At 66.5% G+C, this 55,779-nt stretch carries 58 protein-coding genes, 2 tRNA genes, 1 other RNA gene and 1 pseudogene (2 of these 62 cut by a window edge); 26 read left to right on the forward strand and 36 right to left on the reverse strand.

Annotated features, from left to right (window positions below; translation table 11 throughout):
* Both FBY28_RS11465 and FBY28_RS11470 read left to right on the forward strand, forming a co-directional pair.
* Positions 1-976 carry the 3' portion of a Mur ligase family protein gene (locus FBY28_RS11465; RefSeq protein ID WP_141866823.1) on the forward strand. Its footprint begins 281 nt before the window's first position, so the window shows 976 of its 1,257 coding nt (coding positions 282-1,257); its start codon lies off the left edge, out of view; its stop codon occupies positions 974-976.
* Positions 973-1,677 carry a type 1 glutamine amidotransferase gene (locus tag FBY28_RS11470; protein WP_141866825.1) on the forward strand — a complete coding sequence of 235 codons (705 nt, stop codon included), beginning with the start codon at positions 973-975 and terminating at the stop codon, positions 1,675-1,677. The genes FBY28_RS11465 and FBY28_RS11470 overlap by 4 nt, the downstream gene beginning before the upstream one ends.
* A gap of 3 nt (positions 1,678-1,680) precedes the next feature.
* On the opposite strand, the gene recR is transcribed toward FBY28_RS11470, so the two are convergent.
* Positions 1,681-2,292, reverse strand: a complete 612-nt coding sequence (recR, locus tag FBY28_RS11475) for a recombination mediator RecR (protein ID WP_083062294.1) — start codon at positions 2,290-2,292, stop codon at positions 1,681-1,683.
* A gap of 11 nt (positions 2,293-2,303) precedes the next feature.
* On the reverse strand, positions 2,304-2,639 hold the full coding sequence (locus FBY28_RS11480; RefSeq protein WP_019513638.1) for a YbaB/EbfC family nucleoid-associated protein: 336 nt from the start codon (positions 2,637-2,639) through the stop codon (positions 2,304-2,306).
* Between the two features lie 123 nt (positions 2,640-2,762).
* Between FBY28_RS11480 and FBY28_RS11485 the strand changes: the two genes are divergently transcribed.
* Complete coding sequence (locus FBY28_RS11485) at positions 2,763-3,515, forward strand: Rv3717 family N-acetylmuramoyl-L-alanine amidase (RefSeq protein WP_216847631.1); 753 nt, start codon at positions 2,763-2,765, stop codon at positions 3,513-3,515.
* 12 nt (positions 3,516-3,527) lie between these two features.
* Here FBY28_RS11485 and FBY28_RS11490 read toward each other — a convergent pair whose 3' ends face one another.
* Positions 3,528-3,965, reverse strand: a complete 438-nt coding sequence (locus tag FBY28_RS11490) for an SRPBCC family protein (RefSeq protein WP_019513640.1) — start codon at positions 3,963-3,965, stop codon at positions 3,528-3,530.
* A 70-nt stretch (positions 3,966-4,035) separates the two neighbouring features.
* Here FBY28_RS11490 and FBY28_RS11495 point away from each other — a divergent pair, with 70 nt between their 5' ends.
* A complete protein-coding gene (locus FBY28_RS11495; RefSeq protein ID WP_141866827.1) occupies positions 4,036-5,406 on the forward strand; it encodes an FAD-binding oxidoreductase in 1,371 nt (456 codons plus the stop codon).
* Entirely contained in the window at positions 5,403-6,710 is a 1,308-nt protein-coding gene (locus tag FBY28_RS11500) for a class I SAM-dependent methyltransferase (RefSeq protein ID WP_141866829.1), read from the forward strand. The genes FBY28_RS11495 and FBY28_RS11500 overlap by 4 nt, the downstream gene beginning before the upstream one ends.
* A 12-nt stretch (positions 6,711-6,722) precedes the next feature.
* Here FBY28_RS11500 and FBY28_RS11505 read toward each other — a convergent pair whose 3' ends face one another.
* From FBY28_RS11505 to ffs, 3 genes are all read right to left on the reverse strand, one after another.
* Positions 6,723-8,642, reverse strand: a complete 1,920-nt coding sequence (locus tag FBY28_RS11505; protein ID WP_141866831.1) for a DNA polymerase III subunits gamma/tau — start codon at positions 8,640-8,642, stop codon at positions 6,723-6,725.
* A 28-nt stretch (positions 8,643-8,670) separates the two neighbouring features.
* A complete protein-coding gene (locus tag FBY28_RS11510; protein WP_141866833.1) occupies positions 8,671-9,957 on the reverse strand; it encodes an aspartate aminotransferase type Ic in 1,287 nt (428 codons plus the stop codon).
* 58 nt (positions 9,958-10,015) lie between these two features.
* Positions 10,016-10,110, reverse strand: an RNA gene (gene ffs / locus FBY28_RS11515) — signal recognition particle sRNA small type.
* An 81-nt stretch (positions 10,111-10,191) separates the two neighbouring features.
* Here ffs and FBY28_RS11520 point away from each other — a divergent pair.
* The 4 genes from FBY28_RS11520 to FBY28_RS11535 all read left to right on the forward strand — a co-directional run bounded on the left by FBY28_RS11520 (position 10,192) and on the right by FBY28_RS11535 (position 13,161).
* A tRNA-Ser gene (locus FBY28_RS11520) sits at positions 10,192-10,277 on the forward strand.
* Between the two features lie 84 nt (positions 10,278-10,361).
* Entirely contained in the window at positions 10,362-11,105 is a 744-nt protein-coding gene (gene lucA, locus FBY28_RS11525; RefSeq protein ID WP_141866835.1) for a lipid uptake coordinator LucA, read from the forward strand.
* 128 nt (positions 11,106-11,233) lie between these two features.
* Positions 11,234-12,208, forward strand: coding sequence for a S1C family serine protease (locus tag FBY28_RS11530; RefSeq protein ID WP_216847633.1), 975 nt, complete (start codon positions 11,234-11,236; stop codon positions 12,206-12,208).
* A gap of 689 nt (positions 12,209-12,897) precedes the next feature.
* Positions 12,898-13,161: a hypothetical protein gene (locus tag FBY28_RS11535; RefSeq protein ID WP_141866839.1), complete on the forward strand. Its 264-nt coding sequence runs from the start codon at positions 12,898-12,900 to the stop codon at positions 13,159-13,161.
* On the opposite strand, the gene ligD is transcribed toward FBY28_RS11535, so the two are convergent.
* The 3 genes from ligD to FBY28_RS11550 all read right to left on the reverse strand — a co-directional run bounded on the left by ligD (position 13,158) and on the right by FBY28_RS11550 (position 16,491).
* Positions 13,158-14,213, reverse strand: a complete 1,056-nt coding sequence (ligD, locus tag FBY28_RS11540; protein WP_141866841.1) for a non-homologous end-joining DNA ligase — start codon at positions 14,211-14,213, stop codon at positions 13,158-13,160. The genes FBY28_RS11535 and ligD overlap by 4 nt on opposite strands.
* Positions 14,210-15,262, reverse strand: a complete 1,053-nt coding sequence (locus FBY28_RS11545; RefSeq protein WP_174241823.1) for an ATP-dependent DNA ligase — start codon at positions 15,260-15,262, stop codon at positions 14,210-14,212. Before FBY28_RS11545 ends, ligD begins: the two co-directional genes overlap by 4 nt.
* Positions 15,263-15,336: 74 nt before the next feature.
* Positions 15,337-16,491 (reverse strand): acyl-CoA dehydrogenase family protein, encoded by a 1,155-nt coding sequence (locus FBY28_RS11550; protein WP_141866843.1) that lies wholly within the window; start codon positions 16,489-16,491, stop codon positions 15,337-15,339.
* A gap of 64 nt (positions 16,492-16,555) precedes the next feature.
* On the opposite strand from FBY28_RS11550, the gene FBY28_RS11555 reads away from it, so the two are divergent.
* Entirely contained in the window at positions 16,556-17,614 is a 1,059-nt protein-coding gene (locus FBY28_RS11555; protein WP_286178494.1) for a threonine aldolase family protein, read from the forward strand.
* A gap of 76 nt (positions 17,615-17,690) precedes the next feature.
* Here FBY28_RS11555 and FBY28_RS11560 read toward each other — a convergent pair whose 3' ends face one another.
* On the reverse strand, positions 17,691-19,010 hold the full coding sequence (locus FBY28_RS11560) for an HNH endonuclease signature motif containing protein (protein WP_141866847.1): 1,320 nt from the start codon (positions 19,008-19,010) through the stop codon (positions 17,691-17,693).
* 233 nt (positions 19,011-19,243) lie between these two features.
* Here FBY28_RS11560 and FBY28_RS11565 point away from each other — a divergent pair, with 233 nt between their 5' ends.
* The 6 genes and pseudogenes from FBY28_RS11565 (at position 19,244) to FBY28_RS11585 (ending at position 24,877) form a co-directional block, all read left to right on the forward strand.
* A complete protein-coding gene (locus FBY28_RS11565; protein ID WP_141866849.1) occupies positions 19,244-20,308 on the forward strand; it encodes an ATP-dependent DNA ligase in 1,065 nt (354 codons plus the stop codon).
* Positions 20,309-20,374: 66 nt separating this feature from the next.
* Complete coding sequence (locus FBY28_RS11570; protein ID WP_141866851.1) at positions 20,375-21,016, forward strand: MBL fold metallo-hydrolase; 642 nt, start codon at positions 20,375-20,377, stop codon at positions 21,014-21,016.
* A complete protein-coding gene (gluQRS, locus tag FBY28_RS11575) occupies positions 21,004-21,879 on the forward strand; it encodes a tRNA glutamyl-Q(34) synthetase GluQRS (protein WP_524912044.1) in 876 nt (291 codons plus the stop codon). Before FBY28_RS11570 ends, gluQRS begins: the two co-directional genes overlap by 13 nt.
* 164 nt (positions 21,880-22,043) lie before the next feature.
* A pseudogene (locus tag FBY28_RS26195) lies at positions 22,044-23,387 on the forward strand (transporter substrate-binding domain-containing protein); the annotation flags it as partial.
* A gap of 90 nt (positions 23,388-23,477) precedes the next feature.
* The gene (locus FBY28_RS26200; protein WP_286178495.1) at positions 23,478-24,125 is read left to right on the forward strand and encodes an amino acid ABC transporter permease; all 648 of its coding nucleotides are present in this window, start codon (positions 23,478-23,480) and stop codon (positions 24,123-24,125) included.
* Positions 24,122-24,877 (forward strand): amino acid ABC transporter ATP-binding protein, encoded by a 756-nt coding sequence (locus FBY28_RS11585; protein ID WP_141866857.1) that lies wholly within the window; start codon positions 24,122-24,124, stop codon positions 24,875-24,877. The genes FBY28_RS26200 and FBY28_RS11585 overlap by 4 nt, the downstream gene beginning before the upstream one ends.
* A 35-nt stretch (positions 24,878-24,912) precedes the next feature.
* Here the strand turns inward: FBY28_RS11585 and FBY28_RS11590 are convergent, their stop codons facing one another.
* From FBY28_RS11590 to tgt, 3 genes are all read right to left on the reverse strand, one after another.
* Positions 24,913-26,241 (reverse strand): acetyl-CoA hydrolase/transferase family protein, encoded by a 1,329-nt coding sequence (locus tag FBY28_RS11590; RefSeq protein WP_141866859.1) that lies wholly within the window; start codon positions 26,239-26,241, stop codon positions 24,913-24,915.
* 37 nt (positions 26,242-26,278) lie between these two features.
* A complete protein-coding gene (locus FBY28_RS11595) occupies positions 26,279-27,496 on the reverse strand; it encodes a saccharopine dehydrogenase family protein (RefSeq protein WP_141866861.1) in 1,218 nt (405 codons plus the stop codon).
* Between the two features lie 112 nt (positions 27,497-27,608).
* Positions 27,609-28,838 (reverse strand): tRNA guanosine(34) transglycosylase Tgt, encoded by a 1,230-nt coding sequence (tgt, locus tag FBY28_RS11600; protein WP_141866863.1) that lies wholly within the window; start codon positions 28,836-28,838, stop codon positions 27,609-27,611.
* A 57-nt stretch (positions 28,839-28,895) separates the two neighbouring features.
* Between tgt and FBY28_RS11605 the strand changes: the two genes are divergently transcribed.
* Together FBY28_RS11605 and FBY28_RS11610 are read left to right on the forward strand one after the other, a co-directional pair.
* Entirely contained in the window at positions 28,896-29,342 is a 447-nt protein-coding gene (locus FBY28_RS11605) for a lipoprotein LpqH (protein WP_141866865.1), read from the forward strand.
* A gap of 119 nt (positions 29,343-29,461) precedes the next feature.
* The gene (locus FBY28_RS11610; RefSeq protein ID WP_141866867.1) at positions 29,462-29,974 is read left to right on the forward strand and encodes a lipoprotein LpqH; all 513 of its coding nucleotides are present in this window, start codon (positions 29,462-29,464) and stop codon (positions 29,972-29,974) included.
* 84 nt (positions 29,975-30,058) lie between these two features.
* On the opposite strand, the gene FBY28_RS11615 is transcribed toward FBY28_RS11610, so the two are convergent.
* Positions 30,059-30,400, reverse strand: coding sequence for a DUF732 domain-containing protein (locus tag FBY28_RS11615; RefSeq protein WP_141866869.1), 342 nt, complete (start codon positions 30,398-30,400; stop codon positions 30,059-30,061).
* 112 nt (positions 30,401-30,512) lie between these two features.
* Here FBY28_RS11615 and FBY28_RS11620 point away from each other — a divergent pair, with 112 nt between their 5' ends.
* Positions 30,513-31,835, forward strand: coding sequence for a PE-PPE domain-containing protein (locus FBY28_RS11620; protein ID WP_141866871.1), 1,323 nt, complete (start codon positions 30,513-30,515; stop codon positions 31,833-31,835).
* A gap of 189 nt (positions 31,836-32,024) precedes the next feature.
* On the opposite strand, the gene FBY28_RS11625 is transcribed toward FBY28_RS11620, so the two are convergent.
* On the reverse strand, positions 32,025-33,188 hold the full coding sequence (locus tag FBY28_RS11625; protein WP_141866873.1) for a zinc-binding dehydrogenase: 1,164 nt from the start codon (positions 33,186-33,188) through the stop codon (positions 32,025-32,027).
* A gap of 91 nt (positions 33,189-33,279) precedes the next feature.
* On the opposite strand from FBY28_RS11625, the gene FBY28_RS11630 reads away from it, so the two are divergent.
* On the forward strand, positions 33,280-35,058 hold the full coding sequence (locus FBY28_RS11630; RefSeq protein ID WP_141866875.1) for an alpha/beta hydrolase: 1,779 nt from the start codon (positions 33,280-33,282) through the stop codon (positions 35,056-35,058).
* Between the two features lie 2 nt (positions 35,059-35,060).
* Complete coding sequence (locus FBY28_RS11635) at positions 35,061-35,960, forward strand: aminoglycoside phosphotransferase family protein (RefSeq protein WP_174241611.1); 900 nt, start codon at positions 35,061-35,063, stop codon at positions 35,958-35,960.
* A 42-nt stretch (positions 35,961-36,002) separates the two neighbouring features.
* Here FBY28_RS11635 and FBY28_RS11640 read toward each other — a convergent pair.
* The 3 genes from FBY28_RS11640 to FBY28_RS11650 form a co-directional block, all read right to left on the reverse strand.
* Positions 36,003-36,093: transfer RNA gene (locus tag FBY28_RS11640), tRNA-Ser, on the reverse strand.
* 55 nt (positions 36,094-36,148) lie between these two features.
* Positions 36,149-36,601 (reverse strand): nucleoside deaminase, encoded by a 453-nt coding sequence (locus FBY28_RS11645; RefSeq protein WP_019510879.1) that lies wholly within the window; start codon positions 36,599-36,601, stop codon positions 36,149-36,151.
* On the reverse strand, positions 36,598-37,116 hold the full coding sequence (locus FBY28_RS11650) for a tRNA adenosine deaminase-associated protein (protein WP_141866879.1): 519 nt from the start codon (positions 37,114-37,116) through the stop codon (positions 36,598-36,600). Before FBY28_RS11650 ends, FBY28_RS11645 begins: the two co-directional genes overlap by 4 nt.
* A gap of 81 nt (positions 37,117-37,197) precedes the next feature.
* Between FBY28_RS11650 and FBY28_RS11655 the strand changes: the two genes are divergently transcribed.
* On the forward strand, positions 37,198-38,157 hold the full coding sequence (locus FBY28_RS11655; RefSeq protein WP_216847635.1) for a prephenate dehydrogenase: 960 nt from the start codon (positions 37,198-37,200) through the stop codon (positions 38,155-38,157).
* Here FBY28_RS11655 and FBY28_RS11660 read toward each other — a convergent pair.
* Genes FBY28_RS11660 through FBY28_RS11680 form a run of 5 tightly spaced genes read right to left on the reverse strand, consistent with a single transcriptional unit; the run spans position 38,120 to position 42,171 of the window.
* On the reverse strand, positions 38,120-38,707 hold the full coding sequence (locus FBY28_RS11660) for a putative glycolipid-binding domain-containing protein (protein WP_216847636.1): 588 nt from the start codon (positions 38,705-38,707) through the stop codon (positions 38,120-38,122). The genes FBY28_RS11655 and FBY28_RS11660 overlap by 38 nt on opposite strands.
* On the reverse strand, positions 38,700-39,497 hold the full coding sequence (locus FBY28_RS11665) for an ABC transporter permease (RefSeq protein ID WP_353618516.1): 798 nt from the start codon (positions 39,495-39,497) through the stop codon (positions 38,700-38,702). Before FBY28_RS11665 ends, FBY28_RS11660 begins: the two co-directional genes overlap by 8 nt.
* A complete protein-coding gene (locus FBY28_RS11670; RefSeq protein ID WP_141866884.1) occupies positions 39,467-40,114 on the reverse strand; it encodes an ABC transporter permease in 648 nt (215 codons plus the stop codon). The genes FBY28_RS11665 and FBY28_RS11670 overlap by 31 nt, the downstream gene beginning before the upstream one ends.
* Positions 40,115-41,221, reverse strand: a complete 1,107-nt coding sequence (locus tag FBY28_RS11675; protein WP_141866886.1) for an ABC transporter ATP-binding protein — start codon at positions 41,219-41,221, stop codon at positions 40,115-40,117.
* An 8-nt stretch (positions 41,222-41,229) separates the two neighbouring features.
* Positions 41,230-42,171 carry an ABC transporter substrate-binding protein gene (locus tag FBY28_RS11680; protein ID WP_141866888.1) on the reverse strand — a complete coding sequence of 314 codons (942 nt, stop codon included), beginning with the start codon at positions 42,169-42,171 and terminating at the stop codon, positions 41,230-41,232.
* A 129-nt stretch (positions 42,172-42,300) separates the two neighbouring features.
* On the opposite strand from FBY28_RS11680, the gene FBY28_RS11685 reads away from it, so the two are divergent.
* Complete coding sequence (locus tag FBY28_RS11685; RefSeq protein ID WP_141866890.1) at positions 42,301-42,660, forward strand: LapA family protein; 360 nt, start codon at positions 42,301-42,303, stop codon at positions 42,658-42,660.
* Between the two features lie 6 nt (positions 42,661-42,666).
* Here FBY28_RS11685 and FBY28_RS11690 read toward each other — a convergent pair whose 3' ends face one another.
* From FBY28_RS11690 to FBY28_RS11705, 4 genes are read right to left on the reverse strand one after another with little or no spacing between them, the layout of a single operon-like run.
* Positions 42,667-43,689 (reverse strand): phosphotransferase family protein, encoded by a 1,023-nt coding sequence (locus FBY28_RS11690; protein ID WP_141866891.1) that lies wholly within the window; start codon positions 43,687-43,689, stop codon positions 42,667-42,669.
* Positions 43,690-43,698: 9 nt separating this feature from the next.
* A complete protein-coding gene (locus FBY28_RS11695; RefSeq protein WP_141866893.1) occupies positions 43,699-44,298 on the reverse strand; it encodes a histidine phosphatase family protein in 600 nt (199 codons plus the stop codon).
* Between the two features lie 59 nt (positions 44,299-44,357).
* Positions 44,358-46,235, reverse strand: a complete 1,878-nt coding sequence (locus tag FBY28_RS11700) for an alkyl/aryl-sulfatase (RefSeq protein ID WP_141866895.1) — start codon at positions 46,233-46,235, stop codon at positions 44,358-44,360.
* A 37-nt stretch (positions 46,236-46,272) separates the two neighbouring features.
* Positions 46,273-46,782: a metallophosphoesterase family protein gene (locus FBY28_RS11705; RefSeq protein ID WP_141866897.1), complete on the reverse strand. Its 510-nt coding sequence runs from the start codon at positions 46,780-46,782 to the stop codon at positions 46,273-46,275.
* 97 nt (positions 46,783-46,879) lie between these two features.
* Between FBY28_RS11705 and FBY28_RS11710 the strand changes: the two genes are divergently transcribed.
* Positions 46,880-49,222 (forward strand): putative bifunctional diguanylate cyclase/phosphodiesterase, encoded by a 2,343-nt coding sequence (locus FBY28_RS11710; protein ID WP_141866899.1) that lies wholly within the window; start codon positions 46,880-46,882, stop codon positions 49,220-49,222.
* On the opposite strand, the gene FBY28_RS11715 is transcribed toward FBY28_RS11710, so the two are convergent.
* Entirely contained in the window at positions 49,182-49,571 is a 390-nt protein-coding gene (locus tag FBY28_RS11715; protein ID WP_141866901.1) for a nuclear transport factor 2 family protein, read from the reverse strand. The genes FBY28_RS11710 and FBY28_RS11715 overlap by 41 nt on opposite strands.
* A 384-nt stretch (positions 49,572-49,955) precedes the next feature.
* Between FBY28_RS11715 and FBY28_RS11720 the strand changes: the two genes are divergently transcribed.
* Together FBY28_RS11720 and FBY28_RS25755 are read left to right on the forward strand one after the other, a co-directional pair.
* On the forward strand, positions 49,956-50,684 hold the full coding sequence (locus tag FBY28_RS11720) for a tyrosine-type recombinase/integrase (protein WP_141866903.1): 729 nt from the start codon (positions 49,956-49,958) through the stop codon (positions 50,682-50,684).
* 47 nt (positions 50,685-50,731) lie between these two features.
* Positions 50,732-50,899: a hypothetical protein gene (locus tag FBY28_RS25755; RefSeq protein ID WP_160145473.1), complete on the forward strand. Its 168-nt coding sequence runs from the start codon at positions 50,732-50,734 to the stop codon at positions 50,897-50,899.
* Between the two features lie 27 nt (positions 50,900-50,926).
* On the opposite strand, the gene FBY28_RS11725 is transcribed toward FBY28_RS25755, so the two are convergent.
* The 8 genes from FBY28_RS11725 to FBY28_RS11760 form a co-directional block, all read right to left on the reverse strand.
* Positions 50,927-52,096 (reverse strand): XRE family transcriptional regulator, encoded by a 1,170-nt coding sequence (locus tag FBY28_RS11725; protein WP_160145474.1) that lies wholly within the window; start codon positions 52,094-52,096, stop codon positions 50,927-50,929.
* Positions 52,065-52,697, reverse strand: a complete 633-nt coding sequence (locus tag FBY28_RS11730; protein WP_141866907.1) for a hypothetical protein — start codon at positions 52,695-52,697, stop codon at positions 52,065-52,067. The genes FBY28_RS11725 and FBY28_RS11730 overlap by 32 nt, the downstream gene beginning before the upstream one ends.
* A gap of 271 nt (positions 52,698-52,968) precedes the next feature.
* Positions 52,969-53,439 carry a hypothetical protein gene (locus FBY28_RS11735; protein WP_141866909.1) on the reverse strand — a complete coding sequence of 157 codons (471 nt, stop codon included), beginning with the start codon at positions 53,437-53,439 and terminating at the stop codon, positions 52,969-52,971.
* Positions 53,436-53,858: a hypothetical protein gene (locus FBY28_RS11740; protein WP_141866911.1), complete on the reverse strand. Its 423-nt coding sequence runs from the start codon at positions 53,856-53,858 to the stop codon at positions 53,436-53,438. Before FBY28_RS11740 ends, FBY28_RS11735 begins: the two co-directional genes overlap by 4 nt.
* Entirely contained in the window at positions 53,855-54,253 is a 399-nt protein-coding gene (locus FBY28_RS11745) for a phage holin (RefSeq protein ID WP_160145475.1), read from the reverse strand. The genes FBY28_RS11740 and FBY28_RS11745 overlap by 4 nt, the downstream gene beginning before the upstream one ends.
* Positions 54,254-54,279: 26 nt before the next feature.
* The gene (locus tag FBY28_RS11750) at positions 54,280-55,266 is read right to left on the reverse strand and encodes a hypothetical protein (protein WP_141866915.1); all 987 of its coding nucleotides are present in this window, start codon (positions 55,264-55,266) and stop codon (positions 54,280-54,282) included.
* Positions 55,267-55,458, reverse strand: coding sequence for a hypothetical protein (locus FBY28_RS11755; protein ID WP_141866917.1), 192 nt, complete (start codon positions 55,456-55,458; stop codon positions 55,267-55,269).
* On the reverse strand, positions 55,458-55,779 hold the end of the coding sequence (locus FBY28_RS11760; RefSeq protein ID WP_141866918.1) for an N-acetylmuramoyl-L-alanine amidase. It continues 1,064 nt past the right edge of the window; the window shows 322 of its 1,386 coding nt (coding positions 1,065-1,386); its start codon lies beyond the right edge, outside the window; it ends in the stop codon at positions 55,458-55,460. Before FBY28_RS11760 ends, FBY28_RS11755 begins: the two co-directional genes overlap by 1 nt.

Raw genomic sequence — 55,779 nt, forward strand, 5'->3', positions numbered from 1 at the left:
CGCCGAGGGCGCCAACATGGACGCCGGACTCGTCGCCGCGCTGGCCGGTACCCGCAAGGCGGAACTGGCCGCCCTGGAAGTCGACGAGATGCACGTCCCGCACGTGAGCGATGCGGTGCAGCCCGCGGTGATCGTCCTGCTGAATCTGTCGCGGGACCAGCTGGATCGGGTCGGTGAAATCAATCACATCGAGCGGACACTGAGATCCGGGTTGGCCCGGCATCCCGATGCGGTCGTCATCGCCAATTGCGACGATGTGCTGATGACCTCGGCCGCCTATGACTGTCCGAATGTGGTGTGGGTTGCCGCCGGCGGATCATGGGCCGGCGATTCGGTGAGTTGCCCGCGCAGCGGCGAGACCATCGTCCGCGACGGTAACCACTGGTATTCCACCGGAACGGATTTCAAGCGGCCGACGCCCCAGTGGTACTTCGACGAGACCGATATCCACGGCCCCGGTGGCTTCACGGCGCCGATGGCCCTGGCGCTTCCCGGCGCGGCCAACCGCGGCAACGCCACTCAGGCCGTCGCGGCGGCGGTCGCACTGGGCGCCGACCCGGCCGCCGCCGTCACCGCCGTCGCCGCGGTGGACGAGGTTGCCGGGCGCTACCGCACCGTGCGGATCGGTAACCACACCGCGCGGCTGCTGCTGGCCAAAAACCCCGCCGGCTGGCAGGAGGCACTGTCGATGATCGACAAAGATGCTGCAGGAGTTGTTATTTCGGTCAACGGACAGGTACCCGACGGTGAGGACCTCTCCTGGTTGTGGGATGTGCGATTCGAGCATTTCGAGCAGACGCAGGTGGTGGCGGCCGGTGAACGTGGCACGGATCTGGCGGTGCGGCTCGGGTACGCCGGCGTCGAGCACACGCTGGTGCACGACACACTTGCGGCCATCGAATCCTGTCCCCCCGGACATGTCGAGGTGATCGCGAACTACACCGCCTTCCTGCAGTTGAACCGGCGGGTCTCATGATCCGGATCGGCCTGGTACTCCCGGATGTGATGGGCACCTACGGCGACAGCGGTAATGCCGTGGTCCTACGTCGGCGCCTGGCGATGCGCGGCATCGATGCCGAGATAATCGAGATCACGCTGGCCGACCCGGTGCCCGATTCACTGGACATCTACACCCTCGGCGGCGCCGAGGACTATGCCCAGCGACTGGCCACCAAGCACCTGATCCGCTATCCGGGTCTGCAGCGCGCCGCGGTGCGTGGTGCGCCGGTGCTGGCGATCTGCGCGGCCATCCAGGTGCTCGGGCACTGGTATGAAACCTCGGCGGGTGAACGCGTCGACGGTGTCGGCCTGCTCGACGTGACGACCTCGCCGCAGGACGCCCGCACCATCGGCGAGGTGGCGTCCACACCGCTGATATCGGGACTGACGCAACCGCTGACCGGTTTCGAAAACCACCGCGGTGGAACGGTTCTCGGCACGGATGCCGAACCGCTGGCCGCGGTCACCAAGGGTGCGGGCAACCGCGCCGGCGACGGATACGACGGCGCCGTGCAGGGCAGTGTCGTCGCGACCTACCTGCACGGGCCGTGCCTGGCGCGCAATCCGGAACTGGCCGACCATCTGCTGTCGCAGGTGGTCGGCCAGCTGCCACCGCTGCAACTGCCCGAGGTCGAGCTGCTGCGCAAGGAACGGCTGGCCGCCCCGCGCCGCGTCTGAGCGTCAGACCATCGCGCGGCGACCGGCGAGCGCACGACCCAGCGTCAGCTCGTCGGCAAACTCCAGATCACCGCCCATCGGCAGGCCCGAGGCGATCCGGCTGACCGTCAGCCCGGGGATATCGCGCAACATGCGCATGAGGTAGGTGGCCGTGGCCTCCCCCTCGGTATTGGGGTCGGTGGCAATGATCACCTCGGCGACATCGACGCCGTCGACCCGCTCACCGATGCGGTTGAGCAGTTCCCGGATGCGCAGCTGGTCCGGCCCGATCCCCGACAGCGGATCCAGCGCGCCACCCAGTACGTGATAGCGGCCGCGGAATTCGCGGGTCCGCTCGACGGCCTGGATGTCCTTGGGCTCCTCGACAACGCACACCAGCGACGCATCGCGGCGCGGGTCGTTACAGATGCGGCAGCGCTCGGCATCGGAGACGTTGCCGCACACCGCGCAGAAGGTCACACCGTCGCGGATACGGCCCAGCACGGCGGTCAACCGGTCGATATCGGGTGGTTCGACCGACAGCAGATGGAACGCGATGCGCTGCGCGCTCTTGGGACCGATTCCCGGCAGCTTGCCGAGCTCGTCGATCAGGTCCTGAACAGGTCCCTCAAACATGGCGGTACAAGTTAGGTTCCGGGGATCCCGAAGCCGCCCAGCCCACCGGCGAGCGGACCGAGCCGGGTCTGGGCCAAGATGGTGACCTGCTTGGACGCATCGGCGAGCGCACCGACGATGAGGTCCTGAAGCGTCTCCGGATCGGCGGGGTCGATCACCTTCGGGTCGATCGCGACACCGATCACCTCGCCGCTGCCCTTCATCGTGACCTGCACCAGACCGCCACCGCCCTGACCGTGCACCTCGGCATTGGCCAGCGCCTCCTGGGCCTCCATCAACTGCTGCTGCACCTGCTGTGCCTGTGCGAGCAGTGCCGACATATCGGGCTGACCACCACCGGGTTGCATCGGGGATCCCTTCTCGAAGCTGGCACTGCGGGTTGGTTGCGGCTCGGTCTCGACTTCGTTGCGCTACGAGCCCAAGGCGATTTGCCCCTCAACACTAGCCGCCACCGCGACTACCGTGGCGGCGTGCACGTCCCCAAGAGCATGCGTGTCGGTGCCCTGGCAGCCACGCTCGTCTTCGTCGCCGCGTCCGGCGCTGCCCCGACCGCCGTGGCCGCCCCGAACAGCATCGCCGGCAAGATCGTCTTCCTCGACCCCGGCCACAACGGCGCCAACGACGCCTCGATCAGCCGGCAGGTCCCCAACGGACGCGGTGGGACCAAGGACTGCCAGGCCAGCGGCACTACCAGCGACTCCGGTTATCCCGAGCACACCTTCAACTGGGACGTGACCCTGCGCGTCCGGGCGATCCTGAACGCCAACGGCGTGCGCACCGCGATGTCCCGCGGCAACGACGACGCCCTCGGTCCGTGCATCGACGAACGCGCCGCGATGGCCAACTCCCTGCGCCCCGACGCGGTGGTCAGCGTGCACGCCGACGGCGGACCCGCGACCGGACGCGGATTCCACGTGCTCTACTCCTCGCCGCCGCTGAACACCGTGCAGGCGGGTCCGTCGGTCCAATTCGCAACGATCATGCGTGACCAACTGCAGGGTTCCGGCATACCGCCGTCGAACTACATCGGTTCCGGCGGGCTGAACCCGAGGTCGGATATCGCCGGGCTGAACCTGGCCCAGTTCCCGTCGATCCTTGTCGAGCTGGGCAACATGAAGAACCCCGCCGACTCGGCACTCATGGAGTCCGAGGCCGGCCGCCAGAAGCTCGCCGAGGCCGTGGCCCGCGGAATCGCGACCTGGCTGGCCAACAAGCCAGGCTAGGCGCGATACCAGTCAGGCCTCGAGCTCCTTCTTCAGGTTCTCCAGCACCTCGGCCTGGATCTTGCGCAGACCCAGCGGGGCGAAGGTCTTCTCGAAGAATCCCTTGATACCCCCGGCCCCGTTCCACGAGGTCTTGACCGTGACCGTCGACCCGGTGCCCGCCGGCGCCACCGTCCAATTGGTGATCAACGACGAGTTGGCGTCCTTTTCGATGACGGTCTTGCCTGCCACATCGATGCTGGCCTTCACATCGCGCGAACGCGACTCGGTGGCCTGCAGCTTCCAGGTCACCACCGTGCCCGCGCCCTGACCGCCCTGCAGCACCGCGTAATTGCTGTAGTGCGAGGAGAGAATCTTCGGCCGCACCGTCTGGTAATCGGCGACCGCGGCGAGCACAGCGTCCGGCTCGGCGTTGATCAACACAGTGCTGGAGGCGCTGACCTGTCCCATGAGTGCAAAACTCCCGTCATCATGTAGCTGTCCGGTCGCAAGGTCCGCGACCGAGGACTAGCGTATATGTGTGTCTGTCGGTGCGGCGGACGCACAAGCTGTGCACGAGGCGGGCGTCCAGCGACTGCTGGCGAGTTACGACGCCATCCCCGCGACAGCGACTGTGCGGCTGAGCAAACCCACGTCCAACTTGTTCCGGACGCGGGAGACCTCGGCTGCCCCGGGACTGGACGTCACCGGCCTCACCGGTGTCATCGCCGTGGACCCGCGGGCGCGCACCGCCGATGTGTCGGGCATGTGCACCTACGAGGATCTGGTCGCGGCAACGCTGCCCCACGGCTTGTCCCCGCTGGTGGTGCCCCAGCTCAAGACCATCACCCTCGGTGGCGCCGTCACGGGACTGGGTATCGAGTCGGCATCCTTCCGCAACGGGTTGCCGCATGAGTCGGTCCTCGAGCTGGACATCCTCACCGGCGCCGGGGAGATCGTGACCGCACGCCGCGACCAGCACCCCGATCTGTTCCATGCGTTCCCCAACTCCTATGGCACGCTGGGATACTCGGTGAGGCTGAAGATCGAACTGGAGCCTGTGCACCCGTTCGTCTCATTACGTCACCTGCGTTTCGACTCGCTGACCGAGCTGGTGTCGACGATGGAACGCGTCATCGACACCCACGGTTACGACGGCACTGCCGTGGACTACCTGGACGGGGTGGTGTTCAGCGCGACCGAAAGCTATCTGTGTCTGGGTACGCAGACCCCCGCGCCCGGCCCGGTCAGCGATTACACCGGTCGCGACATCTACTACCGGTCGATCCAGAACATCGATCACGACCGGCTGACCATCGCTGATTACCTGTGGCGCTGGGATACCGACTGGTTCTGGTGCTCAAGGGCATTCGGCGCCCAGCATCCGTTGCTGCGACGACTGTGGCCGCGGCGGTACCGACGCAGCAGTTTCTACTGGAAGCTGATCGGCTACGACCAGCGTTTCCACATCGCCGACCGCATCGAGAAACACCATGGCCGACCGCCGCGGGAGCGCGTGGTGCAGGACGTCGAGGTACCCGTCGAACAATGCGTGCCGTTCCTGGACTGGTTTCTCGACAATGTGCCGATCGAACCGATCTGGTTGTGCCCGCTGCGACTGCGCGCCGATGAGCACTGGCCGCTCTACCCGCTGCGCCCGCACCACACCTACGTCAACATTGGGTTCTGGTCTTCGGTCCCGGCCGGGCCCACCCCGGGATTCACCAACCGGCGCATCGAGGAGAAGGTCGCCGAACTCGACGGACACAAATCGCTGTACTCGGAATCGTTCTTCAGCCCAGAGGAATTCGACCAACTCTACGGTGGAGAGGCGTATCGGACCGTGAAGAAGAACTATGACCCGCAGTCCCGATTGCTCGACCTGTACGCGAAGGCGGTGCAAAGGCGATGACCACCTACAAGGACCATGCCCCCGATCAGAGCCGGCTCAGCCTGGCCGAGATCCTGGAGATCTTCGCGGCTGGACAGTTGCCGTTGAGATTCACCGCCTACGACGGCAGTTCCACCGGCCCCGCCGACGCCGCCGTCGGACTGGACCTGCGACGTCCACGCGGCACGACCTACCTGGCCACCGCCCCCGGTGAGCTCGGTCTGGCCCGCGCCTATGTCGCCGGCGATATCGAGCCGGTGGGCGTGCACCCCGGCGATCCGTACGAGCTGTTGCGCGCTCTGGCAGCCTCCTCGGCGTTCAAGCGCCCTCCTGCTCGGGTGCTGGCCAACATCATCGCCTCGATCGGGGTGGAACACCTTCTGCCCGTGGCACCGCCGCCCCAGGAGGCATTGCCCCGTTGGCGCCGCGTCGTCGAAGGGTTACGGCACAGCAGGTCTCGTGACGCGGGCGCGATCCATCACCACTATGACGTGTCCAATGCGTTCTACGAATGGGTTCTCGGCCCGTCGATGACCTACACCTGTGCGTGCTATCCCGACGAGTCGGCGACGCTGGAACAAGCTCAGGACAACAAATACCGGTTGGTGTTCGACAAGCTCCGGCTACGCCCCGGCGATCGCCTGCTCGACGTGGGCTGCGGTTGGGGCGGCATGGTCCGATACGCCGCGCGGCACGGTGTGCGCGCTCTCGGCGTGACACTGTCGGCCCAGCAGGCCGAATGGGCCCAGCGCGCGATCACCGCCGAGGGGCTGTCCGACCTCGCCGAGGTCCGCCACCGGGACTATCGCGATATCACCGAATCGGGTTTCGACGCGGTGTCTTCCATCGGGCTGACCGAGCACATCGGGGTGGCCAACTATCCGGCGTACTTCGCCTTCCTGCAGGCCCGGCTGCGCAGCGGCGGGTTGTTGCTCAACCACTGCATCACCCGACCCGACAATCGCGCCGGCGCATCCGCCGGTTTCTTCATCGACCGTTATGTCTTTCCCGACGGGGAGCTGACGGGTTCCGGCCGCATCATCACCGAGGCACAGAACGTCGGGCTCGAGGTCATCCACGAGGAGAACCTGCGCCACCACTACGCGATGACACTGCGGGATTGGTGCCGCAACCTGGTCGACCACTGGGATGAGGCGGTCGCGGAGGTCGGCCTGCCCACCGCGCGGGTGTGGGGCCTCTACATGGCCGGATCGCGCCTGGGCTTCGAATCCAATGTCGTTCAGCTACATCAGATTCTGGCCGTCAAGACCGACGATCACGGCGACGACGGCGGTCTGCCGCTGCGCCAGTGGTGGACGGCCTGACCCTTCTCCGGTCTAGCCCTTCTCGATCCGACGCGCCCCGAGTTCGTTCTGCAGGAGCTCGATGGCCACTTCCTCGGGGTCACGTCGAACGACCTCGGAGGTGTCGGCGCTCGCCTCGGCAAGCATCCGCTCCTCCTCGGCGGCCGGGTCCGGTCGCGCTGCGGGTTCGGTGTCGGAGGGCACCGGCTCACCGGTGTCGGGCACACACCGGATCTGCCAGTTGACTCCCAGCGCATCCTTGAGAGCCTCGCGGATGACCTCGACATTGCGCTGCTCGTTGAGCCGTTTGGCCAGCGGCGGGGCGCGATGGCTCAACACCAGGATGTCGCCGTCGACCGCGCGGACGATCGCGTCGGCGAGCATCGCGTTGACCGGCTTGCTGCGGGCATTGACCTTCTCGCGCACCGTATCCCACAACGCTCGAACAGCGGCGGCATCGGGTTCGGCGACCGCGGCGGCGGCCGGTGTCGGCACCGGGCCAGGCTGCGGAGGGGTCGGGGTCGGTTCGGGAACCGGTTGCGGCCTCGGCACCGGTGTCGGAGCGGGCTCGGGTGCCGGTTGCGGCTCGGGCTGCGGTTCCGGTTCGGGAACGGGCGCGGGCGCCGGTTCGGGAACGGGCGCCGGTTCCGGGGTGGGCGCGGGCCGCGGTGGCGGTACGGGAGCCGGTGCCGCCGCGGTCTCGGCCTGCGCCTGGGCGCGGCTGGCACGCACGAACTGGCGTGCCGGCGCGGGTGGCGTCTCGGCGGGTCCGGCATTCGGCAACGCGCCGGGAATGGCCATGTCGAGCCGTGTCTCGATGCGCTCGATGCGTTGCAGCAGCGCCGATTCGGTGTCATGGGCCGATGGAAGCAGCAACCGTGCGCAGACCACCTCCAGCAGCAACCGGGGCGCGGTGGCACCGCGCATTTCACCCAGTCCCGCGTGCACGACCTCCGCGTAGCGGGCGAGGGTCGCCGCACCCAGTCTGGTGGCCTGATCACGCATCCGCTCCAGGACACCGTCCGGTGCGTCCACCACACCACGGTCGGCGGCGTCCGGAACCGCTTGCATCACGATGAGGTCGCGGAACCGCTCCAACAGGTCGGTGGCGAAACGGCGCGGATCATGACCGGCATCGATCACCGATTCGACGGCGCCGAACAGCGCGGCGGCATCGCCTGCCGCCAACGCGTCCACCGCTTCGTCGATCAGGGCGACATCGGTTGCGCCCAGCAGGGACAACGCCCGCTGGTACACCACCCGGTTGCCCTCAGCCCCGGCGACCAACTGGTCGAGCACCGAGAGACTGTCACGCGGTGAACCACCGCCGGCGCGGATCACCAAGGGATAGACGGCGTCATCGACCGTCACGCCCTCGTCGGCGCAGATCCGTTCGAGCAGCCCGCGCATGGTCTTGGGGGCCAACAAGCGGAACGGGTAATGGTGGGTCCGCGACCGGATGGTCGGCAGAACCTTTTCCGGCTCGGTGGTGGCGAAGACGAAGATTAGGTGGTCCGGCGGCTCCTCGACGATCTTGAGCAGCGCGTTGAACCCGGCCGTGGTGACCATGTGCGCCTCGTCGACGATGAAGATGCGGTACCGCGACTGGGCGGGCGCATAGAACGCCCGGTCACGCAGTTCACGGGTGTCGTCGACACCGCCGTGGCTGGCGGCGTCCAGCTCGACCACGTCGACATTGCCCGGGCCGTTGGGGGCCAGCGCGACGCAGGAATCGCACACCCCGCACGGGGTCGGCGTCGGGCCCTGCTCACAGTTCAGTGAGCGCGCCAGGATGCGGGCCGAGGACGTCTTACCGCAGCCGCGCGGGCCGGAGAACAGGTAGGCGTGATTGATCCGGCCTGCCGAGAGCGCCGTCGACAACGGGTCGGTGACATGCTCCTGGCCGACCACCTCGGCGAAGCTTGCGGGTCGGTACTTGCGGTAGAGCGCCACGGTCGCCCAGGTTACCCAGCGCGGCCGACTAGTCGCGCGCCAGCAGCGCTTCGGTGGCCGACAGCAGCGCGCAGGTCGACAGACCGTCGATCGCCGAACGCAGGTCGGACTCCGAGGGGAAGCTCGGCGCGATACGAATGTTCTTGTCCTCGGGGTCTTTTCCGTACGGGAACGCCGCGCCGGCGGCGGTGACGGCGATACCGGCATCCTTGGCCAGCGCGATGGTCCGCTTGGCGGTCCCCGGGAGCACGTCGAGGCTGACGAAATAACCACCCTTGGGATCGGTCCAGCTCGCGATCTTCGACTCCCCGAGCCGGTCTTCGAGGATCTCGGCGACCAGCGCGAACTTCGGCGCCAGCAGCTCGCGGTGCTTCTGCATGTGCGCCCGGGCGCCGTCGGCGTCACCGAAGAAGCGCAGATGGCGCAGCTGGTTGACCTTGTCGGGACCGATCGACTTCTTCGCGGCGTGCTGCAGGTACCAGGTGATGGTGGCATCGGAGCCACCGAAGAAGCTCACCCCGGCACCGGCGAAGGTCATCTTCGACGTGGAGGCGAACACCAGCGGTCGGTTCTCGTTGCCGGCCTCGGCCGCCAGTCCGAGCACGTCGACCTGCTCGACGAACTCGTTCGTAATGGTGTGCACGGCGTAGGCGTTGTCCCAGAACAGCCGGAAGTCCGGGGCAGCCGTCGGCATCTGCACGAGCCGGCGCACCACCTCAGGTGAGTAGGTGGTGCCGGTCGGGTTCGAGTAGACCGGCACGCACCACATGCCCTTCACGGCCGGGTCGTGGGCGACGAGTTCCTCGATCAGGTCGACGTCGGGTCCGTCCTCGCGCAGCGGAACCGGGATCATCTCGACGCCGTAGCTCTCGGTGATTGCGAAGTGCCGGTCATATCCCGGGGCCGGGCAGAGGAACTTGACGCCTGGCTCCTGAGACCACGGCCGGGGCGAATCCACACCGCCGCGCAGCAGGGAGAACACGACCGCGTCGTGCATGAACTCCAGGCTCGCGTTGTTCCCCGCGATCAGGTTGGACGACGGGATACCGAGCAGCTCACCGAAGATGGCGCGCAGTTCCGGCAACCCGTGCAGCCCGCCGTAGTTGCGGGTGTCGGTGCCATCCCCGTCCCGGTAGGCGTCGCGGCCACTCCCGGGCAGCTCGAGTAGCCGGTTGGACAGGTCGAGCTGCTCCGGCGACGGTTTGCCGCGGGTGAGATCGAGCTTCAGGCCTTGGGCCTGCAGCTCCGCATAGTTGCGCTGCTGCAGCTCGTGCTGCGCAGACAGTTCGTCACGGCCGAGGGACTCGTACGACACTGAGGGCCTTTCAACAACGGGCGCTATCAACCAAGCCGTGAACATGTGCTGGTCAAACATAAGGGGACCCCGCGCACCCGCCAGAGCCCATTGACCCTTGCTGCCTTCCGGCCCTGGGGGAGTTCACAGGATGGACGCCGCGCGGGGTCCGAGTGCCGAGTGTAGTACCCCGTGCAGATCGACAAGACCGGTGGCTGGTCGGAGGTCGCCCGGCGGTCGGCTACCATGGCCGACGGAGGATTCGCCTAGTGGCCTATGGCGCTCGCCTGGAACGCGGGTTGGGTTAATAGCCCTCAGGGGTTCAAATCCCCTATCCTCCGCCGTTGGTCCGGGGCGTGATCGAGAACATCGCGGTCACGCCCCGGGACCACAAACATCGTCCAGGGGGACGTCTAGGGAGGAATATGCGGCGCGGTATCGCATCGCTGTGGCACGCGTCGTCGCTGGTGATCGCCGGCGTCCTCTACTTTCTCTTCGTCCTGCCCCGCTGGTTCGAACTGACCGGTGAGTGGCCTGCGACGCTGGGCACCGTCATGCGCATCGTGTGCGGCGTGCTGGTGATTCTCACTGCGCTGCCGGTGCTGCTGACGCTGCAGCGGACCCGTAAACCCGAACTGGGTACCCCGACCCTGGCCCTGCAATTGCGGGTGTGGTCGATCGTCGGGCATGTGGCGGCAGGTCTGTTGATCCTCGGTGCCGGCATCAGCGAGAACTGGCTGGACCTGGACAACGTCGGCCAATGGTTGTTTGGCATCTACGGTGCAGCGGCCGCCCTCGCATTGCTCGGCGCATTCGCGTTCTACCTGGCCTTCGTCGCCGAACTCCCGCCGCCGCCGCCGAAACCGCTGGCAACCAAGCCCGAGAAGCGTGGTCGAGGCCGCAAGACGGACGCCGTCGAGGAGACCGCGGCGGCCGAGCCCGAGGCGGACAGTGCCGAAGCCGCGGACAGTGCCGAAGCCGATGACGCTGCGCCCGACGAGGCCGGATCCGACGAGACCGGTGCCGACGAGACGGACGCCGACACCGCCGAACCGGAGGTGACCGAGCCGGGTGCCACCGATGAGCCGGCGGGCAAGCTGCGTAACCGTCGACCCACCGGTAAGACCCGCCGGGCCCGCACCCGAGGCGGCGTCGCGACCGAGGACTGACGGGCTCTGCGCCTACTGACGTCGACAGTTCGCGCTGGTGCAGTCAGTATTGAGCTGTAGACCTTCAGAATGGGCGGCACATGGGCATAGTCCACGTAACACGTTGGATCACCGCGTCGGCGGTCGCTTTGTCGTTTGCCCTGCTGGCCGCCCCGGGTCCTGCCGGCGCGGAACCGCTTGACGTCGCGGCGGCAGCCGACCGGGTCGAACCCTCGGTGGTCCGCATCGACACCATCGTCGACTACCAGCACATCCTGGGCACCGGTACCGGCATAGTCCTCGACCCCGGCGGCCAGGTTCTCACCAACTATCACGTCGTCCAAGGCGCCGATGTGATCAGTGCGGTGGTCGGCGGCGGCAGCTATGGTGCCGACATCCTGGGCTATGACCGCGGCCGCGATATCGCCGTCCTTCAGCTGCGCGGTGCCGGCGGCTTACCGGCGGCACCGGTGGGAGATTCCGCGCGTCTCGCCGTCGGTGAACCCGTGGTGGCGATCGGCAACGCGCAAGGCAGCGCCAATCCGCTGACGCGTGAGTTCGGCTCCATCTCCGCCCTGGGTCGCACGATCAGCGCCGAGGACGAGCTGTCCGGCACTGCGACCGAGATGACCGGCCTGTTCGAGTTCGCGGCCCCGGTGCGCGCGGGTGACTCCGGCGGACCCGTGGTGAACGGCGCCGGCGAGATCGTCGGCCTGACCACCGCGGCGTCGGTCAACTTCCGGATGGGCCCGGGCGGCGAGGGTTACGCCATCCCGATCAACGACGCCATGAGCATCGCCAATCAGATCCGGTCCGGGACACCGTCCGACACCGTGCACATCGGTCCGCCCACCCTGCTCGGGGTCGGCGTCAGCAGTGCCGAACAACACGAGGCGTTCCCCGGTGTCCTCGTCCATGATGTGATGCCCGGCGGGCCCGCCGCGGGCGCAGGATTGGCCAACGGGGACGTGATCCTGACCATCGACGGCGTGCGTATCGAATCAGCCGCCGATCTGACCAGTGTCCTCGACCGGCACTACCCGGGCGACGTCCTGGATCTCACCTGGGTCGACCGGGCCGGCCAACACCGGCTCGGCAAGGCCGCCCTGCTGGCAGGCGTCTGACCTCGTCGGGTCCGATCCGACCCACGACACGCGGCAAACGGATGTCGCATCTGGAAATCCACCAATCTTTCCGACCGCTTCGGCGGGTACCGCGTCGCCGTTGCTGGCAACGCGCCGGCGACGACAGGTGAGTTGCGCAACATCTGCCACACAAGGTGTCGGCACACACAGCAATCGGTGGGTGCGCACGACCTGTCACGTAGTACCGAGGCGAGGCCGTCTCAGGCAAACGAGGCACGGCCCTCGGCGCGCCGCCTGCGTTGATGACGCGATCCCGTCCCGCGCAGCAAACGGGCCATGCCACGCAGCACCCGAAAAGGCATTTGAACAGCAGTTATAGACGTCAACCCCGATGCCGAGGCCGGTCCGCAACGGTCGGCGGTGTTCGGGCGGTGTCCGTTCACGCGGCCGGCACTCGGATGCGCGACGACGGACGCGCGCCAACGCCGCGCGGATCGCTGTCACGGACTCGGGGGACGCTCTGATCCGGGCGGCCGGCGAGGCGCGCTCTGGCAACGGACTGAGAGGTTGCTGGAGCCCCTTTAGGCTCTTTGACCTGGCAAATGTCGGCAAACACAGGAACTGCACAGGGCTTCCGCCAAGATCAGGCGAGGGTTACATTTAGCTGAACATCGCCGGTCAGGATTGCGGTCGGCACGATCCGCTTCGCCGGTGAGAGGGGAGACACCGTGGTCGAAACGGCAGTCGTCGCGTACATGATCGGATGGGTGATCAGTACCGCCATCATCTTCATGGCCAGCCGGCGACTCAACGACCCCGCCAATCCCGTTCCGCACGGGCTGCTCCTCAGCGCCGTGGCGGGCACCATGTGGCCCCTGCTCTTGCTCGGTGCGGCCGAGTTCAGCTCGGTCGCGGTCGCCTCCAGCGCCGCCTCGCACCTGAAGCCCGAGACCCAAGAACTCGTCGGCGCCGGAGTCGTCCCGCTCCGCTAGTCGGTGATGCGGTTCCCGTCGGCATCCCAATGCTCGGCGACCTTCTTGCTCGGCTGCACACGCGGCGGTTCGCCCGGCATCTTCGGGTAGCTGGGCGGGTAGGGCAAGTCGCCGAGGCCCCGCTCCTGTTCGTCAGCGGAGGCCATCTCCAACAACCCCTCCAGCGAATGCGCGGTGTCGTCGATACCGGCCCACGGATCTTCGCGCCGGGCAACGATGTCGGGCACGGTCGCGATCGTGTAGTCGTCGGGATCGGCGTCGGCCAGATCGTCCCAACTCAGCGGCATCGACACCGTCGCGATCGGCGTTTTGCGCAACGAGTATGCCGACGCGAAGGTCCGATCCCTGGCGTTCTGGTTGTAGTCGATGAACAACCGCTCACCACGTTCCTCCTTCCACCAACTCGTGGTCACCGCGTCGGGGGCGCGGCGTTCGACCTCGCGGGCCAGCGCTATGCCTGCCCGGCGCACCGCGATGAAGTCCCAGTCCGGTCGGATGCGCACGAACACGTGCACACCGCGACCACCGGACGTTTTGGGGTATCCGACCAGTCCCAGCGAGTCCAGCACCGGTTTGAGCACGTCCACGGCGATCTCGCGGGCCTGCGCGAAACCGGTACCGGGCTGAGGGTCCAGATCGACGCGCAATTCGTCGGGGTGCTCGGTGTCGGGACACCGCACCTGCCACGGGTGCATGGTGATGGTCCCCATCTGGGCCGCCCACGCGATCGCCGACGGGTGGGTGATCTTCAACGCGTCCGCCGTTCGCCCGGAGGGAAAGGTGACCGTGCACGTCTGGAGATAGTCAGGGTGTTTCTGCGGCACCCGTTTCTGGTAGATCTCCTCACCGTCGATACCGTCGGGAAACCGTTGCAGGTGCACCGGACGGTCGCGCAGCAGAGCCACCATCGGCTCGGCGACTGCCAGGTAGTAGTCGACGACCTTGCCCTTCGCACCCTCGGCGCCCAGCGCAGGAAAGTAGATCTTGTCGGGATTGGTGAGCCGAACCGCGACTCCATCGACGTCGAGTTCTGTCGCCGGACGTGCCATCATCGGGTCTCCAATACGTCGCGCAGGTCGTAGTTCATCGGGACGTCGAGCTGGTCGAAGGTACAGCTGGACGGCTCGCGGTCAGGGCGCCAGCGCACGAACTTCACGGCATGCCGGAATCGCCGGTCGCCGGTATTGCCCTCCATCTGGTCGTAGGCCACCTCGCACACCTTTTCCGGGCGCACCGGGATCCAGCGCTTGTCGGCCGCCGAGTTCCATCTGCTCGGTTCACCATCGCGGACGTCGTCACCGATGCGCAGCGGCTCGAGGTCGGCCAACAACGACAACCGCGCCTTGGCGGTGAACGACGCGGCCCCACCGACCATTTGGAGGTCCCCGTCATCGCGATAGAGACCCAGCAGGATGGATCCGATTCCTTCACCGCTCTTGTGGATGCGGTATCCGATGGCCACGCAGTCAGCGTCGCGATGATGCTTGACCTTCACCATCTCCCGTTTCCCCGGCAGATAAGACCCCTCAAGCCTTTTGGCGATCACCCCATCCAAACCGGCACCCTCGAACTCCCGCAACCACTGTGCCCCGAGTCCGGCATCCTCGGTGGTGCGGGTGACGTGGCACCAGTCCCGCTTGTCGACCGCGTCGATCAGCGCTTCCCGACGCACCCGGAACGATTCGTTCATCAGTGATCTATCGCCGAGGGCGAGCGCATCGAAGCCGATGAAATGGGCCGGGGTCTCCTTCGACAGCTTGGTGATGCGGCTCTCGGCGGGATGGATGCGCTGGCTGAGCGACTCCCAATCCAGCCGGGTCAGTCCTGCGATGTCGCGGGGCACCACGATCTCACCGTCGAGCACGCACCGCGGGGTGATCTCCGCACGCACGGCCTCGACGACCTCCGGGAAATACCGGCCGAGGTCCTTGCCGCTGCGCGACAGCAGCACCACGGAATCACCGTCACGGAAGACCAGCGCTCGGAAACCGTCCCACTTGGGCTCATACGACCATGTACCCGGGTCGGCGGGCACCGTGGTCTGAGCCTTCGCCAGCATCGGCTCCAGCGGCGGCATGACCGGTAGATCCACAACATTCATGTTCACCTAGACCCGGGTACCCCGGCAATCTCATCGCAGCACCGATCAGAACAACACGTCGTGATCGATCCGGCTCACATGCTCAGTCCACCGCGCCTGACAAGTTGCTTTGCGATGACACCCTTCTGGATCTCGTTGGTGCCCTCCCCCACGATCATCAACGGGGCATCCCGCAGATAGCGCTCCACGTCGTATTCGGTCGAGTACCCGTAACCACCGTGTATTCGCACAGCGTCCAGAGCGATCTGCATGGCAGCCTCCGAGCAGAACAGCTTCGCCATGCCGGCCTCCATATCGACCCGTTGTCCCGAGTCGAATTTCTCTGCCGCCGACAGCAACAGCGCCCGCGCCGCGGCCAGCTTGGTCCCCATCTCGGCGAGCATGTTGCCGACGGCCTGATGCTCCCAGATCGGTTTACCGAAGCTCTCCCGGTCCTGCGCGTAGCGCAGGGCATCGTCGAAAGCCGCCCGTGCGACACCGGTCGCGCGTGCCGCCACCTGAAGTCGGCCCACCTCAAGGCCTTTCATCATCTGTGCGAAGCCCTCACCTTCATCCGAGCCCAACAGCGCGGTGCAGGGAACGCGCGCATCGGCGAAATTCAGCTCGCACGCCTCGACACCCTTGTAGCCGAGCTTGGGTAGGTCTTTGGAGATCGTGAATCCCGGCACCTTCTCCACCAGCAGGATGGACACGCCCCTGTGCGCCGGGTCGGCATCCGGATCCGTCTTGCACAGCAGCGCGATCAGATCCGAGCGCCGCGCATTCGAGATCCAGGTCTTGGATCCGTTGATCAGATAGTCCTCGCCGTCGCGTCGGGCCACCGTGCGCATGGCTTGCAGGTCCGAGCCGCCACCGGGCTCGGTGAGCGCCATCGTGGCCCGCAACTCACCGGTGGCCATTCGGGGCAGATACAGCTGCTTCTGATCCTCGGTGCCGAACAGGAGAATCAGTTTGGACACCACGGTGTGGCCGCCCATCGCACCGGCCAGGCTCATCCAGCCCCGCGCCAGTTCCTCGGCGACCCGCACATAGCAGGGCATGGACACCGCGCCGAACCCGTAGGGCTCCGGGATGGCAAGCCCGAAGATCCCGATCTCCTTCATCGTCTCGATGAGGTCCTCGGGGTAGGCGTTGGCGTGCTCTAGTTCACGAACCACCGGCCTGACCTGCTTGTCGACGAACTCTCGGACGGTTTCGACGATCGCCTCTTCTTCGGCCGCGAGCACCATGGAAGCAATGTATCGGCTACGCGGCGGGCCGGCCGCGACCGCTGGGAGGATGGACCCCGTGCCCATCACCACACTTCACGATCCCGGTCGGCGCGGTTTCGCCAGCGACAACTATGCGGGCGTGCATCCTGAGGTCGTCGCCGCGATCACCGCGGCCAACGGCGGACACGAGATCGCCTACGGCCAGGACGCCTACACCGCCCGGCTCCAGGAGGTCATCCGCGCCCACTTCGGTGCAGCAGCCGAGACCTTCCCTGTGTTCAACGGAACCGGCGCCAATGTGGTGGCGCTGACCGGCCTGCTGCCGCGCTGGGGTGCCGTGATCACCGCACATACCGCCCATATCAACACCGACGAGGGCGGCGCCCCGGAACGGGTGATGGGCCACAAGCTTCTGACGGTGCCCACCACGGACGGTAAGTTGACCCCCGACCTGATCGCCCGGGAGGCCTACGGCTGGGGCGACGAGCACCGGGCCCAGCCCCTGGCCGTCAGCATCACCCAGTCCACCGAGATGGGCACGCTGTACATCCCGGACGAGGTGCGCGCCATCGCCGATTTCGCCCACTCCCACGGGATGTCGGTGCATGCGGACGGGGCGCGGCTGTGGAATGCCGCCGCCGCCCTCGACGTCCCGTTCCGGGAGTTCACCACCGATGCCGGCGTCGACGTGGTCAGTCTGGGCGGCACCAAGAACGGGCTGTTGGCCGCCGAGGCAGTGGTGGTGCTGGACCCCGACCGCGTCTCGGGGTTGGTGTACCTGCGCAAGCTGACGATGCAGCTGTCGAGCAAGATGCGATTCGCCTCGGCACAGCTACTGAGCCTGTTCGACGACGATTTGGGCCTGCGCAGCGCCCGGCATGCCAATGCGATGGCAGCCCGACTGCGGACCGCCCTGGAGGCCGACCCGCCTCCCGGACTCACCTTCACCCAGACCACCGAGGCCAACGCAATCTTCGCCTCGATCCCGAACGACGCCGCCGACCGCATTCGCGACCGGGTGCGTTTCTACGACTGGGACCGGGCCCGCGGCGAGGTGCGCTGGATGACCGCTTGGGACACCACCACCGAAGATGTCGACAACTTTGTCGACATCATCCGTGCGGAGTTGCAGCGGGGCTAGCCAGGGTCCACCGGCCAGGACGCGGCTTTCTCTGTTCAGTTGTCAAGGTGCGCTGGTTCTTTGGGGTGCCTTGGGGTTATGCGGCGGTGGGTAGGTCGGTCATGGTGCGGCGGGCGTGAGAGCGCAGTGGCTCCGGCGCGGGTTCTTCTGGTGTGTGGGGTGGGATGAACCAGGGGTGCCGATCGCGGCCGAGGTAGACCTGCCAGCCACCGTGATGGATCAAGCTGTGGTGCAACCGGCACAGCAGCACCCCGTTGTCCACACTCGTTGCACCCCCGGCACTCCAGGGTTGGATGTGGTGGGCATCGCACCACGACACCGGCCGCCCACACCCGGGATGGGCACACCCACCATCGCGGACGGCCAGCGCTTTACGGATCGCCGGGGTGAACAGCTTTTCCGCGCGCCCGACATCCAACGGCACCTCCGAGTGGTCTACGATCACCGACGTCAACGTCGCATCACAGGCAATCAGCTCCGCGGTCACCCTGCTGACCGGTCCACCGAACCCCAACCGATCCACCACCTCCCCACTCACGCCCGGGGCCACCGGTCGGATCAGGGTGACGTGCGGGAGTACGCCACCGGACATCGGACGCCTCGACTGCGACAAATAGGTGCGCAGCACCTGCCCGATCGCGTCTGCTCGGCGGGTGTTGATCGGCCGGGGGTCTGGGGAGCCGTCGGGTAGCGGGACCGGTCGGCACAACGGATCCAACGCCGCACACAGCACTTCCCCAGTCGTCACGTCCAGATCCAGGGTGGCCTCGAACCGGCCCTCGGCGTTCTGCACCAACGTCATCTCATTGAGCGTGGTGTCTTCGGCGACCGGCACCGCCCGCTGCTCGACCGGCAGCGCGGCGACTCGGTCGATGCCGATCGTCCGGGCTTTGGCCGCCACCTCCGCCGGGGAGGTCTGCACCATCAACGAACGCACCACCGCCGCCCGATCGTCGTCCGACAACGGCGTCCGCGCGTCGATATGGGTGACACCTTTGCCGACCGCGTCGGCGAACTCGATACCGATCCCACCCAACCGCTGCGCCGAAACCAATGCAGGCAGCACAGGTGCCATCCGCCCCACCCGTACCGCCCGGGCCGCCGCACCCGGGGACATCCCCAACAACTTGAGCAGATCAGCCCCGGTGCGCAGGTGCCGCCGCCCCGGCACACCGGCCCGCTCGGCCGCCACCACCGCCGAGGCGATCACAAAGTCCAACAGATTCCGCGCCGACACCGCGGCAGCCAACACACCCCACAACGCCTCGTCATCGACCACCGGCCGCGGACAATCCACCAACCGACCCAAAACCGGCCCCACATCACCCTCCGATGACACCGGAACAAGATCATCGATCAACGCGTCGACAAACGCATCAAGACAGCTGGCGTCCATAACGGATACCGACTTCCCCCCACAGCACCCACCAAGGGGCACCACCCCACAAGCACAGCCCGCACGATCCCCCGGACAGGGACCGTCGAACCCCGCGGCGACCGGAGTCGCGGTCTGCGGCTCACCAGATCCGAGGATCGAGAGCCGCGACGCATTCGAACTTATGTTCGACATTACGCCGAATGTGGCTGTCAGGCAAGTGGTATCCACCACGAGGTCTATCGTCGACGACGATGAGACTTCCCGTCATGCCACCGGTGTCGCCGATGCTGGCCAAACCCGTGCGGGAGATACCGCCCGGTGCATCATATGAACCGAAATGGGACGGCTTCCGGTCCATCCTGTTCCGCGACGGCGACGAGGTGGAGCTGGGTAGCCGCAACGAGCGGCCGCTGACGCGCTACTTCCCCGAACTCGTCGCCGCGGCCCGCGCAGAGTTGCCGCCGCGGTGCGTGGTCGACGGTGAGATCGTCATCGCCGGCGACGCGGGGCTCGATTTCGAGGCGCTACAGTTGCGGCTGCATCCCGCGGCGTCGCGGGTGACCAAGCTGGCTACCGAGACCCCGGCAGCGTTCATCGCCTTCGACCTGCTCGCGCTCGGTGACGATGACCTGACCGGGCAGGCCTTCAGCAGGCGACGATCGGCACTGACCGCGGCGCTGACCGATCGCGGACCCACCTTCCATCTCACCCCGGCGACCACCGATGAAGGCACCGCGGCTCGCTGGTTCACCGACTTCGAGGGCGCCGGGTTGGACGGGTTGATCGCCAAGCCGCTCGACGGCGTCTACCAACCCGACAAGCGAGTCATGTTCAAGGTCAAGCACGCTCGCACGGCGGACTGCGTGGTGGCCGGATATCGATTGCACAAGTCGGGCGATGACGCCATCGGTTCGCTGATGCTCGGCCTCTACGACGAAGATGGTTCGCTGGCCTCGGTCGGAGTCATCGGGGCGTTCACCATGGCGCGCCGCCGCGAGTTGTTCCAGGAGTTGCAGCCACTGGTGACCACTTTCGAAGAGCACCCGTGGAATTGGGCGGCGCATGTCCCGGTCGAGCCGACAGTCCGCCGTACCGCGAATTCGCGCTGGAACCCGGACAAGAGCCTGTCATTCACCCCGTTGCGACCCGAGCGGGTGGTCGAGGCAAAGTACGACCACATGGAGGGGAAGCGCTTTCGCCACACTGCCCAGTTCGTTAGGTGGCGCCCGGACCGTGATCCGCGGTCGTGCACCTTCGAGCAACTCGAGGTTCCGACACGCTTCCGCCTCGCGGACATCGTGCCAGGATTGGGTTGACCTCAACCATCGTTCAGGTTGCAGGCTGGTGCCCATCCACACGATGAATCACCAGGAGAATCCATCATGCGCCAGATCCGCAGCGACCTATGGGAAACCCGGGTCGACAACCCGTTCCCCGGACTGACCACGCACGCCTATCTGTGGACCGGAGCCGCAACCGGCAACGTGCTGTTCTACAGCACCGCGACCGAAGCGGACTTCGATGAGATCTCCGCACTCGGCGGCATTGCCCACCAGTACCTGTCCCACCGGGACGAGGCGGGCCCACAGCTGGCCCGGATCAAGTCCCGCTTCGGCGCCGTCCTGCATGCCCCGACCGTGGAGCACGCCGATATCGGCAGGCACGCCACCATCGACATCGCGCTGTCCGACCGCCATGTCGACGACAACGGGATCGAGGTGATCCCGACCCCCGGCCACACCCCGGGCAGCACCTGTTATCTGGTGCCCGGCGCCAACGGGCAGAGCTATCTGTTCACCGGCGACACCATCTTCCTCGGGGCCGACGGTTCTTGGACCGCAGGCTACTTCCCCGGCTTCAGCGACGCGAAGACACTGCGGGACAGCCTGCGATTGCTTTCCAACGAGCAGCCCGATCTGGTGATCTCGAGTGCTTTTGCCGCCGACTCGGCGGTGCAGGTGCCGGGCAGGCGGTGGGCGGCGTGTGTGGAACAGGCCCGGACAGGCGTTACATTGCTGGCGTGACCCGCCCACCCGGCGCGGGCCGGTTCGCGCCGAGCCCGTCGGCTGACCTGCACATCGGCAACCTGCGCACCGCGGTGTTGGCGTGGCTGTTCGCCCGCAGTACGGGGCGAAGGTTCCTGATCAGGGTCGAGGATCTCGACGATCGGACATTCCCCGAGGTGGCAACCCGCCAGCTCGCCGATCTGGCGGCCATCGGCGTCACCGCCGACGAACCGGCTGAGTTCCAGACCGCGCACGCCGACCGCTATGACACCGTGCTCGACAATCTGCGCCGACGCGGACTCGTCTACGAATGCTATTGCAGCAGAAAAGACATTCTGGCTGCGCCACGCGCCCCGCACGCACCCGAGGGGGCCTACCCGGGAACATGCCGTGATCGCGTGAGTCCACCCGACCACGATCGCCCGCCGGCGCTGCGCCTACGCAGCGACAACGCCCCGTTCACCGTCACCGACGTGTTGCACGGTGAGTTCACCGGAGTGGTGGACGATTTCGTGCTGCGCCGCGGGGACGGCGTGACCGCCTACAACCTGGCGGTAGTCGTCGACGATGCCGCAGGCGGTATCGATCAGGTGGTGCGCGGAGACGATCTGCTGTCCTCCTCACCGCGACAGGCATATCTGGCGAACCTGCTCGGCTACCCACCGCTGCAATACGCCCATGTGCCGCTGGTGCTCAACACCGAAGGCAAACGGCTCGCCAAGCGCGACGGTGCCGTGACACTGTCCGAACTCGGCGTCGACCGAGCGCTGACCCTCATCGCCGATTCGCTGGGCTATCGCGGCCGCACCGTCTCCGAGATGCTCACCGAATTCGATCCAGCGCGGTTATCCCGCACACCGTGGGTATACCGCCCGATGTGAGCGAAACCCTGTACCCGACGGGAGAGCGTTGCTACCGTCCGGCCGTGTTCGGAAACCTCCGGCGGGTCCTGCTCGCCGTTCTCCTCGGTGCGCTCGTCCTGGCCGGTGCCGTCAGCTGCGGCTCCTCCGGTGATGCCGGCGATGACCCGATCAAGTCGGCGGGTGTGCTGCGGGTCGGCACCGAGGGCGTGTACTCACCGTTCAGCTACCACGACCCCAAGACCGGCGAACTCGTCGGCTATGACGTCGACGTCGCCAAGGCCGTTGGTGAAAAGCTGGGCGTGCCGGTCGAATTCGTCGAGACACCCTGGGACTCGATCTTCGCCGCGCTGGAGGCCAACCGCTTCGACATCGTCGCCAACCAGGTCACCATCAACCCCGAACGACAGGCCAAGTACGACCTCTCCCAGCCCTACACCGTCGGCGAGGGCGTGATCGTCACCAGGGCAGACGACAACACCATCACGACCCTGGCCGATGTCCGCGGCAAGACCGCCGCCGAGAACGCCACCAGCAACTGGTCCCAAGTGGCCCGCGACGCCGGGGCGAACGTCGAGTCCGTGGAGGGATTCACCCAGGCCATCACTCTGCTGAACCAGGGCAGAGTGGACGTCGTCATCAACGACAGCATCGCCGTCTACGCCTACCTCGCCGAGACCGGCGACAAGAGCGTCAAGATCGCCGGCACCGTCGGCGAGAAGAGCGAGCAGGGATTCGCCGCCCGCAAGGACAGTGGTTATCTGCCCGAGTTGGATCGCGCACTCAGCGAACTGCGAGCCGACGGCACGCTGACCGAGATCTCCCAGCGCTATCTCAAGGCCGATGCCACGGGAGCACCGGCGTCCACCCCCATCCGGGACGCCGGTGTGCTGCGCGTCGGCACCGAAGGAACGTACGCCCCGTTCAGCTATCACGACCCGGCGACCAACCAACTGACCGGCTACGACGTGGATGTCGCCCGAGCCGTCGGTGAGAAGCTGGGTGTACCGGTCGAATTCGTCGAGACGCCGTGGGACTCGATCTTCGCCGCGCTGGAGGCAGACCGATTCGATGTGGTGGCCAACCAGGTGACCATCAACCCCGAACGACAGGCCAAATACGATCTCTCCCAGCCCTACACGGTCGGCGAGGGGGTGATCGTCACCAGGGCCGACGACGATTCCATCAACTCGTTGGCCGACCTGCGGGGCAAGAGCACCGCCCAGTCGATCACCAGTAACTGGGCGCAAGTGGCCCGCGATGCCGGGGCCGACGTGCAGGCGGTGGAAGGTTTCACACAGGCCATCACCCTGCTCAACCAGGGCCGGGTTGATGCCACGGTCAACGACAGCGTGGCCGTCTACGCCTATCTTGCCGAAACCGGTGACACCTCGGTGAAGATCGCCGCACAGACCGGTGAAACCAGCGACCAAGGCTTCGCCGCACGTAAGAACAGCGGACTACTGCCCGAACTCAACGGAGCGCTCGACGAGTTGCGCGCCGATGGGACACTCACCGAGATCTCCCAGCGCTACCTCAAGGCAGACGCGACCGGCAGTCCGCAAGCAACACAACAGGCCACCGATCAACCTGCACCCCAGGTCCGTTCGGCATGGGAGCTGATCGGCGACAATCTGTGGCCATTGGCCAAGGCCGCACTGACCATGACGATCCCGCTGACCATCATCAGTTTCGCGATCGGCCTGGTGATCGCGCTGGGCGTCGCACTGGCGCGATTGTCGTCGAATGTGTTGCTGAGCAACATCGCCCGTTTCTACATCTCGATCATCCGTGGCACTCCGCTGCTGGTGCAGCTGTTCATCGTGTTCTACGCGCTGCCCGAATTCGGGGTGAAGATCGACCCGTTCCCGGCGGCGGTGATCGCCTTCAGCCTCAATGTCGGCGGCTATGCGGCCGAGATCATCCGCTCGGCCATCCTCAGTGTGCCGAAGGGCCAATGGGAGGCTGCCGAAACCATCGGCTACCACTACGCGGGTGCGCTGCGGCGGATCATCCTGCCCCAGGCCGCCCGGGTTGCGGTACCGCCGCTGTCGAACACGCTGATCTCGCTGGTGAAGGACACATCGCTGGCCTCGACCATCCTGGTCACCGAACTGCTGCGGCAGGCCCAGATCGTGGCGGCGCCGACGTTCGAGTTCTTCGCGCTCTACGGCACCGCGGCCATCTACTACTGGGTGATCTGCCTCGTGTTGTCCTTCGGCCAGGCCCGGGTGGAGCATCGACTGGAAAGGTATGTGGCGCGATGACCGAGTACACCATCGAGGCGACCGGTGTCGAAAAGGCATTCGGTGACAACAAGGTGCTGCGCGGGGTGTCCTTCAAGGTGGCCACCGGCACGGCCACCGCGATCATCGGGCCGTCCGGCTCGGGCAAGACCACGTTGTTGCGGACGCTGAACGCCCTCGACCGGGCCGATGCCGGGGTGATCCGCGTCGACGACGTCGAGATCGACTTCTCCACGCCGACACCGAAACCCGAGGTACGCCGTTTCCAGTCACGCAGCGGCTTCGTCTTCCAAGGACACAATCTCTTTCCGCACAAGACGGTCCTACAGAACGTGATCGAGGGGCCGGTGATCGTGCAGAAGCGGCCGAAGGATGAGGTCGTCGCCGAGGCCGTCACCCTGTTGGAGCAGGTCGGACTGGCGGCCAAGGCCGACCAATACCCGTTCCAGCTCTCCGGTGGCCAACAACAGCGCGTCGGGATCGCGCGCGCACTGGCGCTCAAACCGAAGGTCGTGCTGTTCGACGAGCCGACCTCGGCGCTCGATCCCGAGCTGGTCGGCGAGGTGCTCTCGGTGATCAAGGACCTGGCCGACCACGGCTGGACGCTGGTGATCGTGACCCACGAAATCCAGTTCGCCAAACAGGTTTCCGATCAGGTGCTGTTCACCGACCAGGGCATCATCCTCGAGCAGGGGCCGCCCGCCGCGGTGATCGGCGACCCGAAGGAGGAACGCACCCGCCAGTTCCTCAACCGGATCCTCAATCCGCTCTAGCCCACGCCGTCGGCGACCGTAGGCGAGCAACGGCCTCAGACGAACCTGATCACCGGTGAGCGTCCACCCGTCGCGCGTTCGGCGGCCCGCAGCAGATCCTCTCGGAAGTCCGGGTGCGCGATCGCCGCCAGCGCCTCGCCACGTTCCCGGACCGTCAGTCCCTCCAACTCTGCGGTGCCGTATTCGGTGACGATGACGTCGACATGGTGGCGCGGCGTGGTGATGACCGCGCCCGCCCCGAACCACGGCACTATCCGCGATTGCAGGCGACCGTCCTTCTCGTAGGTGGCGGGAAGGCAGATCAGCGAGCGGTCCGAAAGTTCCAGCCCGGCACCGGCCACGAAGTCCTCGGCGCCGCCGATCCCGCTGAACTGGGTGCCGTTGATGGTGTCGGCGACCACCTGGCCCTGGATGTCGATGGACAGGGCGCCGTTGATGGTGACCATCCGGTTGTTCTGCGCGATCACCTCCGGTGAGTTGACGACCTCGACGGGCAGGAATGCGATATCGCGGTTGTCGTCGAGCCAGGCGTAGAGTTCCGGCGATCCGAAGGCGAATGTCGTCACGCTCACCCCGTCGTACTGGCCCTTTCGGGTGTTGACGATCTTGCCGGCGCGGTGCAGTTTCATACAGCCGTCGGTGAACATCTCACTGTGCAGGCCGTACTCGCCGCCGTCACCCTCGGCAAGCAGGGTCGCGATCTGGTTGGGTATGCCGCCGATCCCGGTCTGCAGCGTCACCCCGGACGGCATGTAGGAGACCGCGTGCTCGGCGATCGCCCGGTCCACGTCGGTGGGTGCGGCGTCGCCGCCGGGCAGGGCCATGGGTTCGGCGTCGGAGATGATCAAGATGTCGATCTCGTCGATGTGCAGCGCGTGCCGATCGTCCCCGAGACCGAAGGTCCGCGGGAATTTCGACGAGACCTCGACGATCAGCAACCGATCGGGATCGGCTCCGGCGCGGTGCAATTCGCCCACGGTCCCGCCGGCGTGCAGAGACAGCGAGCACCAGCCGTCGGAGTCCGGCGGTGCGCAGACGGTCGTCATCACGCGCGGCGATTGCCGTTGCAACAGCGGGCCGAAGCGCCGGAAGTCGGCGGGCGCGAACTCCACCGAGGCGCCGCTGTCCCGCAACGCGCGCTCCAGCGGGCCGAAGAATCCGGACAGATAGTGCACCCCGTCCCGGGAGAACAGCTCGGTCAGCACCGCGAGCAGCGCGCCGTATACCCGCAGATCGGTCCAGTCCTGGCGTTCACCCAATGCCTGCAGGAAGGTCGGCGGTTGACCGGGCCCCAGCGGAATGCCGAGGGTGTCGGCGGACTTCAGCCGCGCGGCGGCCTGCTCGGCGGTGAGCTCTTCTGGCATGCCCCGACGCTACGTTCCCTTCCCGGACAGCGTGAGGCTACAGCTCCTTTTGGCCCCAGGGGGAACCGTATGCGGTCAGCAGCTCAAGGAACGGCACGGAGTCGAACGCCTCGGGCCCCAGCACCCCGGTTCCACTCCAGACGCCGTTGGCCAGCAGCTCGAGGGCGACAACGGGGTTGACCGCCGTCTGCCACACCACGCACTGATGCCCGTACTCGGCCATCGACCACTCGTTGTCGACGACGTGATAGAGGTACGTCGACCGTGGCTGTCCATCCTTGCCGGTGCCGGTGACCCACAGCCCGGCACAGGTCTTGCCCTTCATCTTCGGCCCCAGGTCTGCCGGGTTGGGCAGGCAGGCGGCGACGACATCGCGCGGAGACACCTCCACGGGGCCGTTCTTCGAACCGACGCGCACCTTCTCGGTGCGGTCCAGGCCGAGTTTGCGCAATGTCTTGAGGACCTCGATGAACTCTTCGCCGAGTCCGTACTTGAAGGTGGCGCGCTTGCAGTCGACCCAGCGTGGCATCAGCAGCACCTCCTCGTGCTCGACGTTGACGCATTCCACGGGTCCGATGCCGTCCGGAAAGTCGAAAACCTCTGGCTCGCTGAAGGGTTCGGTGACGAACCAGCCCCGGTCCGCCTCCCAGATGACCGGCGGGTTCAGGCATTCCTCGATGGTGGTCCAGATCGAGAACGACGGCGCGAAGTCGTAGCCGTCGACGGTCAGGTTGGATCCGTCGCGGGTGCCCAGCTCGTCGATATCGGAGAACAGGTGGTCGGCCGCGTAACGGGCGAAAACATCAGAAAGGCCCGGTTCGACCCCGATACCCACCAGCGCCAGCCTGCCGGCGTCGCGCCACTGCTGTTCGGCTTCGAACTGCTCGTCGCCGAGTTTGACCCCGGTCAGCTCGTAGGGCTTGTCGGGATGGCGCACCGACAGGCTCATGGCCATGTCCAGGTAGTCCGCCCCGCCGGCGTGCGCGCCGTTGAAGATCGGCATGACGAACCGGGGGTCGACGGCGTTCATGACATGGGTGATGCCGTGCGCGCGGACCAGCTCGGCGACCGCATCGGCCGAGGTCGCGTCGACCCGTGCCGCGCTGAAGCGCGGGTCACCGACCGATCCGGCGGCCCGCTCGGCGCGCACCAGGTCATAGTCGGCGACCACGATCTGCTCGAAGAAGTCCCGCCGTGCGGCGATGGCACAGAACGCCGAACCGACACCGCCGGCGCCCACCAAGAGAATTCGCATCACCCCACCCTACGGGGGCGAGACTGACGAAATAGTGAATTTCTCCCGTAGTTTTACACCGATTTGATCGTCTGGGCGCTATATGGCGACGGAAAGCGAAGTCGGATGCCCGTCACCGCGAGCCGTAATAGCGGCCCAACACCTCGGCTCGCAGCTCATCGAACTCCCCGGCCAGGATCGCCGCCCTGATCCTGTCGACCAGGCGGATGGTGAACCGCTCGTTGTGGATGGTGCACAACGTGGACGCCAGCATCTCCTTGGCCTTGAACAGGTGGTGGATGTACGCGCGGGTGTAATGCGCGCAGGTGTAGCAGTCGCACTCGGCGTCTATCGGGGTGAAGTCGCGCTTGTACCGGGCACCGGTGATGTTGTACCGCCCGTGCACCGAGTAGACCGCGGCATTGCGCGCCACCCGCGACGGCGACACGCAGTCGAAGGTGTCCGCACCGGCGGCCACCGCCGCGAACAGATCGTCGGGCTCGCTGATACCCAGCAGATGCCTCGGCTTGTCGGCGGGCAGTTCGCTGGTCACCCACTCGACGATGGTGGCCAGATTCTGCTTCTCCAACGCACCACCGATGCCGTACCCGTCGAAGCTGCGCCCCTCCGCCGGGCCGGCGCCCTCACCTATGCGGACAAGATCGCGGGTGGCCTGGCGCCGCAGATCCTCGTACTGCGCTCCTTGGACCACCCCGAACAGGGCCTGGTAGGGCTTGTCATGGCGGACCTCGGTGAGTCGATGATGTTCGGCAAGGCAGCGCTCGGCCCATCGGTGGGTGCGCCGCACCGACTGCTCCTGATAGCTGCGGGTGTTGACCAGCGTGGTCAACTCGTCGAAGGCGAAGATGATGTCGGCACCGAGCTGATGCTGGATACCGATAGAGACCTCTGGGGTGAAGCGGTGCGTCGACCCGTCGAGATGGGAGCGGAAGGTGACGCCGTCGTCGTCGACGTGGGCGAGCCGCTCCTTGCCCTCGGCGATGATGTCATCGGCCTGCACCCGGGTGGCGTCCATGGACAACACCTTCTTGAATCCCACGCCGAGCGACAGCACCTGGAAGCCGCCGCTGTCGGTGAACGTCGGTCCCGACCAGTTCATGAACGCACCCAACCCGCCGGCCTCGTCGACCACATCCGGGCCCGGTTGCAAGTAGAGGTGGTAGGCGTTGGCCAGAACCGCCTGAGCACCAATCTCTTTCATGGTTTCGGGCAGCACGGCCTTGACGGTCGCCTGGGTGCCCACCGCGATGAAGGCCGGGGTCTGGATATCGCCGTGCGGCGTGTGGATGGTGCCGACGCGTCCGGGACGCCCGGGCAACTCGGCCTGCACTTCGAAGAACATCCGGACATTCAATCAAGCGGCTGTGTCCACTCCCGCGCCGCCGCTAGATTCACTCCCATGAGGAAACCCTGGCTCGTCCTTGCCGTGGCATCCGCGGCGGCTGCCGCCTGCGCCTCCTGCTCCTCCGAAAGCCCGGCTGCCCCGGTGCCCGAGGGCGGGCTGGCGGCGGGTACCGCCCACATCACGATCGACGGACGCGACGGCGGCACCACCCACCAGGTGCGGTGCACATCGCAGGGATTCTCGACCGACATCCAGACCGGGGACCCCGACTCCGGGGTGAGCGCACTGGTCTCCAACGGTGACGAGCTGTCGGCCCAGTCGGTGGCCATCCGCAACCTGGCCGGATTCACCGGCAACTACAACGCCGGACTCGGCGAACCGGACGCCGAGGTCAGCATGATCGGCCCGACTTTCGTCATCACCGGCACCGCGACCGGCTTCCGCACCGACGCGGCCAGCTTCACCTCGGACGGAAAGTTCACGCTGCGCGTTGCATGCTGAACCGCCCCGAACTGCGGAGATTTTCGCTCAATCGGGATTTATCGGCCGCTGTGCGCCCCATACTGCACGTGGATCATCGGGCGATCTTGATCGATCGCACAACATCAAGGAGATTCGTGGTGAAGCGTGGGTTCGTAGTGGCCGTCGGGGGCGCAGCGCTCGTCATCGCCGGTCTGTCCGGCTGTTCCTCGGACAACAAGTCAGCAACTGAGTCGACCGCCTCGGAGACGAGCGCGGCGGCAAGCACATCGGCGGCGGCCACCAGCGCCCCGTCCGAATCGTCGGCGGCAGCCGAATCCGGTGCCACCAAGGTCACCATCGACGGCCAGGACCAGGCCGTACAGGGTTCGGTGGTCTGCGCGACCAGCGGTGGCAACGTGAATATCGCCATCGGGGAGGGCCTCACCGGTATCGCCGCGGTCGTCAGTGAGGACGGCACCGGCGTCAGCTCGGTCGCGCTGGGCAACGTCAATGGTGTCACCCTCGGATTCACGCAGGGTGCCGGCGGTGAGGCCACGGCAACCAAGGCCGACAAGACCTACACCATCAGCGGCACCGCCACCGGAATCGACATGGCCAACCCCATGAGCCCGGTCAGCAAGCCATTCGAGATCACGGTCACCTGCCCCTGAGCGGAACCGGCACGAACGACGGTGGCGTCCCGAAATGGGGCGCCACCGTTCTTTTCACTGCCCGTCTTTTCACTGCCCGTCTTTTCACTGCCCGGTGTAACCGGCCGCGGATTGGCGCAACTGCCAGATCTGCGCCGGGCACAATTCGTTGACGGCCTGGTTGATCAGGTAACCGGCCTGGTAGTAGTCGGTGGTGTGGAAATCGGCCTTGAGCTGGTTGACCAGTTCGGCATAGGGCATCTTGGCGGCGACCCGGTCACAGACGGTGTTGCCGTAACCGATGGCGGCCTCGGCATTGGGGAAGTTGTAGCCCGGCCGGACATGCACGTTGACCAGATAGGCCACCGTATCCGCCGAGGCCGGCGCCGCCGACAGAACACCGAGACCCATCGCTGCGGCCGCAGCGGTCGCCAGAATCGCCTTCATAACCGCTGACTCTAATCGCGCTTAAAGAAGTTCGACAGAATTCCGTCCACACGCGCCCGCCGCGAGTAACGTCCCCCGCACATCGTTTTGTGGATGATGCGTCGGGGGATGCATGGGGAGAGTTTTCCGCACGCCATTGGCGTTGCTCACCGCAATCCTGATCTCGTCGTGGCTTGTCAGCGGCGTGATCACCGCGAGCGCACCGGTGCAGTACGCCATCGCGCCGAACGCCACGGTCATCGGCATCGGCGGCCGCGACGACCCCGCCGCGGCACGCATTCCGGACAAGCTCCGCGGCAAGATCGGCCCGCCGGACCACACCTATATCCCGTCCTTCTACCCGGCGTCGTTGAACATGATCGACAGCGTGCGGGTCGGCATGCCGATCCTTCGGGAACATCTGGCCGCCACGACCGGCGCGGTGATCCTTGTCGGATATTCGGAGGGAACGCTGCTCACCGAGCAGATCAAGCGCGACCTCGACGGTGCCGCGGTCGCGCCGGACCCCGGCGACCTCAGCTTTCTGGAGATCGCCGCCCCCTTCATCCCCAACGGCGGCATCCTGGCCCGATTTCCCTTCCTCGGGATCCCCGGCATGATCCCGGCGATGGGAGTCGCGGCCCCCTCGGTGTACGGGACGACCTACGTGACCATGGAATACGACACATACGCCGACTTTCCCGCCTACTTCAACCCGCTCGCGCTGCTGAACACCCTGCTGGCCGCGGCGTATGCCCACCCCGACCCGTTCTACGACCCGATCGATCTGGATTCAGCGGTGCTCCTGATCAAGGAGATCACCAAGCCGGGTGGTGTCATGGACCGCTACGTCCTGGTACCCAACGAGCACCTACCGCTGTTCGGACCCCTTCGCGACGTGGCACGCTTCCTAGGGCAGTCTCCGCTCGCCGAACGGTTGATCGGTGCCGTCGAACCACTGCTCAGGGTGCTCGTCGATATGGCCTACACCGACCGACAAAACCTCAATCCGCAAGTTCATCAACCATTTTCGCTGATGACGCCGATACCGAAGATGGTCGAGGCACTGCGGGCGATTCCCGATGCCGTTCGCGAGGGGCTGGAGAACCTGACCGGGGCGCGGCCGGCGGCGGCCAACCGACCCGAGGTCGCGCCGGCCCCGCCGTCCTCGGAGTCCCAGCCCAAACCACCCCAAGCTCCCACGATCGATCCCGACTTCGATGACCTCGGATCTGCACCGGAGAACGGCAGGCGCACCTCGTCGCGGGACGACACCGACCAGCGTGACGACATCGAGAGCGACGTCGAGAACGGCATCGATGATCCGACCGAGATCGACGATCGGAGCACCGTCGTCACGCCGCTTCCCGAGCCCGGGCATGACGATGCGCGCGCCACCGACGACGAACCCGCCGCCGATCAGGACGAGCGAGACGCCGGCGCGGAGGCGGCCTGACGACGGTGCCGACGATTCAGTCTGGCCAGCAACACTCTTCGGTGCATCTCGAACGACAACGACAGCGGGTCACTCAACCGGAGACGCTTTCGCCTGGTGTCACGCATGGTGAGGCCACTGTGACACATCTGCGACTACTCACCGGAAATGCCCGAACAAACTGCGCGTGAACAGCTTTGGACGATCCGACTAACCGGGTTCGACCGCTGAGCTGGTGGGGTCGATGAGAATCTTGGCATGCGATTCCGGATCACCCAGTGCGCTGAAGGCAGCCTGGACCCCGTCGAGGCCGACGGTCCCGGTCACCAGCGCAGACGCATCGACCTTGCCCTCCGCCAGCAGGTTGAGGGTGTCGTGGAATTCCAGCGGTGTGTAGCCGAAGACGAAGCGCACATCGATCTCCTTGCCGATGGCCAGCGTCGGCCGAAAACGGTCCTCGCCCATGCATACACCGACGACGACCACGCGGGACTGCACCGGCGCGGCCGCCAGCACACCGTCGATCATTCCCGGCACACCCACGCACTCGAACACCACCGGCCGCTTCGGCCCGGCCGCGCCGAACGACTCCGCGAGCCGGTAGAGGTGCGACCAGCCCGGCACCTTGCGCAGCTTCTCCATAGAACCGACACCCAGTTCGTACAGCTGCGGCGCCGCCGTGATCACACCCTTCTGCCGGTCGAAACGTTCATACGGCGACTCGACGGCCGGATCCACCACCACATGGGCCCCGCATCTGGCGGCCAAGGCACGGCGACCCGGGGAGAAGTCACTGGCGATGATCGTGCCCACACCCTTGGCCTTCAGGTGACAGATCACGGCCAGGCCGACCGGGCCACAGCCGATGACGACGGCGGTATCGCGGCGGCTGATCTCACTACGCCGCACGGCATGCAGTGCGACGGCCATCGGCTCGGTGAGGGCTGCTGTGTCGACGTCCAAACCGTTGGGCACCACGAACGTCATCGATGCCTCGGCGAGCACCTGCTCGGCGTAGCCGCCGGGAGCCAGCGGGGACAGTCCGGTGAGATGCACCCCGCCCGCGGCGCGAATCAGAGGAAAAGACACGACCGTGGCGCCGGACGTGAATTCCTTGGCAACTCCGCGACCCTTTTCCACAATTGTCCCGCAGAATTCGTGCCCGAGCACGACCGGCGTGGAACTGTTCATGAAGTCCGGGTATCCGACGGCGGCCATGACCTCCGTCAGCTCATCGGCGTGATCCTTCGCATGGATGTCGGACCCGCAGATTCCGCATCGACGCACGTCGAGCAGCAACTGACCGGCGGCGGGTCGTGGTGCCGGCATCTCGATCACCGACAATTCGCCGGCCTTACAACTGACAGCCCTCATGGGGTGATTCCCTTCGTCGATCCTCGAGTATGGCCGTTGCTCGAAACTGCTCCGTTAAGCTGTCGTCAGTGTCAATATTCGAGACGATTCGATGAGCACAGGGTCAGGGGTCTTCATGGAGCGGCTTTCGGCGTGGGTCAGTGCCGGTTTGTTGTCGGCGGGGGTGTCGGCTGCGGTGCTGGCCGGCGCCGGTGCCGCAGTCGCCGACGATACGTCCGGCGGGGTGGGCCCCGGGTCGGCATCGAGTCCGGCCAACGACAGTACGCAGCGGACAAAGACCGATACGACGTCGGAGACTCCCGGCCCGTCAGGTTCTACCGGCGCAACCGGTACCAAGTCCGACGACAAGTCCGACACCGGGACCCGCGACAAGGCAGGCAGTACGACACCGGCCACCGACACCGACACCGACACCGACACCGAGCATGAGTCCGGTTCCGAGATCGGCACCGAACCGGAACTCAAACCCCAGCCCGAGCCCGAGCGTGAGGTCACCCCCGGGGACCACGAGACGACACCCCCCGACGGCACCGACGAGGCCGAGACCGTCCTCGGGAAGAAGACCCGCCCCGCCGCGGTAGTACCGACCATCAGCACTCCCGTGGTCGTGGATCCCGAGAACAGCACATCCGGCGAGAACGAGACCGGCACCACCTCGAAGACCGAGCCCTCAGCTCCATTGGTGACCGAGTCCTCAGTGACCTCCGAGCGCATCCTCGATCGCGAAGCCACGACGGCACGGGTTTCCGAAACCCCGGCCGTGTCCATGGCGGTCGTGGTCGAGCAGCCGCCCGTCGAACGCGCATTCGCCCCCGCGCTGCCCAACCTGCTGGGCTGGCTGCAGGGCCTGACCGAAAATCTCATCAGGGGCGTCGGGTCGCTGGTGTTCAACACCATCCAGGCGCTGGAGGCATTGCTGACAGGCCCACCCGCGGTTCCGGCCAACAGCCCGGTCACGGTGCGCACATCCACCATCCTGCTCGCCAATGGTCAACGGGTGCAGGCGAACTGGTACTTCCCCGATGTGCCCGAGGGCGCGCAGCAGCCGGACCGGTTGATCCTGTTGCAGCATGGCTTCTTCGCGCTGGCACCGATGTACAGCTACACCGCCGCGGAATTGGCGGTCCGCACCAACAGCATCGTCGTCACCCCCACGCTCTCGTCGAACTTCTTCGCCGACGACGACGCGTGGCTCAACGGCGCAGGTATGTGGAACAACATCGCCGAGCTGTTCGTCGGTGACCGGATCGCCCTCAACGACAGCGCACGCGACGCCGGTTACGTGGGTGTGCTGCCCCAGAAGTTCGGCCTGGCGGGGCATTCCGCCGGTGGTCAGCTGGTCGGCGCCGTCGCCGGATACCTGGTGGACAAGGGCGCCGCCGACGATCTCGTCGGGGTGATCACCCTGGACGGCGTGCCGACCGGTTCGGTCATGCCGGACGCGTTGGCCAAGTTGCAGGCCTATGAGGACGCCACCGGACGTTACATCCCGGTCCGCGAGATCGGCGCTCCGCCCAACCTGTTCAACTTCATCAGTAATATCAACGAATCGCTGAACGCGGCGCGGCCCGGCCGGTTCAACGGCGTCGTGCTGGCCGGCGGTGTCCACATGGACTCGATGCGCGGCGGTAATCCGATCGTGCAATTCCTGGCCTCGGTACTGGCCGGGTTCCCGCAGCCGCAGAACCCGCCTGCGGTCTGGCAGCTCAGCGCCGAGTGGTTCAACGACTGGTTCGACGGTGACACCGACAACGGTGACGATCTGGTGCCCGGGTCGACACTGCCGATCAGCACGCCCGATGGCACCGCGTACGGAGTGGTGCTCGGGCGGTCGGTACCCACCCCCGCCACCGTCGCCGTCACCGTCTGAGCGTGCACCCCGGCCAACTGACGGTCTCGCCGCTCACGGTCTACGGACTCATCGCCGAGCAGTTTCCGCAGTGGGCGGGTCTGCCCGTCGAGCCGGTTTCCGGGGCGGGCACGGTCAACGCCATCTTCCGAGTCGGGGACCGCGTCGTTGCCCGATTTCCGTTGGAGCCCAACGATGACGTCGAGGCGGTGCGGCACGACCTCGAGCACGAAGCCGAAGTGGCACGAGAGCTGAGCGGGCGCACCTCCGTTGCCACGCCGGTTCCGCTGGCGATCGGCGAACCCGGCGCGGGCTATCCCCTGCCGTGGTCGGTGTTCACCTGGTTACCCGGCAGCCCCGCGACCGCGGACAACTGCTGTCGATCCGATGTCTTCGCCACCGATCTCGGTGAGTTCATCCTCGCGGTCCGCGCCATCGACACCCGCGGCCGCACCTATGACGGCAACGGCCGCGGCGGCGAGCTGGGGTCCTATGACGAGTGGATCGAGCTGTGCCTGACCAACAGCGAAGACTTGCTCGATGTGTCGACCTTGCGCGCGATCTGGGACGAGGTACGCGTGCTGCCGCGCGGCGACTCCCCCGATGTGATGAACCATGGCGACCTGATCCCACCCAACGTGCTGACCGTCGACGGCCGCCTCGCGGGGGTGCTCGATGTCAGCGGGTTCGCGGCGGCCGATCCGGCACTGGACCTCGTGAGCGCCTGGCATCTGCTCGACGATCGCCGTCGCGAACTGTTGCGCACATATCTGGGCTGCGATGACGACGAATGGCAACGTGGCCGCGGGTGGGCGTTCCAACAGGCCATGGGCGCGGTCTGGTACTACGTGGACAGCAACCCGGTCATGAGCACCAACTGCCGTCGCACGCTGGAAAGGATCCAGGCCGACTTCGGGGCCTGAGCATGAAACAGCCCCTCACCTGCGTCAGCAGGATCGGGGCTATGGCGGTGGCGGAGGGATTTGAACCCTCGGACGGGGGTTACCCGTCACACGCTTTCGAGGCGTGCTCCTTAGGCCGCTCGGACACGCCACCGGCGGGAAGCTTACCGGGCGGTCGCCGTGAGCCCTAATCGCGTGCCGAGAGTGGCTCAACGATGCCGCGCGAAGAACTCCTCCAGCGGGGCGGCGCATTCGCGTTCCAGCAGCCCGCCGCGCACCTGCGGACGGTGCGTCAGTCGCCGGTCGCGCACCACATCCCACAGCGACCCCACCGCGCCGGTCTTGGGCTCCCACGCCCCGAACACCAGCCGACCGACCCGCGCCATCACCAGCGCGCCCGCGCACATCGTGCACGGCTCCACCGTGACCGCCAGGGTGCAGTCGGTCAGCCGCCAGCCGTCGCCCAACACCTGGGCCGCCGCGCGCATCGCCAGGATCTCGGCATGCGCGGTGGGATCACGCAGGACCTCCCGCGCATTGGCCGCACGGGCCAACTCCGTCCCGTCGGGCCCGAACACCACTGCACCGATCGGGATATCGTCGGGCCCGGCCAGCCGGGCCGCCTCCAGCGCCTGCCGGATCAGCTCGCTGTCGGAGCTCACCGACCCAGTTTGTCCAGCACCGCGGACAGTTCGTCGGCAAAGCCCATCCGCTCGGCGATCGCGGTGATCTGCTCCTCGATCTCGGATTCCTCGTCGGCGATGATCACCCCGAGCACCCCTTCGGGCAGGCCCATATCGACGAGCAGCCCCAGATCGCCCTCCTCGAACGGGTCGGTGTCCTCCAGGTCCTCGTCGTCGATATCGGCATCGAGTGTGTCGAGAACCTCGGCGGCGATGTCGTAGTCCAGCGCGGCGGTGGCATCGGAGAGCAGCAGCCGGGTGCCCGCCGGGGCCGGCCGCAGGATGATCAGGAACTCCTCGTCGACGTCGAGCAGCCCGAACACCGCACCGGCGCTGCGCAGCTCACGCAACTCGGTCTCGGCCGCGGACAAGCTGTTCAGCGCCGCCCGACGCAGGGCGGTACACCGCCACTTGCCGTCCTCCCGGACGACCGCGACGGCGAATCCACCGGGCAGGTCGGCAGCCTGTTGTGCGGTGGCCCGCTGTGCTCCCATGGCCGCTTACGCTAGTCGTCCGCCATGTGCTTGACCAGCGGTCACAGCCAGTCCCCATCAACCATGTGCCAACCTAGAGCGGTGACCGACACACCGGTATGCGTGCTGGGCCTTGGACTGATCGGCGGCTCGGTGGTGCGGGCCGCCACGTCAGCGGGTCGCACCGTGTTCGGCTACAACCGATCGGTCGACGGGGTGAGCGCCGCACAGGCCGATGGATTCGACGCCACCGCCGCCCTCGACCAGGCGCTGACGCGTGCCGCGGACACCGAGGCGCTGATCGTGCTTGCGGTGCCGATGCCTGCACTGGCCGGCATGCTCCAACACATCCGCACCGTCGCCCCGCGTTGCGCGCTGACCGATGTGATCAGCGTCAAGGGCGCGGTGCTGGCCGCGGTGGAGAAGGCCGGTCTGCGATCACGCTTCGTCGGTGGGCACCCGATGACCGGCACCGCACACTCGGGCTGGTCAGCCGGCGACGCGGGCCTGTTCGTCGACGCCCCGTGGGTGATCAGCGTCGACGATGACGTCGACCCGGCCGTCTTCGCTCAGGTCATGCGGCTGGCCCTGGACTGCGGTGCCGTGGTGGTGCCCGCGCGCTCCGATGAGCACGACGCCGCCGCGGCCGCCATCTCGCACCTGCCGCATCTGCTGGCCGAGACGCTGGCCGTGACCGCAGCCGATGTCCCGCTGGCGTTCGCGCTGGCCGCCGGGTCGTTCCGGGACGGCACCCGGGTCGCGGCGACCGCACCCGATCTGGTGCGCGCCATGTGCGAGGCCAACGCCGACCACCTGGCGACCGGCCTGGATCGGGCCATCGAACTGCTCACCGACGCTCGCGACCACCTACGCACCCACACCTCGGTGGCCGCGCTGGTCGAGTCCGGACACGCCGCCCGGGTTCGCTACGACAGCTTCCGCAGGCCCGACATCCTGCATGTCACCATCGGCGCCCCGCAGTGGCGGGACGAACTGGCCGCCGCCGGGCGGGCCGGCGGGGTGATCAGATCCGCGCTGCCAGTCCTGGGTAGTCCAGGATGAACCCGTCGGCGTCGACGGTGACGACAGTCTCGGCGACCGGCGACTTCAGCCCGAACCCGTCGGCCTCGCGGGTGTAGGTGATGTTCTCCAACTCGACGCTGAGCTCGGGCAACCGCACATAGACCACCGGCAGGGTCAGCGACTCGGGTCCACCGCCCTTGTGCAGTTCGTTGCGCCGGATCGGCAGCGCGTTGAAAAACGGGCTGAACACCACATCCACATCGAGCGCCCCGTCGAACGCGGCGCGGCTGGTCTGGTTCTGGTGATCGCGGACCAGCCACATGCCTTCTTCGTCGCGGGCGATGGAAAGCTGGCGCTCCCGCTCGGCCAGCGTCATCGTCAGCGACAACCGCTTGGTGGCGCCCACTTCGTCGGTGACCAGGTCATAGGAGGCGCTGAAGGCAGGATCGGTCGAGGTGGCGGCCGACACGATACGGCCGTACGCCTTGATCCGTTTACCGGAAAGCTGTATCCGCACCGACTCCATCCTCGGCACATCGTGTGCTCGCCAGGTCAGGATCGCGGGCCACGCTTCGGCTGGTTCAGTCACCCTCATACCGTATGCGACGGCCCCCGGGCTCCGTAGCCACGTTGGCCGATTCCAACGCCACCTCGTCGTCGAGCAGCGGTTGCGGCAGATCGCGCGACCTGGTGAACCGGTCGGCACCGGGCTGGGACAACCACACCGCGGCGGCCAGCAGCGCATCGAGCATCAGGGCCAGCAACGTGACCATCAACGCACCCACCAAGGCGAGATAGAACTCTCGTACCTTGATCCCGTCGATCAGGTACCGGCCGAGGCCGCCGAGGCTGGCGTAGGCGGCCACCGTGGCGGTCGCCACGATCTGCAGCGTCGCGGTGCGCAGACCGCCGACGATGAGCGGCAGCGCGTTGGGCACCTCGACCCGGAACAGAACCTGGCGTTCGGTCATCCCCATCGCCCGGGCGGCGTCGACGACCGACGGTTCGACGGCCGCGATCCCCGAGTACGTGCCCGCCAGCAGCGGCGGGATGCCCAACAGCGTCAGCGCGACGGTCGGCGGGATGAGCCCGAGCCCCCACAACAGCACCCCGAGCAGCAGCACACCGAGGGTGGGCAGGGCGCGCAACGCGTTGACTCCGGTGACCACCAGGAAGGTCCCGCGCCCGGTGTGTCCGATGATCAGGCCGATCGGTACCGCGATCAACGCCGAGAACACCACCGCGATGCCGGTGTACTGCAGGTGCTCGACGATCCGGATGCCGAGGCCGGCAGGCCCCGTCCAGTTCTGCGCCGTGAAGATGAACGCCAGCGCCTCGTGCAGGAAGTTCATACCGCACCGGCCTTCGCTCGGGTCCACGGTGTGATCGCCTTGCCTGCCAACAGGATCAGCGTGTCGACGACCACCGCCAGGACGAAGATGGCGATGATGCCCGCGATGATCTGGCCGCTCTTGTTGGCCTGGTACCCCTCGGTGAACCAGGTGCCCAATCCGCCGATGCCGATCACCGAACCCACCGACACCATCGAGATGTTGGTCACCGCGACAACCCGCAGGCTCGCCACCAGGATCGGAATGGACAGCGGCAGTTCGACTTTCACAACCCGAGTGAAGGGTCGGTAGCCGACGGCGGTGGCCGCGTCGCGCACCGCGGGCGGGACGGCATCCAACGCCTCGGGCACCGCCCGGACCAGCAGCGCGGTCGTGTAGAGGGTGAGCGCCACGATGACGTTGGCCTCATCGAGGATGCGGGTCGGGATGATCAGCGGAAGCACGACGAACAGCGCCAGCGAGGGAATGGTGAAGATGATGCTGGCGGTGATTGTGCTGACCCGCCGCAGCACCGTGGTGCGCTGCACCAGCGCACCCAGGGGCACCGCGATCAGCAGGCCGAGCGCGATCGGCACCAGTGACAGCCGCAGGTGGATGAGGGTCAGCGTCCACGCGTTGTCGAGGTGGGTCAGCAGATACTGCATCTACCCGGTCCGCCGCTTGCGCTCATCGTCGATGGCTACCAACACATCCTCGGCGCGGATGCCGCCGAGGACCTGGTCGTTCTCATCCACCGCGACACCGAGGCCCGCCGGTGACGACAGCGCCGCGTCCAGCGCCAGCCGCAGTGTGCCGTCGGGCCGGAACAGCGAGCCGCCGGCGATGGTGCTGTCGTAGAGCGAACTCCCACCGCGGTGCAGGGCCACCCCCTCGGCGTTGATCCAGCCGTACGGCTCACCACCGGGTTTGGTGACCAGCGCCCATTGGCCCGGTGTGAGCTCAAGTGCGTCGATACCCGGTTCACCGACGTGCTGGATGTCGTGCAGCGGCAGGCCGTTGTGGCGCAGGAACTGCAGACCGCGGTAGCCGCGGTCGGCGCCGACGAATCCGGCGACGAAATCGTTTGCCGGATTGGACAACAGGCGCTGCGGCGGATCGAACTGCTGCAGGACCCCACCGCGGCCGAACACCGCGACCTTCTCCCCCAGCTTGAGCGCCTCGTCGATATCGTGGGTGACGAAGACGATGGTCTTGCGCAGCTCGCTCTGCAGCCGCAGGATCTCGGTCTGCAATTCCTCACGCACGACGGGGTCCACCGCACTGAACGGTTCGTCCATCAGCAAGATCGGCGGGTCGGCGGCCAGCGCCCGCGCCACCCCCACACGCTGCTGTTGACCACCGGAAAGCTGCGCCGGGTAGCGTTGCGCCAGTTTGGGATCCAGCCCGACACGTTCCAGTACGCCCAGCGCGGCCTTGCGCGCCTCGCGTCGCGACTGTCCCTTGAGCACCGGGACGCATGCGACGTTGTCCACCACCCGCTGATGCGGCATCAGTCCGGCGCTCTGGATGACGTAGCCGATGCCCAGTCGCAACTTGACCGGATCGACCTTGGTGACGTCTTCCCCGTTGACAGTGAGCGTGCCGGAGGTGGGATCGATCATCCGGTTGATCATCCGCATGGAGGTGGTCTTGCCGCAGCCGGAGGGTCCGACGAACGCGGCGAGCGTGCCCTCGGGGACCTCCAGGGTCAGGTCGTCCACGGCGACGGTGCCATCGGCGTAGGTCTTGGTGACGGAGGTGAAGGTGATCATCGGCTCACTCACTTACCCGGCAGGGGTTTGTCGAATCCGTTGTCGGCGATCCATTTCTGGGCGGCCTCGTCGGGGTCCACACCCGAGTTCCCCTCCACCGATCCGTTCAACTCGATCAGATCCTCGGTGGTGAGCTTGGCGCTGACGGCGTCGAGCACCGTCTTGAGCTCATTCGACATCTTCTGCGAGGCCACCAGGGGCACCACATTGGCCGCCAGGAAGACGTTCTCCGGGTCTTCGAGCACCACGAGGTTGTTCTTCTCGATCGCCGGGGAGGTGCTGAAGATGTTGGCCGCGGTGACGGTGCCGTTCGTCAGCGCCTGGACCGTCGCCGGTCCGCCGCCGTCGCTGATTGCGATGAAATTGGCGGGCGCGATGTCGAGTCCGTACTTCTGCTGCAGTCCCACCAGCCCGGTCTGGCGGGTCTGAAACTCCGACGGCCCACCGACTTTCACCTCCGTCGAGCGGGCGGCCAGATCGGCGATGGTCTTGAGATTCCATTCCCTGGCGATGGTCTCGGACACCGCGAGGGTGTCCTTGTCCTCGGCCGGCGAGGGATACAGGATCGCCAGATCACCGGGAAGTGCACGCAACAGACCCAACAGCACCTCGTCGGAGGTGGTCGCGGTCGCCTCCTTGTCGAAGTACTGCAGCAGATTGCCGGTGTACTCCGGGATCAGATCGATCGAATGGTCCTGCACGGCCGGGATGTAGGTCTCCCTGCTGCCGATGCCGAACTGCCGACTGATGTTGAAGCCGTTGGCCTCCAGCGCCTGTGCGTATATCTCGGCGATGATCTTCGACTCGGTGAAGTCGGCCGAACCGACCGCGATGGTCTTCAGATCCCCCGATATCGCTCCGCCGCCGAGCGGATTGGAACTCCCGCAACCGGCACTCACCAGGGTGAGCACTGCTGCGGTGAAGACAGCGAACCGTTTCCTGCAGCGCATACCGTCCCCTCAGGTGGCTGTGTGACGCCTGGCAATTTCTTCGACATTAACCGGCGCCGCCACGACATGCCGCGCTTTGGTTCACCGTGAGGTGGTTTGCCGACGGCAGGTAGGGGGCAAGATAAGACCATGACGACCGACCCGAACGCACTGCCGTACGACTCAGAGCAGGCGCACCAACCCACTGGCACGTCGGAGCCGGTCCCCCCGCCCGAGGACAACGTCAAATTCACCAGGGCCGCGGCCCTGTGGACCTCCCTGATCATCGGTTTCCTGGTGCTGATCGTGCTGCTGATCTTCATCGCCCAGAACACCGATCAGGGCACGTTCCACTTCCTCGGCTGGAACTGGACCCTGCCGCTGGGCGTGGCGCTGCTGCTGGCCGCGGTCGGCGGCGGGTTGCTCGCTGTTCTGGTGGGCGCGGCGCGCATCGTGCAGTTGCGTATCGCGGCGCGCAAGAACCTCAAGGCCGCCCGGCGCGTGACGTAGCCGGCTTTAGATCAGTTTCAGGCCCTCGGCCAGGAGCGGAGCCACCGCTGCACCGACACCGCCGTGGGTATCGCCGCCCTCCCTGGCGCGGAAGTCGATGCCCGCGGCGATGATGGCGATCTTGAAATAGGACAGCGCCATGTAGAAATCCCAGTTCTGCAGCTCCTGGCCGCTGGCCAGCGCATAGCGCTGCGCCAGTTCATCTGCCGAGGGCAACAGCGGCGATGTCCATGCCGCGCGCATCCCGAGGACATCGTCGAAATTGGGATTGCGGTACACACACATCAGGGCCGCGTCCGAGAGCGGATCCCCGAGTGTGGACAACTCCCAGTCGAGCACCGCCCGGACCACCGTCGGGTCCGAGGCGTCGAGGATGGTGTTGTCGATGCGGTAGTCACCGTGCACGATCGATGCCCGGGGGCTGACCGGAATGCGTTCCGCCAGAGCCGAATGCAGCCGGGCGACATCACCATCCCGGGTGTCGTCGGCGAGTCGCACATGCTCCCACTGCGACCCCCAGCGCCGGACCTGCCGCTCCAGATATCCCTCGGCGCGGCCGAAATCAGCAAGCCCGACGGCCTCGGGATCGACGGCATGCAGATCGGCCAGCGCAGTGATCAACGACGTCACACACCCGTCGATCACCCCGGGTCCGCCGGCCTGCTGCAGTGCCTCCAGCTCCGCCGCGCTGCGCACCACGTTGCCCTCGACGTTCTCGACCATCTGGAACGGTGCACCCAGCACGGAGTCGTCATTGCGCATCGTGACCGCCCGGGCCACCGGCACGGCGGTCCCGGCCAGCGCGGCGACCACCTTGTACTCGCGGGCCATGTCGTGGGCGGACGGGGTCAGGCCGTGCAGCGGCGGGCGGCGCAGCACCCAGGCGGACTCGTCATCCCAGACCCGGAAGGTCAGATTCGACCGTCCACCGGAGAGCAGTTCGGCGCGCAGGTCACCGGCGCGGGCAATGCCCTCGGCACGAAGATGGCGATCGAGGGCGTCGAGGTCCAGGCCGTCAAGATTGGTCACGCGAAATGTTTACCACTGCGCATTTCGCGGCAGCAGATCCCATACGTGTTCGGTGCTGTTGATCGCCGCCACCGACAGGCGGCCGCTGCGCGAGGACAGCACCCGGGTGACACCCGCGTAGTCCACCTGAACCGACAACAACCGCTCGGTCTTCATGACCCGGTGCACCACCGCGTTGATCACGCCACCATGGCTGAACAGTGCGATCGTGTCGTCGTGACCCGAGCCGGCGACGATGTCCTCGATGCCTGCCCAGATCCGGGCCTGGAACGCGTGCGGATCGACATCGCCGGGCAGCTCGCCGTTGATCAACCGCTGCAGATCCTCCTTGGAGGCCTGCTCGATCGGCGTGTAGTGCGACAACCCGTAATCGTATTCAGCAAGTCGCTCGTCGATGTCGACTCCCAGCCCCAGCGCGTCGGCCACCGGCTGCGCGGTCTGCTGCGCGCGCCGCTGCGGGCTGCTGACCAGCCGGGTGATCGGGAAGCGGGCGAGCGCGGCGGGCAGTCGCGCCGCCTGGGCGATACCGTCACCGGACAGGTCGGGATCGGAACCCGCACCGGGCTCGCTGCGTAGCGGCAGCGCGTGCCGGACCAGAAGCAGTTGCACCGTGCCACCATAGGGCGGGCGACAGCGGCCGCCCCGACCGACCGTCGCCCGGCCGACGACTACGGGGTGACGATGTCGAAATTCGGGTTCGGCCGGTCGAGTACCCCGAGCAGGGTGCCCAGCGCCCCGGCGTCGCCGGTGAACTCCACCCCCGGTGAGTCGCGGTCGCCGGCGGCGAACGCCAGCAGCCTGGCCTTGGTCGCGAAGGTGACGGTGGCCGTCGCGGTCGCCGGATCGGCCGCGACGCGCCGGTACACCAGCACCCCGTTGCGCAATGTCAGCCGGTAATCGGCACCGAGGTCGACGAATGTCACGTCCAGGGTCAGGTCCAGCTCCCAGGCCCGCGGTCCGTCGATACTGATGGCCAGGGTGTCGAAGATCTGCTCGGGGCTCAGTTGGGCGAGCAGGGTGGGCGCCGTCGTGCTGGTCGGCGTGCCGAAGTTGCCCTCGCGCAGTTCGGTTGCCCCGGAAAGGAAGAAGTTGCGCCATACCGCGTTCTCGGCCCCGTAGGCCAACTGCTCGAGGGTGTCGGCATACAGTTGGCGCGCCGCCGGATGGTGTTGGTCGGTGAAGATGGCGTGATCCAGAAGTGTTGCCGCCCAGCGATAATCACCCGAGTCGAAGGCGGCTCGGGCGATGTCGACCACCCTGTCCAGCCCACCAATCGCCTCGACATAGCGCGGGGCGGCGGCCTCGGGCGGATGCTGCCAGAGCCGGGCGGGGTTGCCGTCGAACCAGCCCATGTAGCGCTGGTAGACCGCCTTGACGTTGTGGGAGACCGAACCGTAGTAGCCGTGCGTGTGCCAGGCCTTCTCCAGCGCAGGCGGCATCTGGAACGTCTCGGCGATCTCGATTCCGGTGAAGCCCTTGTTCAGCTGCCGCAACGTCTGGTCGTGCAGATAGGAGTACAGATCCCGTTGCAGCGAAAGGTATTCCACGATGTTCTCGCGCCCCCAGGTGGGCCAGTGATGGGAGGCGAAGACGACGTCGGTGCGGTCTGCGAAGGAGTCGATGGCCTCGGTCAGGTACCCGGCCCAGCCGTGCGGATCGCGGACCAGGGCACCGCGCAGGGTCAGCAGGTTGTGCAGGTTGTGGGTGGCGTTCTCGGCCATGCACAGCGCGCGGAACTGCGGGAAATAGAAGTGCATCTCGGCGGGAGCCTCGGTACCCGGCGCCATCTGGAACTCGATCTGTACACCGTCGACGGTGTGGGTCTCGCCGGTGCTGCGTATGTCGATGGTGGGGACTATCAGGGCCACCTCGCCGAGCGAGGGCGCCTGCCCGAGACCACAACCCACCTGGCCCTGCGGCCCCCGGGCCAGCACCGCGCCGTACATGTAGGCCGCTCGGCGGGTCATCGCCGTGCCCGCGTACACGTTCTCCTGCACGGCGTGTTCGACGAATCCCTCCGGCGCCAGCACCTGCACGCGGCCCGCGTCGACGTCGGCCTGGGTGGTCACCCCGAGAACGCCCCCGAAGTGGTCGACATGGCTGTGGGTGTAGATGACCGCTGTGACGACGCGCTCGCCACGATGCGCTCGATAGAGCGCCAGGGCTGCCGCAGCGGTTTCGGTCGACACCAACGGATCGATGACGATGACCCCGGTGTCGCCTTCGATGAAACTGATGTTGGACAGGTCGAGCCCGCGCACCTGGTAGATGCCCTCGACCACCTCATAGAGTCCCTGCTTGACGCAGAGCTGCGATTGCCGCCACAGGCTGGGATGCACGCTGTCGGGCGCATCGGCCGCCAGGAACCCGTAACTGTCGTTGTCCCACACGACCTTCCCATCGGCTCCGGTGACCACACAGGGTTCCAGCGCACCGACGAAGCCGCGGTCGGCGTCCGCGAAATCGCGGTTGTCCTCGAAGGGCAAGGTGTCCCGGTGCGCGCGGTTGGCGGCGGCGATGAGATCGCTGGGCGGCTTGGAGTTCATGCACGTGAGACTGCCACGCAGTAACGCCGTGCGAGCGCTATCGGACGAGTTTGTGCAGTTCGACCGGACCCAGCACACCGTTGGCCAGTTCGGCCGTCATATAGGTGCAATGCGGCTGCCGTCGGCGGTCGGTGGGCGAGCCGGGATTGAGTAACCGCAGTGTCCCGCCGTCCGGCCTGTCGACGGTGGCATCCCAGGGGATGTGGCTGTGCCCGAACACCAGGACGTCGGTATCGGGATAGGCCCGCGCCATCCGGTTGTCCCGCCCGGCCGCCGCACCGGTCTCGTGCGTCACGGTGAAGCGCAGCCCGTCGAGGACGACATCGGCGCGTTCCGGTAGCCGCGCGCGCAGCTCGTCGCCGTCATTGTTGCCCCAGCACGCGACCAGCCGCCGCGCCCGCTCGGCCAACCGGTCCAGCAGGCCGACCTCCATCCAATCCCCGGCGTGGAAAACGACATCGGCCACCTCGACCGCGGCCCACACCTCGGCCGGCATATCGCGCGCCCGGGTGGGCAGATGGGTGTCGGAGATCAGCAGCAGCCGCACCGGTCCGAGGGTAGCGCAACCCGCGTGAAGCAAGTTGCTGGAGGGACTGCCACGAAATGCCGCCTCAACAGCGAAAACTCGCTCTAAACTGCATGTAATGCCCACTTCCAGAACGAACTTCGGTTACGCCACAGGTGTGGCGGTTTACCTGGTGTTCGTTTGCTGGTTGATTCTCGGTTGGGGCGGACCGCAGGTGACGGCGACCGTCGGGTCGCTGGGCTTCGTTGCGTTCTGTGCAGCAACGTGCGCGTGCACGGTTGCCGCCGCCATATCCGGCCGCGGCAGCATCCGCCTGGCATGGGCTGCACTGACCGTCGGCTTCCTCGGCTGGGTCCTCGGAAGTGCCGTCGATGCGTACTACGCGGTGGTGCTCGACCAGGAGCCGCCGTTCCCGTCGGCGGCCGATCTCGGATACCTGGCGCTGCCGCTTGCCGTCGTGGTGGTATGGCTGCTGCGCACCACCACGGACCCGTTGTCGATGTTTCGTCAGTTGATGGACGGACTGGTGATCTCGTCGGCACTCTTCGTCGTGGTGTGGGTGGCGGTGCTCGACCGCCTCTTCACCCTCGATGCGCGCAACACCATGGACGCTGTCCTGACCGCCGTCTACCCCATCTCGGCGCTGACCATGGTGACGCTGTCGATGTTGGTGTTGACCGTCGTACGTCCCGGGCGGCGTCAGGTGCTCGGTCTGTTCACCACCGGGCTGGCCGCGATCGCGCTCGGCGAGGTCGCCGAGTTGTACATCCAGATACACGACGGCGTCGACTCGGCGAGCGCGTTCCCGATCATCAGCAAGGTGACCGGGCTGCTGATGGTCTCGGCCGGCGCCTACATGTCGGCCAAGGACATCAGGACACCACGGCGCGACGACCCACGTCCGTCACCGATGACCATCATCTGGCTGCCCTACGCGCCCATGCCCTTCGCGGTCATCGCGGCGGTGGCGCACCTGTGGCCCGACGCGAACATCCGACCGGTGCTGCTCGGCTCGACGATCCTGGTGATATCGGCGTTGGTTCGGCAGCTGACCGTGCTGGTGGAGAATCGCCGCCTGCTCGACGAGGTCGCCGCCCACGCGTTCCAGGACCCGCTGACCGGACTGGCCAACCGGCTGCTGTTCACCGACCGGCTCGAACAGGCCGTCGCCCGGCAACGCCGCGGCGGCCGCCCGACGGCGGTGCTGTCGCTGGATCTCGACGACTTCAAGCTCGTCAACGACAACCTGGGGCACCACTGCGGGGACGAGTTGCTACGCGATATCGCCGGACGGTTGGTGGCCTGCCTGCCCTCCGGCCAGACCGTGGCGCGTCTCGGCGGTGACGAGTTCGCGGTCATCATCGAGGACGGTTCGCTATCCGCCGAAGAGGTTGCTGCGGCGGTGGTCCGCGCCTTCGACGAGGTGTTCGTTCTCGGTGGGCACGAGGTGTACATCCGACCGAGCATCGGCCTGGCCGTGGCGAGCGCGACCGATGATGTTGCCGTCGGCACCGAGGAGCTACTGCGGCAGGCCGATATCGCGATGTACGTGTCGAAGCGCTCCGGCGTCGGCGGGGTGCAGATGTACACCGCAGGGATGGAACTCACCGACACGGGCTCCCTCTGGGAGGAGGACACCGCACCGACGCCCGTGGTGCCGGAGATCACCCTGCTCGGACAGTTGCGCCGGGTCGTCGACGGTGGGGCGCTGCGACTGGCTTATCAGCCCCAGATCTCGCTGGCCACGGGCGAGATGATCGGTGTGGAGGCGCTGGTGCGCTGGCCGCACCCCGAACTGGGGTTGTTGACCCCCAACCAGTTCCTGCCGCTGATACGCCGCAGTGGATTGATGGGATCGATGACCGACCTGGTGGTGGAGCAGGCTGCCCGCGACGCCGCGGCCTGGCGTCGGCTGGGCGGCCGGGAGATCCCGGTGGCGGTGAACCTGTTCGCACCGTCATTCGACGATGCCACGCTGCCCGAACGCATCGGCACCGTGCTGGCGCGGCACGGACTGACCCCGACGTCGATGACGATCGAGATCACCGAGCATTACCTGCTGGCCAATGTGCGCCAGGCACGCCGCGTCATCGAACAGCTGCGGGCGGCCGGCTTCCGGGTGTCGATCGACGATTTCGGCAGCGGCTACGCGACCATGAGCTACCTGCGCGACCTCCCTGTCGACGAGCTGAAACTGGACCGGCATTTCGTCTCGCCGATGCTGGAGAACACCCGCGCGGCGGCCATCGTGCATTCGATCGTCACGCTCGCCCACACCCTTGGCATCACCAGTGTCGCCGAGGGCGTCGCCGACGCCGGTACCGCCGAGCTGCTGCGCGGCTACGGATGCGCGGTGGCCCAGGGCACATACTTCGGGGAGGCGGTCCACGCCGACGAGTTGCCGGTGTCCGAGCGCGGTATCACCGGGCCTGCCCGAGAAGCGCCGCCATCCGCGGTATGACGGCCTGCAGACCCTTCAACGGCCGGATCATCACCTTGAAGGACGCGATCTTGCCCTCGTCGTTCCAGTGGATCATGTCTATACCGTCGACCGTCACACCGTCGACGGTGGCCTGGAACGCGAGGATGGCCGAACGGTCGCTCTCCCACTGCTCGACATAGCGGAAGTCGGCATCGCCGAAAAGCTCGGTCGCGGCGTTCAGATACTTGGCGGTCAGCGCCTTGCCCTCTTGCGGGGTGAACACCGCCGGGGAGTAGAAGACGGCGTCGTCGGCAAGCTGTTCGTCGAGAACCGCCGGGTCGTGATCGGTCATGAACTCGATCCAGCGTTCCAGATGCGGAGAACTCATGACTGCATACTGCCTGAGTGCGCCCGAAGGGATTCGAACCCCTAACCTTCTGCGATATGACCGAGGATGGGTCAAACGGCCGGCTCATCCAGGGAGTCTTTGGCGGAGCCGAGGGTACCGACACTTTCCTTGCCAAATGACAAGGTCGCATAACGAATTTATCGCGGTTTTGAAAAGCCTGTGAGTATGCAATACCGCCGTATAGGGGCCTCGTTAAGTTACGGACCCGTGAATAACGGCACGCGGGGGCGGCATCGGAACGCCGGCAAGGCAAAGTCAATTCCGACCGAGTGGTCCCCTCTCATCAACGGCTATCTGGGTTTCCTCAAAGCGGGCGATCGGCCCGCCACCACGATCAACACACGCCGATCCCATCTGGCGCGTATGGCCCGCGGCTTGCGCTGCACGCCCGCCGAGATCACCGAGGTCGCACTTGTCGAGTGGTTCGGCAAGCAGAAGCATTGGGCCACTGAGACACGTCGGAGCTACCGCACCACCATGCGCGGATTCTTCCGGTGGGCCCACCGTAACCGCCACCTCACCGAGAACTTCGCCGACGGCCTGCCCAGCGTCAAGGCCCGCAAACCGATGCCACGCCCAACACCAGAGGATGTCCGCGCGATCGCCGTCGCCCAGGCCGAACACGACGCCCGGCTGGCGCTGATGCTGTCGATGGCCGATCACGGGATGCGTCGCGGCGAGGTCGCCGTTTCCAGCACCGACGATCTGATTCCCGAGGGCCCCAGCCTGGTGGTCCACGGCAAGGGCAACAAGCGTCGCGTCATACCCATCACCGTCAAGCTCGCCACCATGATCGCCGCCGGCGCGGCCGGCCACACCGCCGGCGCACCGCACACCGGCTACCTATTCCCAGGAAGGGACCACGGCCACCTTTCGCCGCGGTGGGTGGGCCGGCTGTGCGCCGATGCTATGCCCGGCGTCTGGACCATGCACTCGCTGCGGCACCGCACCGCCACGCGGGCCTACCGAGCAACGAACGACATCGTCGCAGTCAAAGATCTGCTCGGCCATGACTCCATCGCCACCACCCAGATGTACGTCCTGTCCGAGGACGAGAGGGTTCGCGTGGCCATGCTGGCCGCGGTTGGCTAACCAATATCCTTCTACCGGACATCCGACGACCGAGGGAAAGATTGAACATGGCTAGCATTCGCGAAGATGCCATCGCGGCAAAGGCCGCAGCAGCGCAGGCGCGGGAAGCCGCATCCACTGAATACGACCGTCACATCGCCGAGGCGATCGGAAAGCTTGCTGACGCAACAATTCGCATTGGAAGTAAACTGAACGACCTGATTGATCGCCGCTGACCAAGCCGAGGAGCGCGGGTGATTGATCTATCTGCGGCGAGTGTTCAAAGCCGTCACGGTGCCGATACTGGCCTCGGTCTGTTGCCGGGTTGACGGTTCTTTTGATTTTCGTTCGGGGACCCATTGCTTGAGCAGATCGACGGGGACCCCGTACGCGGTGCTGGCGGGGAAGTAGGGATTGCCGCCATGGATTGCGGACAGTTGCGTCCACAACAGCATCGGGGTCTCGCATGTGACTTTTACGGGCTCTTGGGTCCGCCAGCCGCGGCTCGACACCTGAATCATGAGCGACCGTTGTCGCTGTTGCGAGATAAGCCCGGACTTCCGGCCGCGCATGATCAGCGCCTGGATCGAGATCCCAAATTGCGCCTTGAGCCGCATGAAACCGTGAAGCGTCAGCGTCTCGGAGATTGAACGTTCGGCCACTTGGGGTGGCACCAGGAACGCGCCAGCGAAGCGGTCAGCCTCGCGCTCGCGTTGCTCTTCGTCAGGTACCACGCGCCGGGTGTGCATCAAAATGTGGCCCAGTTCGTGAGCGAGGGTGAATCTCAGTCTGTCACCCGGCATTCCGGCGACGTACGTGACGATCGCGCGGGATGATTCATCGCCCCACCGCGACATTCCACAGTGGCCGTGCAGCAGAGCTTCGTTGTCGGTGCCGTGAGGCACCTCTAGTGGTGCGATGCCGATACCGGCTCGCTCCATCGTGCGCATCACGTTGCGCACAGGGGCGTCGCCGTCGACACCGCTCTCCCTGCGAACCTCGGCGGCGAAGGCTTCTATGTCGGCGTCGGAGACGATGTCGGCCTCCTCGGCCAGGGAGAGCTTCGTGCGGCGCAGGCGTAAAGGGGCCGTATCGATCTGCTCGGCGACGCGTTCAATCTCCTTGAACGCTTGTATGACAAAGTCGCGTCCGCGGGCGCTCACGCGCTTCGATTTCCGGAAGTGAATTTCGGTGCTGCCGTACGCGGGAGCGCCGAAGTCGAAAAACTCCATCGGCGTTCCGGTGGCGCGGCAGATCCGAAAGGCGATGCCTTCGGTGAGGGGCGTGCGGCCGCGCTCGATTGCGGACAGCGTTGGCTGTAGCAAGTCGGCCTTCTCCGCCAGCTGACCTTGGGTCAGGGTCAGCAGGTGTCGTAGGTGGGTTACGCGTGCGCCGCGGCCATCACTTGTCATCGTCGGTGCCGGTGTCGACATCGTCCTGGTCGATTTCGTAGTACAGGTCTTCATCCTCATCGCTGGTATCGAACTGCGTCTGCTCGAACGCCGTGAGCGTACGCGGCAACGGGATCTCTAGGTCCCGGCGGACACGCCGGCGAAGTGTGCCGGGGCTAAGTGGCCGGATGACCGAGAGTGTGAAGTCTGCCGTCGGGCTGATCTCGTCCCAGACCAGCAGCAGCCTTTGAGTTGGCATGAAATCGGGATCAGTGAGTTCGTCTAGGGCTCGCTGGGTGTACCACGCGCGCCGGGCGTGGTTGTGACCGGCAATTGGGGGTTCCCCTACAGATGGGAAGGCGTGAACGAACCGTAGGGCCATCTGGCCGGACCCGTAGGCGAGGTTGATCATCCCGTTCCGCTGGTGCCGGCCGGACAGTTCCCAGTGATCGGGCAGCACGACATCCTGCAGTCGCTGGTAGGTGAGCCCACGGAGGTTGTGGGTTCGCAACCAGCCCTGGTCCTCACGACACAGACCCGGGTAATTGTTGTCAATCCGATGGCGCGCGTGTTCGAACGCGTCGTGCAGGGTTTCGACAAGGGGCCCGATGCGGTCCGCGATGACCACCGGAATGTTGCTCATGGGTCCATAATATAGCGCACCGAGCTATATTATGTCTCGGAATGCAACAGGCCCGACGTGTCGGGAGGCCCACCTACCGTCGGCCAACGATGGTGACGACTGCGCCGATTACAAGGCAGGCTACAAACCATGCGATGTAGGCACCCCAACCGAGGCCGACCGTCGCGCCAAAGAATCCAGCAACGAACGAGAGGATGAGGGGAGCGACACCGACGAGGATCGCGTATGCGATAGGCACGTCCTGCACATTACGTAACCGTTGGATCTGCGCCTAGACGATGTCGCGTAGGACTTCCGGGGGTGGCGGGATATCCACGCCCGGTGCGTGACGTGAGTGCGAGTCGATGAGGCGTCGGATGTAGCCGATCGCCGCCCAGGCCCGTTTCTTCTCGTCGGTCAACTCTACTTCGAGTCCGTCCACACGCTCTTTGAGCTGCACGTAATCCTCACTCAGACGCCTGTAGTCCTCCCGGATGCGCAGGATCTCTTGCTGGGACACCTGGTAGGACGGCGAGCATTCACGCTGCGGGTCCGCGGTTGCCGCCTTCTCAGCAGCCTTCTGCTGGCGACGCTGCCACCATCGGGCGGTGGCCCCCAGGACGCTGGGGAGTTTGGCCGCGGTCCGGGAGATCACGGCGGGCGGTCCGAAGATCAGCACGATAGCCAGCCAGATCAGCGGATGAATCCCCGCCGGTGGGTCGTGCGGGTTCATCCAATCGGTGGCCATCAGAGGTCCGGTCATCTGGGCACCTGGCGGATCTGCTGGGCGTAGCCGACCGCCTTGATCCACAGGCAGGCCCCGACCAGCGTGTAGATCCACGGGCCTCGGAAGCTGCCGTGGGCGTCGATGGTGTTCCAGCCGATGCCGGCCGCGATGGTCAGGAACAGCGCGCCGGCCAGGTGCAGGCCGCCGATGCACAGCTTGGGCCGGCGGTCTGCGTACCCGTACACCATTGCGGTGCCCGCGCAGACCAGCAGCGCACCCCAGGCTGGTGCGGGCATCGACCTTTCGACGAGAGACAGGCTTTCGGTGTTCTCGCCCATCAGGAAGTCGACGCCGGCCACGAACGGCGTGGCGAACAGCAGCAGCACGATCCAGAACCGCTGCTTGGGCGGAACGGTCGGGACCCATGCGGTGTCGCGCCGTAGCCACCGCCTCACTTGCTGCCGCAGTCGGTGGGCGCGGTGGTATTCGCGGGGCCGGCGGCCGGGGTGGTGTCGGTGTTGGCCGCCGCGACACCACCGGACGCTGCGCCGACGAGTGCGACCACCAGGGGCATCCACGGGGTGAGTGCGCCGTCGCTGATCAACCCGTAGCCGACAGCGAGGCCCTGGACGGCGGCGAGCACGGCGTAGAAGGCGGTGCGTAGCGCCGATACCGTGCGGGCCATCCACGCGGCCACGACGGGCCCGAGGATCGAGGTGGCCAGGGCGACCCACAGTTTCGCGACGTGGTCCGGGAGTACTCCGGTGCTCACCAGGAGTGTGGAGACGATCGGCAACAGGGTGTAGAGCACGGCGCGGGCGTCTGCCCAGCTTCGAATGTTCAACAGCATCAGAGGATTCCCCTTATCGGATCAGGTCAGACCGCGAGCACGCGGGCCAAATGGTCGGTCGCCGGGCGTAGGTCGAATTCGTTGTGCGGGCGCATGTTGATAGCGAACTGAATGCCAGCGGTGATCGCGGCGAACAGATCCCACACGACCTGGCCGAATTGCGTTACCAGGACGAGGAGTTCCTCGGTGATGGAGTCCTGCCCGAACAACTGGCCGTAGGCGACGAGTCGGTAGACCGCGACCTTGAGTTCGCTTGCCTTCGCACCCTTGACCTTTTCGGCGTACAGGTCGCCGCGACGCGACACTTCGGCCATGCCCGGGATCGCCTCGGCCAGGCAATCTGGGGCGAGACCTTCGGTGCCGTTGGCGGGCCGATCGGCGATCCACGGCGCGACCACGTCGAGCGGGCGTTTCGGATTACCGAAAGCCACCCCGCCGCGGAAGTTCTTCCATACCGGGTCATTCGGGTCGCGTGACTCCCACACCTGGCAGAACGCCAGCGCGCCGCGACTGTGAGTCGAGGCGGCCCAACGGCGCTCGGCCAGTCGGAGCTGCGGTTCGTGCAGTAGTCGGTTGATCTCCTCGCGTTGGCCGGCCAGCCGGAACGGCAACGCACGGTTGTCGAAGCCGCCGACCATCTGGATCTGGATGCGCTTCTGCGCTTCCAGCGGTCGGGCGGCGAGGTAGTCGGGGCCGGTGACCATGTTGCCGAGGTGGCCCATGCAGGTGAGCACCAGCGGAACGTGGGTGACCCCTGAGCCGTCGAGTCCCATCTGGCGTTGCACGGACCAATCGAAGGACCCATCGACTGGGACCTTCGGTCCGGCGCGACCGTTGTCGATCTCGGCGTTGAACTTGGGCGCCCAGGTGCGCAGGGCGATCCCGAAAGGGATGGTGTACTCGGTGCTCTCGCCGAGGTCTTTGCCGTAGCTGTAGCGCGACAGGAACCGTTTTGCGCCAGGGATTTTCGGGTGTGCTTGGCCGGGTTGGCTGGGTGCGATGTAGCTGGTCATTCAGTGCTCCTCGTTGGTGAAGTGCTGGCGATCGCATGCCGGGTCTTCGCAGTCGTGACGGAAGCCCTGGCGGTGGTTGAAGGACACGTCCTCGCCCGCGTCGTAGCAGGAGTAGCGGTGGCCGGGATCGTCGGTGCAGTGAGCGTCACCGGGGCCGGGGTCACCGCACGTGCCGCGCCGAATTTCGCTCATCAGAGGACGAGGCCGAGACGTGCGGCGGTGGCGGGGCCGACCACGCCGTCGGCGATTAGCGGGGGTCGGTTCTTCTGGTAGTCGCGGACGCAGGCCTCGGTGTGGGCCCCGTAGTCGCCGTCGACCACGATCTTGGAGTACAGGCCCGGCTCGTTGGTGCCGGGCTTGAACTTGAGGCGGGTTTGCAGGGCACGGACCTTGGCGGGTGCGTTGATCCCCCGGTACAGAAGGACCCCGGCGTACTTGTCGATCGGCGGTGTCGGGGCGGGCACCGGCGCCGGGGTGACCGGCGGGACGGGGCGCGGACCGTCTTCGCCGGGG

The sequence above is a fragment of the Arthrobacter sp. SLBN-53 genome (genome assembly GCF_006715585.1).
Lineage (GTDB): Bacteria > Actinomycetota > Actinomycetes > Mycobacteriales > Mycobacteriaceae > Mycobacterium > Mycobacterium neoaurum_A.

Excerpts from the sequence above, each read along its gene's own strand:
- ligD (WP_141866841.1), bottom strand. The coding sequence starts at position 14,213 with ATGATGGCACGTCCGGCGACAGAACTCGACGTCGATGGAGTCGCGGTT.
- FBY28_RS11750 (WP_141866915.1), bottom strand. The coding sequence starts at position 55,266 with ATGACCAGCTACATCGCACCCAGCCAACCCGGCCAAGCACACCCGAAA.
- FBY28_RS11590 (WP_141866859.1), bottom strand. The coding sequence starts at position 26,241 with ATGCCAGAAGAGCTCACCGCCGAGCAGGCCGCCGCGCGGCTGAAGTCC.
- FBY28_RS11480 (WP_019513638.1), bottom strand. The coding sequence starts at position 2,639 with ATGCAACCCGGTGGTGGTCAGCCCGATATGTCGGCACTGCTCGCACAG.
- lucA (WP_141866835.1), top strand. The coding sequence starts at position 10,362 with ATGCGGCGCGGTATCGCATCGCTGTGGCACGCGTCGTCGCTGGTGATC.
- FBY28_RS11715 (WP_141866901.1), bottom strand. The coding sequence starts at position 49,571 with ATGAGTTCTCCGCATCTGGAACGCTGGATCGAGTTCATGACCGATCAC.
- FBY28_RS11630 (WP_141866875.1), top strand. The coding sequence starts at position 33,280 with ATGAGCACAGGGTCAGGGGTCTTCATGGAGCGGCTTTCGGCGTGGGTC.
- FBY28_RS11710 (WP_141866899.1), top strand. The coding sequence starts at position 46,880 with ATGCCCACTTCCAGAACGAACTTCGGTTACGCCACAGGTGTGGCGGTT.
- FBY28_RS11545 (WP_174241823.1), bottom strand. The coding sequence starts at position 15,262 with ATGAATGTTGTGGATCTACCGGTCATGCCGCCGCTGGAGCCGATGCTG.
- FBY28_RS11680 (WP_141866888.1), bottom strand. The coding sequence starts at position 42,171 with ATGCGCTGCAGGAAACGGTTCGCTGTCTTCACCGCAGCAGTGCTCACC.
- FBY28_RS11625 (WP_141866873.1), bottom strand. The coding sequence starts at position 33,188 with ATGAGGGCTGTCAGTTGTAAGGCCGGCGAATTGTCGGTGATCGAGATG.
- FBY28_RS11675 (WP_141866886.1), bottom strand. The coding sequence starts at position 41,221 with ATGATCACCTTCACCTCCGTCACCAAGACCTACGCCGATGGCACCGTC.
- FBY28_RS11650 (WP_141866879.1), bottom strand. The coding sequence starts at position 37,116 with ATGGGAGCACAGCGGGCCACCGCACAACAGGCTGCCGACCTGCCCGGT.
- FBY28_RS11620 (WP_141866871.1), top strand. The coding sequence starts at position 30,513 with ATGGGGAGAGTTTTCCGCACGCCATTGGCGTTGCTCACCGCAATCCTG.
- FBY28_RS11565 (WP_141866849.1), top strand. The coding sequence starts at position 19,244 with ATGAGACTTCCCGTCATGCCACCGGTGTCGCCGATGCTGGCCAAACCC.
- tgt (WP_141866863.1), bottom strand. The coding sequence starts at position 28,838 with ATGTTCTTCGAAGTGCAGGCCGAGTTGCCCGGGCGTCCCGGACGCGTC.
- FBY28_RS11585 (WP_141866857.1), top strand. The coding sequence starts at position 24,122 with ATGACCGAGTACACCATCGAGGCGACCGGTGTCGAAAAGGCATTCGGT.
- FBY28_RS11595 (WP_141866861.1), bottom strand. The coding sequence starts at position 27,496 with ATGCGAATTCTCTTGGTGGGCGCCGGCGGTGTCGGTTCGGCGTTCTGT.
- FBY28_RS11725 (WP_160145474.1), bottom strand. The coding sequence starts at position 52,096 with ATGTCGACACCGGCACCGACGATGACAAGTGATGGCCGCGGCGCACGC.
- FBY28_RS11670 (WP_141866884.1), bottom strand. The coding sequence starts at position 40,114 with ATGCAGTATCTGCTGACCCACCTCGACAACGCGTGGACGCTGACCCTC.
- FBY28_RS11685 (WP_141866890.1), top strand. The coding sequence starts at position 42,301 with ATGACGACCGACCCGAACGCACTGCCGTACGACTCAGAGCAGGCGCAC.
- FBY28_RS11615 (WP_141866869.1), bottom strand. The coding sequence starts at position 30,400 with ATGAAGGCGATTCTGGCGACCGCTGCGGCCGCAGCGATGGGTCTCGGT.
- FBY28_RS11560 (WP_141866847.1), bottom strand. The coding sequence starts at position 19,010 with ATGGACGCCAGCTGTCTTGATGCGTTTGTCGACGCGTTGATCGATGAT.
- recR (WP_083062294.1), bottom strand. The coding sequence starts at position 2,292 with ATGTTTGAGGGACCTGTTCAGGACCTGATCGACGAGCTCGGCAAGCTG.
- FBY28_RS11755 (WP_141866917.1), bottom strand. The coding sequence starts at position 55,458 with ATGAGCGAAATTCGGCGCGGCACGTGCGGTGACCCCGGCCCCGGTGAC.
- FBY28_RS11470 (WP_141866825.1), top strand. The coding sequence starts at position 973 with ATGATCCGGATCGGCCTGGTACTCCCGGATGTGATGGGCACCTACGGC.
- FBY28_RS11605 (WP_141866865.1), top strand. The coding sequence starts at position 28,896 with ATGAGGAAACCCTGGCTCGTCCTTGCCGTGGCATCCGCGGCGGCTGCC.
- FBY28_RS11700 (WP_141866895.1), bottom strand. The coding sequence starts at position 46,235 with ATGAACTCCAAGCCGCCCAGCGATCTCATCGCCGCCGCCAACCGCGCG.
- FBY28_RS11500 (WP_141866829.1), top strand. The coding sequence starts at position 5,403 with ATGACCACCTACAAGGACCATGCCCCCGATCAGAGCCGGCTCAGCCTG.
- FBY28_RS11720 (WP_141866903.1), top strand. The coding sequence starts at position 49,956 with ATGGCCCGCGGCTTGCGCTGCACGCCCGCCGAGATCACCGAGGTCGCA.
- FBY28_RS25755 (WP_160145473.1), top strand. The coding sequence starts at position 50,732 with ATGGCTAGCATTCGCGAAGATGCCATCGCGGCAAAGGCCGCAGCAGCG.
- FBY28_RS11490 (WP_019513640.1), bottom strand. The coding sequence starts at position 3,965 with ATGGGACAGGTCAGCGCCTCCAGCACTGTGTTGATCAACGCCGAGCCG.
- FBY28_RS11570 (WP_141866851.1), top strand. The coding sequence starts at position 20,375 with ATGCGCCAGATCCGCAGCGACCTATGGGAAACCCGGGTCGACAACCCG.
- FBY28_RS11745 (WP_160145475.1), bottom strand. The coding sequence starts at position 54,253 with ATGCTGTTGAACATTCGAAGCTGGGCAGACGCCCGCGCCGTGCTCTAC.
- FBY28_RS11550 (WP_141866843.1), bottom strand. The coding sequence starts at position 16,491 with ATGGTGCTCGCGGCCGAAGAAGAGGCGATCGTCGAAACCGTCCGAGAG.
- FBY28_RS11735 (WP_141866909.1), bottom strand. The coding sequence starts at position 53,439 with ATGACCGGACCTCTGATGGCCACCGATTGGATGAACCCGCACGACCCA.
- FBY28_RS11730 (WP_141866907.1), bottom strand. The coding sequence starts at position 52,697 with ATGAGCAACATTCCGGTGGTCATCGCGGACCGCATCGGGCCCCTTGTC.